Source organism: Variovorax sp. DAIF25 (genome assembly GCF_050711835.1).
GTDB lineage: Bacteria > Pseudomonadota > Gammaproteobacteria > Burkholderiales > Burkholderiaceae_C > Variovorax.
Window position 1 is genome coordinate 4,216,788 of sequence record NZ_CP136636.1, and the last position, 55,684, is coordinate 4,272,471.

Below are 55,684 nucleotides of genomic sequence, written 5' to 3' on the forward strand. Positions count from 1 at the left end.
GATGTCGATATCGGCCAGACGCGCCAGCAGCAGCGCGGCGGCCGAGCTGTTGCCGATGCCCATCTCGCCGAGCAGCAGCGCATTGCCCGGCAGCGCGCGCACGATCTCGCGGCCGTTGGCGATGGCCTGCGCGCATTGGGCGGCGCTCATCGCGGGACCGGCCGAGGCATCGGCGGTGCCTGGCGCGATGCGCCGCTGCACCAGGCCGGGCCGCGGCTGGAAGTCGCGCCGCACGCCGCAGTCGGCCACGGTCAGCGCCAGGCCGTGCTGGCGCGCGAGCACGCTGACGGCCGCGCCGCCAGCCAGGAAGTTCTCGACCATCTGCCAGGTCACGTCGCTCGGATAGGCCGAGACACCGCGCGCCGCCAGTCCGTGGTCGGCCGCGCAGACCAGCATCTGCGGCGCCTCGAGCGTCGGCGACTCGGTGCCGAGGATCGTGCCCAGGCGCAGCGCCAGCGCCTCGAGCCGGCCGAGCGCGCCCAGCGGCTTGGTCTTGTTGTCGAGCGCGGCCTGCAGCCGGGCCGCGAGCGCGGCGTCGGCGATGTCGGGCACCGCGGGAAGAAGGTCGTCGTGGGTCATGCAATGAGGCCGGCGAGCACGCCGGCGTCGAAGTGGTTGTCGATGAAGTCGGCCAGGCCGTCGAAGGTGGCGTCGAGCGTGGGCGCCGCGACGCCGAACAGCGCCTGCAGCGCCGCGGGGTCCTCGAACAGCCCGTGCAGATAGAGCCCGAGCACGTTACCGCGCGCGTTCTGCCAGGCCAGCCCCTCGGGCATCACCGCGCCGCCGTCGCCGGCCATCTGCGGATGGGCCGCGGTCTGGCCGTGGTGGATCTCGTAGCCGGCCACCGCCACGTTCGACAGCGCGGCCCAGGCGCCCGCCAGCGTGCCGAAGGCGGCCTCGCGGCGGCGCACGGTCTTGTCGCGCTCGAACACCGTCACCAGCGGCAGCAGGCCCAGGCCGGGCGCATTGCCGTCGATGCCGTGCGGATCGACCAGCGCCTCGCCGAGCATCTGCAGCCCGCCGCAGACGCCGAGCACCGCGCCGCCGCGCGCCGCATGCTCGGCCACCGCGCGGTCGAGCCCCTGCGCGCGCAGCCAGGCCAGGTCGCCGCTGGTGTGCTTGGAGCCGGGCAGCACGATCCAGTCGGCGCCGGCCACGTCGGCCGGCGCGCGGGCCCAGACCAGGCGCACGCCGGGCACGTTCTTCAGCGGCTGGAACTCGTCGAGGTTGCTGATGCGGGGATAGGCGATCACGGCCACGGTGCGCGTCACGGCGCCCGAGGAGCGGCTGCGGTCGTCGAACACGCCGTCCTCCTCGGGCAGGCCGTGCTGCCACCACATCGGCAGGGTCGCGACCACGGGCACGCCGGTCATCTCGCGCAGCTGCTCGGGCGCGGGCGCGAGCAGCGAGGCATCGCCCCTGAACTTGTTGAGCACGAAGCCCGCGAGCAGCGCGCGGTCGGCCTCGGGCAGCAGCGCCCAGGTGCCGTAGAGATGGGCGAAGGCGCCGCCGCGGTCGATGTCGGTGGCCAGCAGGCAGCGCGCCCGGGCATGGCGCGCGATGCGCAGGTTGACGATGTCGCTGGCCATCAGGTTGATCTCGGCCGGCGAGCCGGCGCCCTCGATCACGACCACGTCGTTCTCGGCGCGCAGCTCGTCGAGCGCACGCGCGAGCTGCGGCCACACGCGCTCGCTGCGCCCGCGCCACGGCAGCGCCGACAGGGCCTCGTCGACCTGCCCCATCAGCACCACCTGGCTGTGGGTGTCGCGCTCGGGCTTGAGCAGCAGCGGGTTCATGCGCACCTCGGGCCGCGCGCGGGCCGCGAGCGCCTGGAAGTACTGGGCGCTGCCGATCTCGCCGCCCTCGACCACGCGCGCGTTGTTGCTCATGTTCTGCGCCTTGTAGGGCGCCACCTTGAGGCCCTGGCGCGCGTACCAGCGGCACAGCGCGGTCGCGATCCAGCTCTTGCCGGCACCGCTGGTCGTGCCCAGCACCATCACGCAACGCGCCCCGCCGGTGTGCTCTCGCGCGCTCGCCGGCGCCGCCGCTGCCTGGAAATTCATGGCGGGATTGTCGTTGAGCGCGCGCGGGTGCCCGAAACGCAACGCCGGAATGCGGCTTCCGTCACGCAACCGGCCCGGTGAACCCACGCGCCGCATCCGGTTCGGCGAATCCTCCGTATACAGGGCTTCTTCGTCACAACGCCCCGCGACCCCGCCCCATGCCCGCCCTCAACGACCTGGCCCTCACCGTCGAAGAACCCGAACCGGACCGCTTCCACTGGGTCCTGCTCGAGGCGCTGGACAGCGGCGAGGCCGACGTGCTCGACTACCGCGTCTACCGCCGCGCGGCGCGCGCCGAGGCCAGCTACTCGAATGCGCTGGTGATGGGCGTGGCGGAGCTGCAGAAGATCAGCGCCGCGCGGCCGTCCGATCCCGACGCCTGAATGCGCGCGTTCAGGGCGCGAAGCCCGAGCGCCGCACCACCGGTTCCCACTGCTGCCGGTAGGCCTTGAGCATCTGCACCGTCTCGGCATTGCTGCTGACCACCGGCGTGATGTAGAGCGCATCGGCCGCCTTCTGTAGCCCAGGGTCCTGCATCACCTCGCGGATCTTCGCGGCCAGCAGCTGCACCTTGGCCGGCGGCATGCTGCTCGGCGCGAAGAAGGTGTTCCAGCCGTCGGCATCGATCTTCATGCCGGCCTCGCGGAAGGTCGGCAGCGAGGGCGCGAAGCTCGCGCGCTTCTTGCCCGACACGGCCAGGATGCGGATCTTGCCGGCCACGTGCTGCGCATAGAGCGAGTCCAGCGTGTCGATGGCGATCGGCAGCGAGCCGCCGGTCAGGTCGGCCGCCAGCGGCGCCGATCCGCCATAGCCCTTGATCTGCGGCTGCACGCTCAGCGCATCGCCCACCATCAGGCCGAAGAAGTGCGGCAGGCTGCCGGTGGCCGGCACGCCGAAGATCGCCTCCTCGGGATGGGCCCAGAGCCGGCCCACGAGGAACATGGCGCGGTCGAGCTGCAGCTTCTGCCCCACGGCCAGCGCGAAGTCGTAGCTGCTGACCTGCGTGACGGGCACGAAGTCCTTGTCGGGGTCGTAGCCCGCGTCCTTGAACACCAGCGGCGCCACCACCATCACGGCCGGGTTGCCGAGCATCAGCACGTTCTCGGTCGCGGCCGAGCGCCGCAGCTGCTTGGCCGCGAGCCGGCCGCCCTCGCCCGCGCGGTTCTCGACCGTGACCGCCACGCCGAGCTTGGGGCCGAGCCGCTCGGCGATCAGCCGCGCGATGCGGTCGGTGCTGCCGCCGGGCGCATAGCCGACGACCAGCGTGAGCGGGCTCTCGAGGCTTTGCGCCTGTGCGGGCGCCAGGACACCGCCGATCGCGAGCGCGAGGCAGCAGGCGGCGAGTCGTCGCCGGGAGGGGAAAAAGGGCACGGGGGGATCTCCTCACGCCGGCGGCTGGTAGCCGGCTTTTGTTACGCTGTTTATATGCAGGTAACAAATAGTTGATCTAATCCATCATCGGGCGCCGCGGCGGCGCCGCCACACACCCGCACCGCTTCGTGAGTTCTTCCTCTCCTGCCTTTCCCGACGCGGCCGCGCTGCTTGCGCCCCGCTGCCTCGACGACCTGCTGCTCTACCGGCTCGCGCGCGCCGCGCGCACCGGCGGCGGCATGGCCACGCGCCTGGTCGAGGGCGGCTTCGGCATCACGCGCCGCGAGTGGGGCATGGTCGCGATGCTCGCGCAGACCGGCGAAATCACACCCTCGGCGCTGTCGGACTGCCTGAGCCTGGACCGCGTGCGCACCTCGCGCGGGCTGCGCAGCCTGGTCGAGAAGCAGCTGGTGGAACGGCGCCGCGACGACGAGGACCGGCGCGAGGTCCATGTGCGGCTGAGCGCCGCGGGGCTGCAGCTGTTCAACGAGCTGTTCCCGCGCATCGCCGAGCTCAACACCGGGCTGCTCGACGGCCTGCCGGCCGGGCATGTCGAGATCTTCCTGCAATGCCTGCGGCGGCTCGAGCAGCGCGGCAGCGCGCTGAGCGCGCAGGGCGTGGTGCCCGAGAAGGCCGACCGCCGCTCGGGCGGCACGCGCCACCGCTGGCCGAAGCGGGGCGCGTAGGGCCTCAGCTTTGCGGGCCGCGCGGGGCGCCGTCGCCCGAGGCCACAGCGCCCGGCACGTCCCAGCCGCCGCCGATCGCGCGGATCAGCCCCACGGCCGCCTGGTACTGCGCCGACTTCACCTGCAGCGCCTGGCGCCGGTTGCGCAGCTCGCTGCGGCGCGCGTCGAGCAGGTCGAGCTGGCTGATGTAGCCGTTGCGGTAGCGCGTGTCCGACAGGCTGGTCGCGCGCGCGGCCGAGGCCACGGCCGTGGCCTGCACGCCCGACTGCTCCTGCAGGATGCGGATCGACGACAGCTGGTCCTCGACCTCCTGGAAGGCCACCAGCACCTGGTTGCGGTAGCTGGCCAGCGCGCCGTCGAGCTGCGCGTTGGCGCTCTGCAGCCCGGCCTCGCGGCGGCCGCCGTCGAAGATGGGCAGCGACAGCAGCGCGCCCACGCCCCACGAGCGGGCCGACCACTTGAACAGGTCGCCGACCTCGGGCGAGGCATAGCCGGCCGCGCCGGTCAGCGAGATGTCCGGGAACCACGCGGCCTGCGCCACGCCCACGCGCGACTGGGCCGCGAACACCGCGTTCTGCGCGGCCGACACGTCGGGCCGGCGCGTCAGCACCGTGGCCGGCACGCCGGGCGGGATCGCGGGCAGCGCGGTGGTCCAGTCGGCCGGCCGCACGCCGAAGCTCGAGGCCGAATCGCCCACCAGCACCGCGAGCGCATGCTCGACCTGGGCCCGCTGGCGATCGATCGCCAGCGCGTCCGACTCGGTCGACGAGACCTCGGTCTGCACGCGCGCCACGTCGAGCTCGGCGATGTCGCCGGCCTGCTGGCGGCGCTGCGACAGGCGCAGCGTGTCGCGGTAGGCCTCGACCTGCTCGCGCACCAGCACGCGCTCGGCATCGAGGGCGCGCAGCGTGAGGTAGGTCTGCGCCACCTCGGCCTGCACCGCCAGCCGCGTGCTCTGCAGCAGCGCCTCACGGCCGGCCGCGTCGAGCCGTGCCGCGTCGCTGGCGCGCGAGAGGCGGCCGAACAGGTCGAGCTCGTACGAGAAGGTGGCGCCGGCATTGGTCATGGTGGCCGGCGAGGTGCTGGCCGTGGCCTTGTCGAGGCCGGCACCGCGGTTGGCGCCGGCGCTCAGGCCCACCTGCGGCAGCCGGTCGGCGTTGACGCTGCGCGCGATGGCGCGGGCCTCGGCCAGCCGCGCCGCCGCGCCCTGGATGTTGTTGTTGTTGACGTCGGCCTTGGCGATCAGCTCGTTCAGGACCGGGTCGTTGAAGGCCTGCCACCAGGCGCCGCGCGCGGCGCCCTCGGAGGGCACGGCGCGGGTCCAGCCGGCGGGCGGCGTGGCGCCCTGCTCCTTGAACTGGGCCGCCGTGGGGGTCTCGGGCAGGCCCGAGGGCACGCTCGCGCAGCCGGCCAGGGCCAGGGCCGCCACCAGGGGCAGCACGGCCGCGCGCAGCGGCGCCGAGAGGGATGAGAGCTTGAAGTTCATGATCGAGCTTCCTTCTTGTTCTGTGGTTCGTTCGTCATTCATGCGAGGTCCGCGGCGAAGCCGGCACCGGATGCAGGCCGCCACCGTGGCCACCGCCCGATCCGCCGTGCGAGCCGCCCGAGGCCGGCGCCGGATGGTCGGCCGACACGAAGTCCTCGCCATGCGGCACCTCGCCGTGCAGCTTCAGCGGCCGGTTGCCCGCGATGCGGCGCATCAGCACGTAGAACACCGGCGTCAGGAACAGGCCGAAGGCCGTCACACCGATCATCCCGGCGAACACCGCCACGCCCATCGCCTTGCGCATCTCCGAGCCCGCGCCGGTCGACAGCACCAGGGGCAGCACGCCCATGACGAAGGCCAGCGAGGTCATCAGGATCGGGCGCAGGCGCAGGCGGCTGGCTTCGATCGCGGCCTGGATCGGCGTGCGTCCGGCGAACTCGAGCTCGCGGGCGAACTCCACGATCAGGATCGCGTTCTTCGCACTGAGCCCCACCAGCACGATCAGCCCGATCTGCGTGAAGACGTTGTTGTCACCTCCCGAGATCCACACGCCCGCCATCGCGGCCATGATGCCCATCGGCACGATCAGGATGATCGCGATCGGCAGCGTCAGGCTCTCGTATTGAGCGGCCAGCACCAGGAACACCAGCAGGATCGCCAGCGGGAACACGAGGAAGGCGGAGTTGCCGGCCAGGATCTCCTGGTAGGTCAGCTCGGTCCACTCGAAGCTCACGCCCTTGGGCAGCGTCTCGGCCGCGATCTTGGTGATCGCGTCCTGCGCCTGGCCCGACGAATAGCCGGGTGCCGGGCCGCCGTTGATGTCGGCCGCGAGGTAGCCGTTGTAGCGCATGGCACGTTCCGGACCGAAGGTCGAGTTGACCTTCATCAGCGCGGCCAGCGGCACCATCTCGCCCGAGGTCGAGCGCACCTTCAGCAGGCCCACGTCTTCGGCACGGGCGCGGTAAGGCGCATCGGCCTGGACGCGCACGGAGTACGTGCGGCCGAACTTGTTGAAGTCGTTGGCGTAGAGGCTACCGAGGTAGATCTGCATCGTGTCGAAGATGTCCGTCACCGGCACGCCGAGTTGGCGCGCCTTGGTGCGGTCGATGTCGGCGTACAGCTGCGGCACGTTGACCTGCCAGCTCGTGAACATGCCCGTGAGCTCGGGCGCGGCATAGGCCTTGGCCATGAAGGCCTTGACCGCCACGTCCATCTGGTCGTAGCCGACCGAGGCGCGGTCCTCGATCTGCAGCTTGAAGCCGCCCGTGGTGCCCAGGCCCGCCACCGGCGGCGGCGGGAACATCACGATGAATGCGTCCTGGATGCTCGAGAAGGCGCCGTTGAGCTGGCCCGCCACCGCGCCACCGCTCTGGTCGGCGCGCTTGCGCTGGTCGAAGGGCTTGAGCGTCGCGAACACGATGCCCGAGTTCGAGCTGTTGGTGAAGCCGTTGATCGACAGGCCCGGGAAGGCGATGGCGTCTTCCACGTTCGGGTTCTTCTTCATGATCTCGCCCATGCGCTGGATCACTTCGTCGGTGCGGTCGAGCGTGGCGCCGTCGGGCAGCTGCGCGAAACCGATCAGGTACTGCTTGTCCTGCGCCGGCACGAAGCCGCTGGGCACGGCCTTGAACAGGCCGAAGGTCACGCCGACCAGCGCGAGGTAGATCACCAGCATCAGCGTCTTGCGCGAGATCACGCGCTTGACGCCGCCGCTGTAGGCCTCGGAGCCGCGATGGAAGAACTTGTTGAAGCCGCGGAACAGCCAGCCGAAGGCCTTGTCCATGCCGCGCGTCAGCGCGTCCTTGGGCTGGTCATGGCCGCGCAGCAGCAAGGCGGCGAGCGCGGGCGACAGGGTCAGCGAGTTGATCGCCGAGATCACGGTCGAGATCGCGATGGTCACCGCGAACTGGCGGTAGAACTGGCCCGTGAGGCCGCTGATGAAGGCCAGCGGCACGAACACGGCCACCAGCACCAGCGCGATCGCGATGATGGGCCCGGACACTTCGCGCATCGCGCGGTAGGTCGCCTCGCGCGGCGTGAGCCCCGCCTCGATGTTGCGCTCGACGTTCTCCACCACCACGATGGCGTCGTCCACCACGATGCCGATCGCCAGCACCAGCCCGAACAGGCTCAGCGCGTTGATCGAGAAACCGAGCACGTGCAGCACCGCGAAGGTACCGATCACCGACACCGGCACGGCCAGCAGCGGAATGATCGACGCGCGCCAGGTCTGCAGGAACAGGATCACGACCAGCACCACCAGCATGATGGCTTCGAGCAGCGTGTGGATCACCGATTCGATGGACGCGCGCACGAACTGCGTCGGGTCGTAGGCGATGCGGTATTCCAGGCCTTCCGGCATGTTCTTGTTGAGCTCGGTCATCGTCTTGCGCACGTTCGACGAGATGTCGAGCGCGTTCGAGCCGGGTGCCTGGAACACGCCCATGCCGACGGCCGGGTCGTTGTTCAGCAGCGAGCGCAGCGAGTAGTCGGCGGCGCCCATCTCGAGGCGGCCGATGTCGCGCAGCCGGGTCACGGCGCCGTCGGTGCCGCTCTTGACGATGATGTCGCCGAACTCTTCCTCGCTCTGCAGGCGCCCCTGCGCATTGATCGAGAGCTGCATGTCCACGCCCGACAGGCCCGGCGAAGCGCCGACCACGCCGGCCGCGGCCTGCACGTTCTGGCCGCGGATCGCGGCCACCACGTCGGAGGCCGAGAGGCCGCGCTGCGCCACCTTCTGCGGGTCGAGCCAGACGCGCATCGAGTAGTCGCCGCCGCCGAAGATCTGGACCTGGCCCACGCCTTCGATGCGCGCCAGCGGGTCCTTCACGTTCAGCACCGCGTAGTTGCGCAGGTAGTTGATGTCGTAGCGGCCATTGGGCGACACGAGGTGGACCACCATCGTGAGGTCGGGCGCGCTCTTCACCGTGGTGATGCCGAGCCGGCGCACTTCCTCGGGCAGGCGCGGCTCGGCTTGCGAGACGCGGTTCTGCACGAGCTGCTGTGCCTTGTCGGGATCGGTGCCGAGGCGGAACGTGACGGTCAGTGTCAGCACGCCGTCGGTGGTCGCCTGGCTGCCCATGTAGAGCATGCCCTCGACGCCGTTGATCTGCTCTTCCAGCGGGGTCGCCACGGTCTCGGCGATCACCTTCGGATTGGCACCGGGGTACTGGGCGCGCACCACCACCGAAGGGGGTGCGACTTCCGGGTACTCGGAGATCGGCAGACCGCGCAACGCGATCAGGCCGGCTATCAGCATCAAGAGCGACAGCACGCCGGCAAAGATCGGCCGGTCGATGAAGAATTTAGAGAGATTCATTTCGTTGGCTCCATCGCGCGGACAGCGCGATCCACGCCGCTTCGAAAAAGACGAGCGGCATCCAGGTGGCTCCCATCAAGGAACTTCGAGTAACGCTGGCGAGCCGGCCGGTGCCGCTGTCGCCGTTGTCGGTGTCCCGGGTTTCCCGGCACGCCGGCCTGTGCTCAGGCCGGCGCGCGGGGCCCGGTGTCGTTCAGGACTTCGCGGCCTGCGCCACTTGTTCCGTCGGTTGTTGCGCCTTGCCGTCGGCCTTGGCGTCCATGGTCACGGTCTGCGGCGCCACCAGCGCACCCGGGCGGATGTGCTGCAGGCCGTTGACCACCACGCGGTCGCCCGCCTTCAGGCCCTTGCTCACGACACGCAGGCCGTTGATCGAGGCGCCGAGCGCGACTTCGCGGTAGACCGCCTTGTTGTCCTCGCCCACGACCATCACGAACTTCTTGTTCTGGTCGGTGCCGATGGCGCGTTCGCTGACCAGCAGCGCGGTGTCGTTGCGGGCCTGGCCCATGCGGATGCGGGCGAACTGGCCGGGGATCAGGGCGCCGTCCTTGTTGTCGAAGGAGGCGCGCACGCGCACCGTGCCGCTGCGGGCGTCGACCTGGTTGTCGATCAGCTGCAGCTTGCCGACGAAGGGCGTGCCCTCCAGGCCGGCCGTGCCCATCTGCACCGGGATCGATTCGATCTGGCCGCGGGCGCTGGAGCCGGTCGGCAGGTCCTTCAGGGCCCGCGTGATCACCTGCTCGTCGGCATCGAAGCTCGCGTAGATCGGGCTCACCGAGACCAGCGTGGTCAGCACCGGGGCGCCGGGACCGGCCGCCACCAGGTTGCCCACCGTGACCTCGATCTTGCCGATGCGGCCCGAGACCGGAGCCCGCACCTGGGTGTAGCCCAGGTTCAGGCGTGCCGACTGCAGCGAGGCCTGGGCCGCGCGCAGGTTGGCTTCGGCTTCGCGGCCGGCGTTCACGCGCTCGTCGTACTCGCGCTGGGCGATCGCCTGCTCGTCCCACAGGCGCTTGGCGCGCTCCTGCTCGCTGCGGCTGAAGGACTGGCGGGCCTGCGCCGACGCCACCTGCGCCTCGGCACGCTCGACCTCGGCCGCGTACGGCGCGGGATCGATGGTCACCAGCAGGTCGCCCTGCTTGACCAGCGCGCCTTCGCGGAAGTGCAGCGACTGCACGGCACCCGCGACGCGGGAGCGCACGTCGACGCGTTCGACCGCTTCGAGGCGGCCCGAGAACTCGTCCCAGGCGTTGATCTCGCTCGGCGCCACCGCCGCGACCGAGACCGGGATGGCTTGCGGCGCGCCCGCGGCCGGCGCGTTGGCCTCGGCCTTGAAGCTGTGCATGCCCAGCACCGCGGCGGCCACCGCCAGCAAGGCGGTGACGCCGGTCACGGCGGGCCACAGGCCCTTGCGGGCCGCGGAGGAAAACGTTGGCTTGTTGTTCGACATGGTGATTCGTCCTTCTCTCAGATGACTCAAATGACTCGGATGACTTTTAGGGATGCAACAGTCCGTCCTGGCGCCCTCGCACCAAGAAAAACGGAGATTTCGGAAAAAGGCCGGCCGCACCGGGTGCCCCCGGTGGCTCGGCCGTATCGGCGGGGCCGTCGCCGCGTTGGCGACCGACCTCACCGCGCTAGCGGCTGGCTATCTGGCTGACGTCGCTGGCTAACTGGGCTTCGGGGTCGCCCCTTGGGGCGGTGTGGTCGCGGCGAAGAACTCGCGGAAGTGCTGCTGCACGGTCGCCTCGCAGACCTTGCAGCCCATGCACTCGGCGTCGTAGAGCGCCTTGGGCCATTCGGCCGCGTTGCTCAACACCGCGCTCGTGACCTCGATGCCGGCCGAGCGCAGCCGGCCCGCGAAGGTCAGCGCCTCGTCGCGCATCGCGTCGTCCTCGCCCACCAGCACCAGGGCCGGGGCCAGCGACGAGAGGCGCAGCGAACCGCTGGGCACCGCATAGGGGTGGGTCGCGTTCGACGGGCAGCTCAGGTACTTTTCCCAGCCCGTGGCCCAGCGGCATTCGGGCGAATCGTTGGTCGCCTTGCGCAGCGACGCGGTGCCGGCGCAGGGATCGAGCATCGGCGACAGCAGGATCTGGCCCGCCAGCGGCGGATGGGCGCGGTCGCGCGAGATCAACGCCACCGCCGCCGCCAGGTTGCCGCCGGCTTCCTCGCCGGCCAGGTAGACCTGGGCGCCGCGGCCGCCGAGCTTGACGCGCTGCTTGTAGAGCCATTCGAGCGCCGCGTAGCCGACCTCGATCGGCTCGGGAAACGGCGACTCGGGAGCCAGCGGGTAGTCGAGCGAGACCACCACCGCACCGGCGCCGGCCAGCAGGCGCGCCACGTTGCGGCCGTTGTCGAGCCCGCCGCAGATGAAGGTGCCGCCATGGAAGTGCAGCACCAGCGGCACGGTTTCTCCCTTGGGGCGCTGGCCGTAGACACGGGCGCCCACCGGATCGCGGCCGGGCAGCTCGATCGACAGATCGGCTTCCGCGCCTTGCACCGCGGCGAGCGCGACTGCTTCGGCGGAGCGGGACGATGGACGGGGTGACATGGGGACGACCTCGGGAAATGGGCGATGGTTGAAATATAAGGCGCCGACTGTCGCGTTAAACAGGGATGCAAGCCCTACTCTGTTTCCAAACTACGAACAATCGGACCGGGTCACCAAAGGGTTATGGCCTTGTGTGAGAATCCGCACCCCCCGGCGAGGGCCGGGTCTCAAGAACAGGCATTCGATGGATCAGATCCAGGCCATGCGGATCTTCGTCCGCGTCGTGGAAGCCGGCACCTTCACCCGCGCGGCGGACTCGCTCGCCCTGCCCAAGGGCACCGTCACCAAGCAGATCCAGGCCCTGGAATCGCGGCTGCGCGTGAAGTTGCTGAACCGTACCACCCGCCGGGTGACTGTCACGCCGGACGGCGCCGCGTACTTCGAGCGGGCGGCGCGGCTGCTCAACGACTTCGACGACATGGAAGCCAGCATGACGAATGCGCAGTCCAGCCCCACGGGCCGGCTGCGCATCGACGTCGGCACCTCGGTCGCGCGGCTGGTGATCCTGCCGGCCCTGGCCACCTTCTGCGACCGCTATCCCGAGATCCAGGTCGATCTCGGCGTCAGCGACCGCACGGTGGACCTGATCAGCGACAACGTCGACTGCGTGATCCGCGCCGGCGACCTCGCCGACCAGTCGCTGGTGGCGCGGCGCATCGGCACCCTGCACTTCGTGACCGTGGCTTCGCCGGCCTACATCAAGCGCTATGGTGCGCCGCAGCATCCGAACGACATCGAGAAGCGGCACCACGTGGTGAGCTACTTCTCGGGCACCACGCGGCGCGTCTACCCGCACGAGTTCAAGAAGGGCGACGAGCACATCGAGCTCAACGGCCCCTACCGGGTGTCGGTCAACGAGAGCAACGCCCATATGGCGGCCGTGCTCGGCGGCTTCGGCATCTCGCAGTGCATCACCTTCATGGCCGAGCCGCACCTCGAGAGCGGCGAGCTGATCGAGGTGCTGTCCGACTGGCACCGCGACCCGCTGCCGATCCACGTGGTCTACCCGCCCAACCGCCACCTGAGCGCCAAGGTCCGCGCCTTCGTGGACTGGGCCGCCGAACTGTTCGCGAAGACGCCGCGGCTGCAGCGGCGCTGAGCGCCATGCTGTTCTCGCCCGAGCGCCACGAGCCCCTGCGGGCCGACGCCTGGGACGAGGGCCGCGCGCGCGAAGCCATCGAGCGCATCGTGCGCGACACCGAGGCGCGCTTCACGCCCGAAGGGCTGTGGCCCATGCATCCGAGCGATGCGTCGAATCCGGACCCGCAGTACCTGCTGTACTGGGGCGCCAGCGGCGTGATCTGGGCGCTGCAGCATCTGCGTGACCGCGGCGCGGTGCGGCTGGCGCGCGACTACGCGCCCTTCGTGCCGGGCCTGATCGCCGCCAACCGCGCGGCCATGGGCCGCCCCGCCGACGCCGGCTTCGCGGCCTACCTGATGGGCGACACCGGCATCCGGTTGCTCGAGCACCGGCTCCAGCCCTCGGCCACCATCACCGACGAACTCGCGCGGCTGTGCGGCGGCCACCTCGACGACCCAACCCTCGAACTGATGTGGGGCACGCCCGGCACCATGCTCGCGGCGCTGTTCATGCACGAGCGCACCGGCGAGCAGCGCTGGACTCATATCTACCGCGACACCGCGCGGCGGCTGGGGTCGCAGCTCGAATGGTCCGAGGACTTCGGCTGCCACTTCTGGACCCAGCAGCTCTATGGCCAGCGCTCGACCTACATCGACGCGGTGCACGGCTTCGTCGCCACCGCGGTGCCGCTGATCCATGGCCGCCACCTGCTCGACGACGCCGAATGGAACGCCTGGCGCGACTGCATCGCCAACACCGTGCAACGCACCGCCGACCGCGAGGGCGCGCAGGCGAACTGGCGCCCGCGCCTGTTCCCGCTGCCCGATGCCTCGCGGCCGAAACTCGTGCAGATGTGCCATGGCGCGCCGGGCTTCGTGATCTGCCTCGCGGACTTTCCGGGCGACACGCTCGACGAGCTGCTGCTCGCCGCCGGCGAGACCACCTGGCAGGCCGGCCCGCTGAACAAGGGCTCGAACCTGTGCCACGGCACCGGCGGCAACGGCTATGCCTTCCTCAAGCTGTACCGCCGCTTCGGCGACGCCGCCTGGCTGGACCGGGCGCGCGCCTTCGCCATGCACGGCATCGCGCAGACCGAGGCCGACCTGGCGGAACACGGCCACCTGCGCTATTCGCTGTGGACCGGCGACCCCGGCTTCGCGATCTACCTGTGGGATTGCATCGAGGGTACGGACCGCTTCCCGACCCTCGACTGTTTCTTCTAGGCCGGCGGCCGCCGCGCGCGCAGCTCGCCGGCCGTCGTCGCCCAGGCCTTGCCCAGCATGCGCGTGAGATAGGCCCCCGAGGCCCAGCCGACCTGCTGCGCCACCGACAGCACCGATTCGTCGGTGCTCTGCAGCAGGTGGCGCGCGCGCTCGAGGCGCCGCTGCTGCTGGAACTCGAGCGGCGACAGCCCGTAGGCCGCACGGAACAGCCGCTCGACCTGCCGGCGCGAGAGCCGGTGCCGCGCCGCGAAGGCCTCGAGCGGCAGCGCCGCCGCGAGCTCGGCCTCGATGTCGCTGGCCAGCAGCGCGGCGATCACCGCGCCGGGCGTGCCGCGGCCGTCGGGATGCACCAGCGGGTTGGCCATGAGCCGCGCCGCCTCCATCACCAGCGCGCCGCAATGGGCCACGTGCGCCATCGAGGGCTCGGGCGATGCCGGCGTGCCGGCCATCTCCAGCAGCCGGTGCGACAGCAGGTTCAGCGCGCCGCTGCCCGCGCGCAGGCCCTGGGCCGGCTTCGCGATGCCGTGCGCGCGCAGCGCCGTGTCCCAGAACTCCGAATCGACATAGACCGCGAGGTGCGTCTGGCGCAGGGTCATCGCGCTGGTGGCATGGGCGGCGCCGGCCGCGAACCAGAGGAAATGGCCGGGCGAGGACTGCAGCGCGTCGCCGCGCGGATCGATCACGTCGAAACGGCCCGCCAGCGGCACGAACAGCATGTCGCAATCGTGCGCATGCGGCGTGGTGGCGTAGCCGTCGAGCGTGCTCGCCACCGGCGTCGCCTTGTGGGCGAGGCGGTCGGAGAACGCGGAGATCCGCGGTCCGGATGGGGCGGCTGGGGACGGCATGGGGCCGATTGTGTGGTCAATCGCGCGGCCGATGTCGCATTCGTGCGCGCGGGCGTCGCGAGCGGAGGCACGCGCGGATCGATCGGCGGGAAGACTAGGACCTCCCCTTCAACCGCTCCGCCAAGGACCTCCATGACCGCCAGCCTCCGCCCGCCACGGCGCCTCGCCCTGATGGCCGCCGCCGCCCTGTTCGCCGCCGCCTGCGGTGCCGCGGCCGCCGCCGACACCTATCCCGCCAAGCCGATCACCATCGTCGTGCCCTTCCCGGCCGGCGGCGGCACCGACGTGATCTTCCGCGCGGTGCAGGTCAGGCTGCAGGCCGAACTCGGCGTGCCGGTGATCATCGACAACCGCGCGGGCGCCGGCGGCACGGTGGGCACGGGCTATGCCTCCAAGGCCGCGCCCGACGGCTACACGCTGGTGGCCGCCACCACCACGACCATCGCCTCGGCCCAGGCCGTCTATCCCAAGCTGCCCTACGACCCGCTGGCCGACCTCGCGCCCGTGGGCACGCTGGGCACCACGCCCTTCGTGCTGGTGGTGGCGCCCACGCTGCCCGCGAAGAACCTCGCCGACTTCATCCGCGACGCCAAGGCGAAGCCCGGCACGCTCAACTACGGCAGCATCGGCAACGGCACGGCGAGCCACCTCGCGGGCGAGCTGTTCAAGCAGCGCACCGGCATCGAGATGACCCACATTCCCTACCGCGGCGCGGCGCCCGCGCAGACCGACCTGATGGCCGGCCAGATCCAGGCGCTGTTCGACAACCCCACCGCGCTCGCGCCCCAGGTGCGCGCCGGCCGCATGCGCGCGCTCGCGATCAGCCAGCCCTCGGCGGTGTTTCCCGAGCTGCCGAGCTTCGAGGCCGCGGGCATCAAGGACTTCAAGCCCGAGCTCTGGTATGGGCTGATGGCACCCGCGGCCACGCCCAAACCGGTGGTGGAGCGGCTGCGCTCGGCGCTCGACAAGGCGCTGCAGGACCGCAACCTGCGCGCCGACATGATGGCCAAGGGCGTCTCGCCCGCGAGCTGGTCGCCCGAGCAGTTCGGCCAGCGCGTGCGCGCCGACATCGCGCTGTGGGGCGGCATCGCGCGCTCCGTCAACGCGAAGGCTGACTGAGATGACGATGCAGCTCGTTCGCGTCTTCGCCCGCCCCGGCACCCGCGCCGGCGGCAACCCGGCCCCGGTCTGGCTCGATGCCGATGCCATGTCCACCGAGGACATGCAGGCCCGCACCCGCGAGAGCGGGCACGAGTCGGTGTTCGTGCTCGCCCCCGACGATGCCGCCCGGCACCGCCTGCGCATGCGCTACTTCGTGCCGCGCCACGAGATGGAGATGTGCGGCCATGCCACGCTCGGCGCGCTGTGGCTGCTGCACGAACGCGGCCGCTGGAGCGGCGAGCCGATCGCGGTGCAGACGCTCAGCGGCACGGTGCATGGCCGCTTCGTCGACGGCGCGGTCGAGATCAGCCAGCCCAGCGCCACCATCGCCGTGGTCGACGCGGCGCTGGTGCGCGAGATCGCGCAGTGTCTGGGCATCGAGGTCGTGCAGATCGTGTCGCCCGTGCTCAACGCCGCCACCAGCCGCGTGAAGACGCTGGTGCGGCTCGAGAGCCCAGACCTGCTGCACGGCCTGCGGCCCGACTTCGCGCGCGTCGAGGCGCTGTGCGACCGGCTCGGCTCGACCGGGCTCTATCCCTTCGCATCGAACGCCGATGCGCGGGGCACCGAGGTCAGCGCGCGCCAGTTCCCGCGCTCCTCCGGCTATCCCGAGGACGCGGCCACCGGCATCGCCGCCGCCGCGCTGGCCTGGGGCCTGCGCGAGATGGCGCTGGTCGGCGCCGACGGCACGCTGGTCACGGTGCGCCAGGGCGAGGCCATGGGCTCGCCCTCGGCGATCCAGGTGCGGCTGCCCGCGCAGGCCGAGGCCGCCGAAGGCTGCTGGCTGCGCGGCGACGCGCAGGCGATGGACGAGGTGCCGCATGACTGATGCCGACCGGCGCCTGGAGGCGCTCGCCGCCCAGGCGGGCCACGATGCTTCGCCCGCCGCGCGCCCCGCGGGCCGCTATGCGAGCTTCGCGCGCGCCGGCGACCTGCTGCATTCGAGCGGCGTGGTCGGGCGCGAGAACGGCGCGGTGATCGCGGGCACTATCGACGACAGCGACGCGGGCATCGCGCTCGGCGAACGGGCCGCGGTCGCCGCCGCCATCGCGCTGCTGCGCGCCGCGCGCACCGAGCTCGGCGGCCTCGACCGCGTGCAGAAGATCGTCGCCCTCACCGGCTACCTGCAGGCCGGGCCCGGTTTCACGCAGCACGTGCGGGTGATGAATGCCGCGAGCGAGCTGCTGCGCCAGGTGTTCCCCGACCAGCCGCTGCCCGCGCGCACCACGGTCGGCGTGGCCTCGCTGCCGGGCGGCGGCGCGGTCGAGATCTCGCTGGTGCTGCAGGAGCGGCCGGCGGACTGAAGGCGGCGCCTCAGGCCCCGAGCCAGCGCACCACCAGCGGCACCAGCAAGGCCGTCGCGATGCCGTTGAGCCCCATCGCGAGCGCCGAGAACGCGCCCGCGGTCTCGTTGACCTGGATCGCGCGCGCGGTACCGATGCCGTGCGCCGTGATGCCGACCGCGAAGCCGCGCACCGCGGGTTCCTTGATGCGCAGCAGGTTCAACAGGCCCGTGGCCATGATCGCGCCCGCGATGCCGGTGATCGCGGCCGCGACCGCCGACAGCGACGGCAGGCCGCCGATCTTTTCCGACACGCCCATCGCGATCGGCATGGTGGCCGACTTCGGCGCCAGCGACATCAGCAGCTCGTGCGAACCGCCGAGCACCCACGCGATGCCCACGGCCGACACGATGGCCGCCACCGAGCCCGCGAGCAGCGCCACGCCGATCGGCAGCCACAGCCGGCGCAGCCGCGCCACCTGGCTGTAGAGCGGCACCGCCAGCGCCACCGTGGCCGGCCCGATCAGGAAGTGCACGAACTTCGCGCCCTCGAAGTAGGTGTCGTAGGGCGTGCGCGTCGCCAGCAGCACGGCGACGATCACGATCACCGACACCAGCACCGGATTGACCACCGGGTTGGCGCCGCTGCGCCGGTGCAGCCACAGCGCGCCCAGGTAGGCCAGCAGCGTGAGCGCGAGCCACAGCAGCGGCGACTGGGCCAGGAAGACCCAGATCTCGGACAGCTTCGCGGGCGCGCTCACTGGGCGTCCTTGCCGGTGATGCGGATCATCCAGCGCAAGGTGAGCGCGGTCACCGTCATGGTGAAGGCCGCGCCCAGGATGCCCGCGGCCAGGAACGGCAGCCACTCGCGGCCCACGCGCTCGAAGTGCAGCATCACGCCGGTCACGGCCGGGATGAACAGCAACATCAGGTTGCGCAGCAGATGGCCCGAGGTCTCGCCCAGGCTCTCGGGCACGCCGCCGCGCCACAGCAGACCCGCGAACAGGAACAGCATGCCGAGCAGCGGACCGGGCACCGGCAGGCTCAGCCACTGCACCAGCAGTTCGCCGGCGAGCTGGCAGAGAAAGAGCGTGGTGATGGCGTAGAGCATGGAAGAGGTCCTCGTGGTCGTTCTTGCCGGCTAGTTTGCACCCGCCAGGCGCTGCCATGCGGCGTGCAGCGCGGCCTGGCTCGCGGGCGGCAGCACGCCCATGCGCACCTGGCCCGGCAGGCCGAAGGACGCGCAGTCGCGCAGCTTGATGCCCTCGGCGCGCAAACCGGCCAGCAGGCCCGCGAAGTCGGTGGCCATCGGTTGCGCGAGGTGGTAGTTCGCCACGCTGGGCAGGGTCTGCCAGCCCATGCGCGCGCACAGCGCGAGCTGCGCGGCCTTCCATTCGCGCAAGGTGGCCAGGCTGTCGCGCACCCAGGCCTGCACCGCAGGCTCGGCCCAGGCCGACAGCATCGCCACGCCATGCGCGCCCACGGGCCACGAGGAACCCAGGCGCAGCAGCGCGCCCACCGCCTCCCGAGCATCCGCCGGCGCGATCGCATAGGCCGCGCGCACGCCCGTCATGCCCAGCGCCTTGTTGGGCGACCACATCTGCCAGAGCCGGTCGAGCCGCGCGGGCGCCAGCGCGAGTTCGCCTTCGAGCCGCAACGGCTCGTAGGCGCGGTCGAGCACGCAGGGCACGCCCTCGGGCAGCGCGGCGATCGACGCGGCCAGGCCGGGCTGCGCCTGCCCCTGCGGCGCCGACGGATCGCAGCACCACGCGAGCCGCGGCCGGCGCGCCGCCTGCGGCGCACGCACCACCTGCAGGCCCCAGGCGCGCGCGGCGGCCGCATAGTCGCCATAGGAGGTGGCCGGCAGCACGACCTCGCCGTGCGCGCCGCGGTCCTCCTGCGCCACCCAGGCGGTGATGCGACGGATGAACTCGCTCGCGCCGGCCGCGATCACGATGCGCCAGGGCGCCACGCCATGCAGCGCCGCGAGCCCCGCGCGCAGTGCCGTGTAGGCCGGATCGGGATAGCGCGTCGCATCGGCCGCGCGCACTTGCGCGAGCGCCTCCGGGCACGGGCCGCAGGCGTTGGCATTGGTCGAGAAATCGTGCGCGGGCGCGCCGAGCGCATCGGGGCCGCCATGGGTCGGGGTGAAGTCGAGCTCGCTCATCGCGCCCCCATGAACAGCAGAACGACCGGCAGCCAGGCGGCCAGCGCCAGCAGCAGCACGGCGCGCTGACCGAAGCGGGCCGCACGCGCGGTGTCGGCGGGCATTGCGGCCCGGCCCTCGGCGTTGAGCGCATAGACCGCGGGCTTGGCCAGCCGCACGCCGAGCAGCAGCGCCATCGCGGCCATCGGCCAGCCGCTGTTGGGCGACGGCGTGCGCCGCGCCTCGCGCGCGAGGCCGCGCGGCCAGCGCCCGGCCGCCAGCGCCAGCAGCAGCACCGTGAGCCGCGCGGGCAGCCAAGACAGCAGGTCGTCGGCGCGCGCGGCCCATTTGCCGGCCCAGGTCCAGTCGCGGCCGCCGCGCTCGCCGCGGTAACCCCACATCGCATCGGCCGTGTTGGCGAAGCGGTAGAGCGCCGCGCCCGGCAGGCCCAACAGCAGGAACCAGAACACCGGCGCCACCAGCGAATCGTTGAGGTTCTCGGCCAGCGATTCGATCGCGCTCTCGCGCACCTCGCGCTCGCCGAGCGGCGAGACATCGCGGCTCACGAGGCGCGCGAGTCGCGTCCGGCCCGCCTCCAGCGACTCGCCGAGCGCGGCCTCGACCGCGAGCACCTCGTCGCGCAGCATGCGCCAGGCGAACAGCGGCTTGAGCACCAGCCCCAGCAGCAGCGCGAAGGCCCAGGCCGGCAGCGCCTGCTGCAGCGCGGCCTGCAGCGCCACGGCGATCGCGAGCACGGCCAGCGCGCCCGCGCACCAGGCGATGGCGCCGAGCGCGAAAACGCGCCCTTGCTTGCCGGAGGCCGCTCCGAACGGCGGCGCGATGCGCGCGCCGGCCCAGCCCAGATAGCGCCCGATCCACACCACCGGATGCCAGCGCGCGGGCGGCTCGCCAAGCCAGAGGTCGACCGCGAGCGCGATCCACAGCGCGGCCAGCATGGCCAGCACGGGAGCGGTGAAGTCGATGGCCGGCATGGCGCGATTGTCCCGAATCAGACGGCCGGCCGCGGCCGGCGGTGCCGGTGCCACTGGGTCAGCGCGCCGAGCGCGAGCAGCGCCGCCATGCCGAACAGCGCCCAGAGCGTGCGCACCACCGAGTCGCTGCGCGGCGCGGGCACCGTCTCGGGCTGCGGTTCGAGCCGCAGGCCGCGCACGGGCTGGGTCGCGGCCTCGTCGCCCTGTTTGCTTTCACTCGGTGCCGGCGACTCGGCCTGCGTGGCCGGGGCGGTGGCGCCCTGCACCTCCACCGGCACCACGACCGGCTTCGGCGGCGCGCTCATCGCCGCGCGCGCGAAGCGCTCCACCGCCACGTTGCGCTCGCGCAGCCCGCTGGCCTGCGCCGCCTGCGCATAGGCCCGCGCGAGCTCGCGCCGCGTCGCGGCATCGGGCGACCAGTAGTTCAGGCGCACCGCATCGAGCATGCGCTCCAGCGTCTGCGCGTAGGCCGCGCGGTTCGCGCCCTCGAGCCAGGCGCGCGTGCCGAGCCGCTCGCGGTCGCGCACATAGGTGTCGTGCAGCGACTGCCACTGGTCGGGCCGCACCGTGGCCGGCGCGGTCACCTGCCAGCCCCAGAGGAACTGCGCGGTCTTCAGCACCTGCAGCGCGCCGCTGTAGCCCTCGGCCTGCTGCGCCGCGATCCACTGCGGATGCAGGTAGCGCGTCTGCATCTCGCGCGCGATCGCGCCGGCGGCGGTGTCGGTGCGCACCGCGCCGGTGTCGCGCAGGTTCTGCACATAGAGCGCCGGATCCTTGCCCGTGAGATGGCGCACCGCCTGCGCGATGCCGCCGAGGTACTGGAACGGATCGTCGTTGGTGAGCACGCCATAGAGGTTGGAGCTGCGCGCCATCAGCGCCGCGTCGACCTGCGCGAGATTGCCCGCGAAGGCGCCGGGCCGCGCCGCGCCGTCGAGGCCCTGGCCATAGGCATGGCCCATGCGGTCGATGAACAGGCCCGCCATCTGTGCGTCGCCGCCGCCGCGGCGCTGCGAGCGCCAGAGCTCGCTCGCGAGCGCGGCCTCCTCGAGCCCGGCGCCATAGCTACCCTGCTCGTTCGAGAACACGCGCGCGGTCGACCAGCGCGCGGCCTCCGCCTCCGACGCACCTTCGGCCCGCAGCCGCCGCGCCAGCGCCTCGCTGTGGCGCGCGACCGCGTTGGTGCCCGCGGGCTCGCGCAGCGCCGCCACCTGCCGCACCGCCTCGTCGAGCCAGCGCATCACGTGCGGGAACTGGTCGCGGTACGAGCCCGTCACGCTGACCAGCACATCGATGCGCGGCCGCTTCAAGGCCGCGGCGGGCAGCACCTCGATGCCGTTCATGCGCCCCGCCTCGTCCCAGCGTGGCCGCACGCCCATCGCATGGAAGGCCTGGCTCTCGAGCACGCCCTGGTGGCGCGAGGCCTCGCCGGCCCAGAGCGTGAACGCGATCTTCCCGGGCGCCTTGCCGCCGTGGGACTGCGCATAGGCGGCGATCCAGGCGTCCATGGCGGCCACGCCGGTGTCCCAGGCCGCGCGCGTGGGCACGCGGCTGGGATCGAAGCCGTAGAGGTTGCGCCCGGTCGGCAGGCTGTCGGGATTGCGCACCGGATCGCCGCCATAGCTGGCGCGGAGGTAGCGGCCGTCGAGAGCCGTCAGCAGGCCCTCGATCTCCTCGTTGTGCGCGAGCACCGCGTCGAGCTGGCGCACGCGCGCCGCCAGCGCGCGCAGGGCCTCGGCCTGCGCGGGGTGCACGGGCACGGCGGCCGCGCCGTCGAAGGCCGCATCGTCGAGCACCCTTGCCACCCAGCGCCCCAGCGGCGAGTCGGCCATGTCGGCCGGCTCGCGCAGGAAGGTCTCGTCGAGGTCCTCGCCGAGCGCGGTCGCCAGCGGCTTGCCGACGATCTGCAACAGCGTGGCGCGCCGGCGCCGGGCATCGGGCGCCTCGCCGAAGGTCGCGAGGCCCAGCGGCTGCGCGGTCTGCGCGAGTTCGTCGAGGTAGGGATGCAGCACCGCCACGAAGCCCGCGAAGTCGGCGCGGATGCGCGCGGGGGTCCAGGCCAGGTCGCGGTCGTAGTGCCGGGCCACGAAGTCGGCCAGCAGTTGCCGTTCGAGCGCGGCCTTGACCGGGCCGGGGGCGAGCGTCTCCCAGTCGTGCATGCGCTCGTGCATCTGCGCGAGGCCCGGGCGCAGGCCGGCCGGCGAGAACATCGGCGTCGAATGGCTGACCATGGTCGCTCGGCCGCGGCGCTTGGCGGTGGTGGCCTCGCCGAGGTTGTCCATCACGTAGGGATAGACGTTGGGCAGGTCGCCGAGCACCAGCAGCGGATCGTCCTGCACCGACAGTCCGCGCTCCTTGCCGGCCGACCATTCGACCGTGCCGTGCGTGCCCACGTGCACCACGGCCGAGGCGCCGAACTGCGTGCGCAGCCAGAGGTAGGTGGCGAGGTAGGCATGGCCCAGCGGCACCGCCGAGCGGTGGTAGACCTGCTGCGCCTTGTCCTTCACCGCCGTGCCGGGTTCGAAGCGCGGCGGCTGGCGCAGCACCACCACGTTGCCGAAGCGCACGCGCGGGATCACGAAGGCCGGCGCGCCGTCCACCGTGCGCAGCTGGGTCGAGCTTTCGGGCGCGCCCCAGTAGGCCTCGATGCGCTGCTGCGTCTCGACGGGCAGCGCGCGGAACCATGCGAGGTAGCGCGCGAGCGGCAGCGTGTCGGCCAGGCCCTGCGCGAGCAGCGGCCGTAGTTCGTCGCCTCCTGGTGCCGGGTAGGAAGCCTTGAGCGTGGCCTGCACCTGCGCGATCAGCGCCTCGGGCGCGGGCGCCTCGGTGCGGTAGCCGGCCGATTGCATGGCCGCGATCATGCGGCTCACGCTGCGCGGCACGTTGAGGAAGGAGGCGCCGAAGTTGGCCTCGCCCGGCGGGTAGTTGTAGACCAGCATCGCGACCCGGCGCTGGTCCGCACTGGTGTGCTGCAGCCGCAGCAGCGCGGCGGCCTTGTCGGCGACCGCGTCGATCTGCGCGGGCAGCGGCTGCAGGCTGCCGCTCGCGGCATCGCGCGCGCTCACGAGCATCGGGTCGGTCATGCCGGCCAGTTCGCTCGGGCTGTAGTAGGCCGCGATGTCGGACTGCGCCAGGCCGTCCTTGCTTTGCGCCCATTGCGCCGCATCCATCGCAAGCGACGGCAGGGTCTGCAGCACCGGCACGCCGATGCGCTCGAGCTCGGCCTTGCGCTCGTTGGGCGCGAAGACCAGCGCGGCGTTCACGATCAGGTCGGCCACGCGGCGCCCGCCCTCGGCCTGGGTCATGCGCGTGTAGAGGTCCTTCTGCTGGCGCGGGCCGTAGAAGGCATAGGCGCGCAGGCCACGCTGCGCGAGCGCGGCGATCAGCGTGTCGAGCCAGGCCGTGTCCTCGCCGGTCACGGTGGCGGCATTGACCGCGATCGCCACCGTGCCGTTCGCGCCGGGCAACTGTTCGACCGCCTCGATGCTTGTCTCGATGCGCGGCCAGCCCGGGTGATAGAAGCCCGCGAGCGGCGTCGCGACGGGTTCGGGCAGCCCATCGGACACGCCGACCTTGGCGAGCGCCTGCATCGACGCCGAGAGGTTCGCGCCGCCCGCGAAGCGCCAGTAGGCTCGCAGCCGCTGCGCCCAGGCCGCGTCGACGCCACGCTCGGCCGCGAGCGGCGGCGCGGCCGTGAGCTGGCCCCGGGCGACCAGCGCGAACTCGCCGACCAGCACATAGGGCGCCGCGCTGCGCGCGATCGCGTCGCCGAAGCGCGCCGCGGCGGCCTGCGCCACGCTCAGGTGCGGCGCATCGATCACGAGCAGCCGCGCGCCCTCGAGCGCGGCCGACAGGGCCTCGGGCGAATCCCGCGTGGCCGACAGCACCTGCAGCGGCAGCCCGGCCTGCTGCGCTGCGGCCTGCAGCCGAGCGACGCGCGCGGGCGACACCAGCGAGGTCGCGAGCACCACGACCGGGCCGGTGGACGACTGCTGCGCCCAGGCCGGCAGCGCCGCCAGCCACGCCAGCAGCCACAGCGCGACCCAGCGCCGCGGCAGGCTCACTTGCCGCCCTGCACCGGCACCGCGTCGGCCGGCACGTAGACCATGGTCCCGTCCTTGAGGCGCCAGGCCGTGCCCGCGCGCTCGCCGTCGCCCTCGCCGGTCGCGCCGCTGGCCTTGAAGCGCGTGATCTTGCGGCCCTCGCGCGTCACGATCTCCATGTTGGGCTGGCCCTCGTTGCGGATCACCGTGACCTTGTCCTGCGCGAAGGGGTTCATCGGGTTGTTGATGACCGCGATCATCAGCATGCCGATCACGACCATGAAGACGTCGATCAGGTTGATGGTCGAGAGCACCGGATCGTCGTCGTCGCCGTCCAGGCTGCTCAGGATGGAGAACTGCCGCTTGCTCATGAGAGCCGGTCCCGCGCGTCGAGCAGCATCACCAGTTCGCGCATCAGCCAGCGCCGGCGCACGGTGTAGACCACGAAGGCGATCGAGGCCGAGGCCAGCGCGACGATCACGCTCGCGAAGGCCGGCGCGAGGCTCTGCGCCACGCCCTGTGATTCGCCCGAGGCCACGGCCACCAGCGCGGGGCCCATCGGGATCATGGTGGCGATCAGGCCCAGCATCGGCGCCACGCGGCTGCACAGCCGCACGCCCTCGAGCTCCTTGAGCACGGCCAGCTCCATCTGCTCCTGGCTGGCCTGCGCATGCCGCGCCAGCACGAGTGCGCGCGACGGGTCGCGCCGGCGCTGCAGGTATTCGACGCCGAAAGCACCGAGGCACCACACGGCATAGACGAAGGACAGCAGCACGCCCAGCGTCACCGGCCAGAGGAACAGGCGCGCGAGCTCGAACAGGACGGTATCGAAGGCCAGCATCAGGCGGACTCCAGGTCAGGCGAAGAAGGATCGGGATCGAACAGGTCCGAGGGCCGGCCCCAGGCCTCGTCGAACACCAGCGCGGACAGCGGCGCGCGCCGCGCCCAGCGCTCGCGTTGCAGCATCGGCTCCTCGTAGAAGCCGTGCACCGGCCCGAGGCACAGCAGCGCGATAGGCTCGGCGCCGGCCGGCAGGCCCAGCAGCGCCGCCACCTCGGCCGGATCGAACAGCGAGACCCAGCCCATGCCCAGCCCCTCGGCGCGCGCGGCCAGCCAGAGGTTCTGGATCGCGCAGGCGGCCGAGGCCAGGTCCATCTGCGGCAGGGTGCGGCGGCCGAACACATGGTGCTCGCGGCCGTCGGCCAGCGTCACCGCGAGCAGCTCGGCCGCGTCGAGCAGGCCCTCGACCTTGAGCCGCATGAATGCGTCCTCGCGTTCGCCGAGCGCGCGCGCCGTCAGCACGCGTTCGCGCTCGACCGCCGCATGCAGTCGCGTGCGCAGGGCCGCGTCGCGGATGCGGATGAAGCGCCAGGGCTGCATGAAGCCGACGCTGGGCGCATGGTGGGCCGCCTCGAGCAGCCGGCGCAGCAGCGCGGGCGCGACCTCGCCGCCCGCGAAATGCCGCATGTCGCGCCGCTCGTGGATGGCGCGGTAGACCGCCCTCGCCTCCTCGGCCGCGAACGCCTGGCTCATCCGGCTCAATCCTCGATGCCGCGCTGCGCCGGGATGCCGGCCTTGAACGCATGCTTGACCAGCGTCATCTCGGTCACGGTGTCGGCGAGTTCGATGAGTTCGGGCGGGCAGCGGCGGCCCGTGAGCGCCACGTGCACATGTTTGGGCCGCGCGCGCAGGGTCTCGAGCACGCCCTCGAGCGGCAGCCAGCCGTAGATCAGAGGGTAGGTGATCTCGTCGAGCACCACGAGGAAATACTCGCCCGAGAGGATCGCGGCCTTGGCCTTCTCCCAGCCGTCGCGCGCGAGCTGCCCCGAGCGCTCGAGATCCTGGCTCTTCCAGCTGAAGCCGTCGCCCAGGCCCTCGATCGGGATGCCGATCTGCTCGAACATGCGGTGCTCGCCGAAACGCGCGCTCGGCACCTTCATGAACTGGTAGATCTTCACGGCCTTGCCGCGGCCATGGGCGCGCAGCGCCAAGCCGAAGGCCGCGGTGCTCTTGCCCTTGCCGTCGCCGGTGTTGACGATGACGATGCCGCGGCGCTCGCCTTCGGGCTTCTCGTAGGGCTTCTCGCTGGGTGGGGATTCGATCTGCATCTGTGCCTCTTCAATCTGTCTTCGAATACGGGCTTGACCGTGAACGCAGAAGTCGCGAAGGAACGCGAAGGTCGCGGAAGAACAGCCAAAATCTTGTCTTCACTTCTGCGACCTCTGCGAAACCTTCGCGCCTTCTGCGTTCGGCTGTCCGACTTCTCTCATCGCGGCAATGCAATCCATTGCTCGGCCACGCGGTGCACGCGGATCCGGTGATCGAACACCTGCTCGAGCGCCGCATGCGTCGCGGGATCGCTGCTGCCGCCGTGGTGCACCACGCGGCCGCGGTCCATCACCACGAGTTCGTCGGCGGCCAGCGCCATGGGCAGTTCGTGCAGCACGCTGACCACGGTGCGGCCCGCGGCGACCAGCGCGCGCACGGTCTGCATCCAGTCGGCCTGGTGCGGCGGGTCGAGGTTGGCGAGCGGCTCGTCCATCAGCAGCAGCTCGGCCTCGACCGCCAGCGCGCGCGCCAGCAGCACGCGCTGGCGCTCGCCGCCCGAGAGCTGGCCCAGCGGGCGCTCGCGCCAGTCCCAGGCCTGGGTGGCGCGCAGCGCGCGTTCCACGGCGGCGCGGTCGGCGGCGTCGGGCGCAGCCAGCCAGCGCTGGTGCGGCAGGCGGCCGAGCATCGCGACGTCGTAGACCAGCAGGTCGTCGGCCGCGCCCTCGCCCGCCACGCCCTGGCCCAGCCACGAGAGGCGGCGCGCGCGCTGGCGCGCCGGCAGCTTTGCCGCGGGCTCGCCGAACAGCCGCAGCTCGCCGCGGTGCGCGAGCAGGCCGGCCAGCACCTTGAGCAGGGTCGACTTGCCGGCGCCGTTGGGGCCGACGATGCTGGTCCAGCGCGCGGCGCCGATCGCGAGGTCGATGCCGTGCAGCACCTCGGTGCCGCCGAGCGCCGCGCTCACGCCGCGCACCTCGAGCGCCTGGGCGGTGGTGGCCGTCATGAGGCCGTGCCCCTCGCGGTGCGCCGGTGCATCAGCCACAGCAGGTAGCTGCCGCCCAGCACCGCCGTGAGCACGCCCACGGGCAGTTCCTGCGGCGCGATCAGCCAGCGCGCCAGCAGGTCGGCCGCCATCAGCAGCAGCCCGCCCATCGCGGCCGACAGCACGATCAGCCGCGCATGCGTGGTCTTGACGACAGAGCGCACCAGGTGCGGCGCAGCCAGGCCGACGAAAGCGATCAGGCCGGTCTGCGCCACCGCGGCGCCGGTGGCCAGCGCCAGCACCACCACCAGCGCGGCGCGCATCGCGCCCAGCGGCAGGCCCAGACTGCGCGCGGTGGCCTCGCCCAGCGCCAGTCCGTCGAGCACCGGCGCCAGCGCCCAGGCCAGCAGCAGGCACAGCGCGCAGGCCAGCGCCATCACCGCGCAGGCGCTCCAGCCGACCAGGCCGGTGTTGCCGAGCGTGAAGCCCTGGATCGCCTGCAGGATGTCGGCCGAGGCGATGGTGATCAGGTCCTTCATCGCGCCGAGCACCACGCCCACGATCACGCCCGCGAGCAGCAGCCGCAGGGTCTGCTGCACGCCGCGCGCGAGCAGCAGCGTGAGCATCACGGCCGCCATCGAGCCGAGGAAGGCCGCGCCCGTGAGGCCCAGCCGCACCACCCACTGCGCGCTGGCGGCCGAGCCGCCGAAGAACAGCAGCGCCAGCGCCACGCCCAGCGAGGCGCCCGAGGCGCTGCCGAGCAGGAAGGGATCGGCCAGCGGGTTGCGGAACAACCCCTGCGCCACCGCGCCGGCCAGCCCGAGCAGCGCGCCCGCGAGCCAGGCGCCGAGGGTGCGCGGCAGCCGGATGTCCCAGACGATCTGCAGCGCGACCGGATCGTGGCGCGCCGACAGGAAGCTCTCGAAGCCGGTGCTGCCGATGCCCAGGCCGAGCAGCAGCAAGGCGGCGCCGAGCACCAGCAGCGCGAGGCCGAGCAGCACCACACGGCGCAGGTGGCCCGCGGGCATCAGCGCGCGCCTCCCTTGTTTGCCTTGTCGCCCAGGCACTGCGCCATCAGCCGCGCCGCCTCGTCCATGCGCGGGCCGGGGCGCACCAGCACGTCGGACTGCTCGGCCGTGAAGCGGCAGATGCGCCCTTCGCGCACCGCGCGCATGGTGCCCCAGCCCGGCCGCTGCTCGAGGCCCTGCGCGCTGCGCACGCTGACCATGATCAGGTCGGGATTGGCGCGCACCACGTATTCGGGGTTGAGCTTGGGAAAGGGACCGAGCGCCGCGGGCACGATGTTCCTGGCGCCCAGCCGCGTCAGCGTCTCGCCGATGAAGGAGGACTCGCCGGCTGCGTACGGCCCGCTGTTGACCTCGAAGTACACGCGCAGGCCACGCGCGGCGGCCGGCAGCGACTGCGCCGCGGCCGACACCGCGGCATCGATGGCGCGCCAGACCGCCGGCGCCTCGTGGGTGCCGAGCACCTGATCGAGCTTGCCGAGCACGCGGCGCACGTCGGCATGGTTCTTGGGTTCGAGCACCAGCACCTTGAGGCCCAGCGCCTCGAGCCGCTCGGTCACGCGCGAGGACTTGGCGAGCAGCACCACGTCGGGCTTGAGCGCCACCACGGCCTCGACGTTGGGGTCGATGCCGCCACCGAGTTGCGGCAGGCCGCGCACCGGCGCCGGCGAATTCGAATAACGGTCGACGCCGACCAGCCGCGCGCAGGCGCCGAGCGCGCAGACCGATTCGGTCAGCGAGGGCAGCAGCGTCACGATGCGCTGCGGCGGCTGCGGCAGCTCGACGCTCACGCCGCGCTCGTCGACCACCTCGAGCGCGCTCGCGGGCGGCGACCACAGGCCCGTGGCGAGTGCCAATGCCGCCAGCGCGGCGACGAGAAAGCCCTTCATCGGCCCGGCTCCTTCAGGGTCAGCGGCAGGCCCGCAGCCATCAAGGTGACGCGGTGGCAGACACCGGCCACGTCCTGGTTGAGCCGGCCCAGCGCATCGACGAAGGCGCGCGTCTCGCGGCCCAGCGGGATCACGCCCAGGCCGATCTCGTTGCCCACCAGCACCACGGGGCCGCGCGCGTCGCGCAGCGCGCCCAGCAGCAGGTTGATGTGCGCGGTGGGCGTGCGCGAGACCGGCCGCGCGCCCTCGCCGCGCAGCGGCATCAGCAGGTTGGTGAGCCACATCGTGAGGCAGTCGACCAGCACCAGCGATTCGGGCGTGCTCTGGGTCACGATGGCGCGCGCCAGCTCGACCGGTTCCTCGATCGTGCGCAAGCTCGGCACGCGCTCGGCGCGGTCGGCCTGGTGGCGCACGATGCGCTCGCGCATCTCGTCGTCGTAGGCCTGCGCGGTGGCGATCAGCACCGCGCGACGCTGCTTCGGCGCGGCCGCGAGCCAGTCGGCCGCGCGCTGCTCGGCGCGGCGCGACTTGCCGCTCTTCTGGCCGCCGAGGATGAATTCGTGTTCAGGCGTCAACGCGATGCTCCTGGGCAACCGGTGCCCCGGTTTCGAGCGGCGCGGCATCGAACAGCCGCGCGGTGGCTTCGGGACTGGAGGCGAACCAGGCGTGGAAGTAGCTCGCGCGCACGCAGCCGTGCACGTAGAGCGCCTCGCCGCCGGCCGTGCCTTGCGGGCGGCGCGAATGGGCGGCCGGCACGAGCGGCGTCTCGCAGCGCGAGTAGTGGAAGGTATGGCCACGCAGCGTGTGCGCGCCCAGCGCGAGCGCCTGCGGGCCGAGGCCGGCGAGCCGCTTCTGCAGCGTGACGCGCCCGGGCAGCAGGCCCCAGAGCGCATGCACCTCGCCGTCGCCGCCATCGCCGATGCCGGGCACGGCGATCTCGTCGAACAGCGCCATCATCCCGCCGCATTCGGCCCAGATCGGCCGGCCCGCGGCCGCATGGGCGGCGAGCGCGGCGCGCAGGTCCGAGCGCCGCGCGAGCGTGGCGGCATGCAGCTCGGGATAACCGCCGGGCAGCCACAGCGCATCGCAGTCGGGCAGCGCCTCGCCGGCCAGCGGCGAGAAGAAGACCAGCCTGGCGCCGAGCGCGTTCAGCGTGTCGAGGTTGGCCGGGTAGATGAACGAGAAGGCCGCATCGCGCGCGATGGCGATGGTGCGGCCCGCGAGCAGCGGCGCGATCGGTGCGACCTCACCGGTGGAAGGTGGCTCGAAGCGCACCTGCGGCAGCTGCAGCGCCCCCAGCGGCGTGCCGGCCAGCGCATCGGCGACGCGGTCGAGCCGCTCGGCCGCGTCGCCGAGCTCGTGCGCCGCCACCAGGCCCAGGTGGCGTTCGGGCAGCGAGAAGCCCGCGTCGCGCGGCAAGGCGCCGAGCCAGTCCGCGGGCTCGCGCAAGGCGCCGCGCAGCATGTCGGCATGGCGCTCGCCGGCCACGCGATTGGCCAGCACGCCGGCCCAGGGCAGCCCGGTCCTGAAGCTCTGCAGCCCATGCGCCAGCGCACCGAAGGTGCCGGCCATCGCATGGGCGTCGATCACGGCCAGCACCGGCAGGCCGAAGCGCTGCGCCAGGTCGGCCGCGCTCGGCGTGCCGTCGAACAGGCCCATCACGCCCTCGACGATCAGCAGGTCCGACTCGGCCGCGGCCGCATGCAGCCGCGCGCGGCAGTCGGCCTCGCCGGTCATCCACAGGTCGAGCGAATGCACGGGCGCGCCGGTGGCGAGCCGCAGCCAGTGCGGGTCGAGGAAGTCGGGCCCGCACTTGAAGGCGCGCACGCGCCGGCCCTGGCGCGCATGCAGCCGCGCGAGCGCGGCGGCCACGGTGGTCTTGCCCTGCCCGGAGGCGGGCGCGGCCACGAGCACGGCGGCGCAGCTCGCCGCGCGATCAGGCAGGTGTTGGCTTACTGGGGCGTCCACTTCAATCCGACGTACGCGTTGCGGCCACCGGTGACGTAGCCGCGCGCGAGCATGTAGTCCTTGTCGCCCGCATTGTCGATGCGCGCGACCAGGTCGACGTCGCGCACGATCTTCGTGCTGGCCACGAGGTTCAGCAGCGTGTAGCCGCCGAGCGTGCGCGTGTTGGCCGCGTCGTCGTAGCGCTGGCTCGAGGTCTGCACCTCGGCGCCCAGCGTCCAGCCGCCGAGGCGCCAGTCGGCACCCAGCGTGGCATAGCGCTTGGCGCGGCGCGCGAGCAGCTTGTCGGTCGCGAGGTCGCGCGGGTCCTGGAAGTCGAGCGAGGCGCGCAGCGTGACGTCGCCGATGCGGTGGCCGGCCGACAGCGTCACGCCCTCGTAGCGCGCCCGCGCGGTGCTGCCGTAGCAGCCGAAGGACGAGGCGCAGCCCTTGGCGGTCGAGTCGAACATGATCAGGTTGCGCACCTGGTTGCGGTAGACCACGATGCCGGCGTTGGTCGGGCCGTCGGTGTACTTGAGGCCGAGCTCGACGTTGCGGCTCGACTCGGGCTGCAGGTCGGGCTTGCCGTATTCGCTGAAGCGCTGGTAGAGCGTGGGGGCGCGGAAGGCGGTGCCGGCCGACGCGGTCACGCGCAGCTTCGGCGTGATCGCGAAGCCGTAGGCGGCGCTGCCGGTGGTCTTGCCGCCGAACTCGCTGTCGTCGTCGTGGCGCACGTTGAGCTGCAGCGAATGCGGGCCCTGCACGAAGCCGTAGCCGAGCGAGACGGCATCCTGCGAACGCTTGCGCGCCAGGCCCTTGTCGGTGCTGCTGGTGGGCGCGTTCTCGAGCCGGTCCTCGCGGCGCTCGAGCGCGGCCGTCACCAGGTGCGGACCGAAGCGCAGCTCGTTCTGGAACAGGTAGCCGCGCAGCCGGGTCTCGGTGCGGTAGTACGAGGGCATGGTGCTGTAGACCGACTGCGAATCGGTCACCTGCAGCCGGGTGCTATAGACCTCGTTCCATTGCGCCGACCAGGTCAGGCCGCCGGTGCGCAGCCGGTTGCGGCTCTGGTCGTCGAGGTAGTAGGCCGGCGGCTTGCTGCCGGACTTGGCCGCGTCGTAGCGCGCCTGCGTGTCGCTCGACAGCGCGGTGGCCTCGAGGCGCTGGCCGGGCGCGATCTGCCAGCCCAGGCGCACATTGCCCGAGGTGGTGTTGTAGCCGTCGCGGTCGGGGCTGGTGAAGCCGTCCTTGGGCAGCGTGCGCTTCTCGAGCGGCTGGATGTTGAAGCCGCGGCTCTCCTCGTGTGCCACGCCGAACGAATAGTCGAAGGCATTGGCCTTGCCGCTGATCGCGGCCTCGGTGCGGAACAGGCCGTGGCTGCCGAAGCCCACGCCGATCGAGGGCGACACGCCCTCCTCGCCGCGCTTGGTGAACAGCTGGATCACGCCGCCGATGGCGTCGGAGCCGTAGACCGCGGCGGCCGGGCCGCGCAGCACCTCGATGCGGTCGATCTGCGCCAGCGGGATGCTTTCCCAGGCCGCGCCGCCGGTGGCCTGCGAGTCCACGCGCACGCCGTCGATGTAGACGGCGGTGAAGCGCGTCTCGGCGCCGCGGATGTAGACGCTGGTCGAGTTGCCCACGCCGCCGTTGCGCACGATCTGGATGCCGGCCTGGCGCGCGAGCACGTCGGCCACGCCGGTGGATCCGCTGCGCTCGATGGTCTCGCGGTCGATCACCGAGACATCGGCCACCAGGTCCGACAGCGGCTGCGCGGTGCGGGTGGCGGTGACCACCGTCTCGCCGAGCACGCCGGGCTGTTGCTGTGCCGAAGCGGCCGATGGCAGCTGGGCCAGCAGCAGGCCGCCGAAGGCCGGCACCAGGGCCAGCGGCAGGCCGGCCAGGCGCGCGCGCAAGGAGGACGCAGAAACGCGAGCGCGCGAACGGCGCGAGAAGGAAACGCAGGAAATCATGGAATGAGCGAACGAACGTCTATGCCCCTTGCCGGCCTCCCCGCCGGCGCCCGGGGCGCCATTGGCTCGTGCATGCATCGACGAAGCGAAGGGCATGCGCGAACCGCCTTGTTGGCCGGTATCCGGGCTGGCAGACCGGCCCTCGCCGCCTTCCCAGGCGCCTGTTTCAGGGCGCCCAGTGGCTCGTGTGGAGAGGGTGGCGCCTTGCGGCGCCGTCTGCTTGACCGTTGCGGGGGCAGCGCAGGCGGCTTCGGTGCCGGCGCGCGGCCGGTCCCTTCACTCCTGCTTCCCGTTGAACCGCGGCGCGTGAACCACGCCGCAGGCACCAACGGGCGAGATTCTAGGCGCTGCGCCACGCGCTTTAAGTCGAAAGTTGCGTGGGCCCGACGGTCGCCGCGTCCCGCGCACTAACATCGACAGGCTATGCGACGCCATCACCACCGCCCCGCATGACCCTGCGCTCCTCGCTGCTGCTGCGCCTGCGCTCCGCCCTCCAACGCCTGTTCGGCGTCTCGGGCTGGCAGTCGATGCTGCTGTGGTCCATCGTCGCCGGCCTGCTCGGCACGCTCGCGACCGAACTGTTCCGCGCCACGCTGCGCGGCTTCGAGCACCTGGTGCTCGGCCCCGGCGACAGCCTGGTCGCGATGGCGCGCGCGCTGCCGTGGTGGGCGCGCATCGCCTTCCCCGCCGCGGGCGGCCTGGTGGCCGGAGGCCTGCTCGTGCTCGCGAAGCGCGTCGCGGTACGCAGCGCCACCTCCGACTACATGGAGGCGATCGTGCTCGGCGACGGCCGCATCCCGGTCACGCAGACGCTGGTGCGCAGCGCCTCCTCGCTCGTGAGCATCGGCACCGGCGGCTCGATCGGCCGCGAGGGCTCGATGGTGCAGCTCGCCGCATTGGCCGCCTCGCTGCTGGGCCGGGTGTTCCGCTTCCCGGTCGAGCGGCTGCGGCTGCTGGTGGCCTGCGGCGCGGCGGCCGGCCTCACGGCCGCGTACAACGCGCCGATCGCGGGTGCCTTCTTCGTCGCCGAGATCGTGCTCGGCTCGATCGTGATGGAGAGCGTGGGCCCGATCCTGATCGCGGCGGTGGTCGCCAACATCGTGATGCGCGCCCTGCCCGGCTACCAGCCGCCCTACCAGATGCCGGTGTTCCCCGAGCTGCATGGCGCCGAGATCCCGCTGTTCGCGCTGCTCGGCGTGCTGCTGGGCTTCGCGGCCGCGGGCTTCCTGCGCGCGCTGCAGGGCAGCCGGGCGCTGTTCGCGCGGCTGCCGTTCGCGCTGCCGTGGCGGCTCGCGCTCGGCGGGCTCGCGATGGGGCTGGTGTCGGTGCCCTGGCCCGAGGTCTGGGGCAATGGCTACAGCGTGGTCAACGCGGTGCTGCACACGCCCTGGACCTGGACCCTGATCGCCATGGTGCTGGCGGCCAAGCTGGTCGCCACGCTGGCCACGGCCGGCTCGGGCGCGGTCGGCGGCGTGTTCACGCCCGCGCTGTTCTTCGGCTGCATGGTGGGCGCGCTGTTCGGCCATGCCGCGCAGGCGCTGTGGCCGCATGCGGTGTCGGCGCCCTCGGCCTACGCGGTGGTGGGCATGGGCGCCTTTCTCGCCGGGGCCACGCAGGCGCCGCTGATGGCGATCCTCATGATCTTCGAGATGACGCTCAACTACCAGGTGATGCTGCCGCTGATGCTGGCCGGCGTGATCGCCTATTTCGTCGCGCGCTCGGCCAATGCGGGCTCGATGTACGAGATCACGCTGCGCCGGCGCGAGCAGCAGGACGAGCAGCTGCGGCTGCGCTCGCTGCACATCCGCGACCTGGTGCAGCCGGCGCAGACGGTGGTGGGCCCCGAGGCCGATCGCGAGGCGATGAGCCGGCTGTTCCTGCAGCACCCGGTGAAGTACCTCTACGTGGTCGATGCGCAGCAGCGCTACCTCGGCGTGGTGCCCCTCTCCGCGCTCGGCACGGCCGCGGCCGAGGTGCGCGCGGCGGACCTGCTGTCGCAGGCCATCGCGCCGATCACGGCCGACACCAGCCTGGGCGAGGCGCTGCAGCGCTTCCTCGAGCACCTGGGCGAGCGGCTGCCGGTGATCGAGAGCGCGGCGAACCCGGTGCTGCTGGGCGTGGCGGCCAAGAGCGCGTTGCTCGCCACCTACGTGCGGCTCAGCGAAGTTTGATGGCGCGGCGCGCAGGCCGCAGAATGCCGTGCCAGGCGCGGCGGGTGCCCAGGAGGACCGCCGCTTTCACGGGAAACTACAATCGCGCACCATGCCCGCCTCCAGCCCCATCGACCAGATCGCCGAGCGCGTGGAACGCCTGCTCTTGCGTCACGAAGAGGTGCAGCGCACGAATGCGCTGCTGCAGGAACAGGTCGATGCGCTGACGCGCGAGCGCGATGCGCTCAAGTCGCGGCTCGCGGCGGCGCGCACGCGGCTCGATGCGCTGCTCGAGCAGTTGCCGGCCGTACCTCCCTCCGAAGATTCCCCCGCATGAAGCAGATCGAAGTTCAGATCATGGGCCAGAGCTATCTGCTCGGCTGTCCCGATGGCGGCGAAGCGCAACTGCGCGACGCGGTCGAACGCGTGGATGCGGCCATGTGCAAGATCCGCGACGCGGGCAAGGTCAAGGCGCGCGATCGCATCGCGGTGCTGGCCTCGCTGAACCTGGCCTTCGATCTCGCGGCGCAGGAGGCCACGGCGAAGGCCGCGCCGCCCGCCGAACCGACCACGGCCCCGGCCGCGGCACCCGCCGACGACGGCGCGGTCGATCCGAAGGCCGCGCAACTGATCCACAAGCTCGACCAGGCACTGGCCGGCGACGGTCATCTGCTCTGAGCTGATCCGAGCATCAGCGCGCTTTCTTTCTCTCATTCGCAGAGATCGGCGCGCACTGCAAGAACTTCGATGCAAACCTGCCCGCGCCGCAGGGATTCCACCAAAAAAACCGGGAGCCGCCCCAGCGCGAAGGCGTAAAATCCTTCCTGTCTGCGGTGCGCGTTGGGCTTTATATGTCCTTGTTCCAATGCTCTACGGAGCCGGGCTTGGTATATCGCTCGACGGGTGTGATCATCTCGCGTCAGATGAACCCGAAGTCTTGCTGCCCTCGCCCACCTGAACCCCGGTTCAGGATGCGAGTCTGGCGCCCATTCGCAGACACCTATTCCTCTTCGTTGCGCTGAGTGCGCATCGAACATCGGCGATCCCCGGCATGGCGGGATCGCCCCCAAGAACCCACGCTGTATCCACATCGATACATCCGATCCTGGCTGCTGCGCGACCGTGCGCGCCGGGCCGCAGCTACGTTTCAGATAGCATTGCGGCCCACCCCCCTCCCTTTTTCCCTCGAACCGAGGCCCGTTGCCATCGTTGCACGGCGCCCTTGCCTTACCCGAAAGTCCGTGGCGTGAACGTGACCAGCCTGCTCGACCCCCTCCTGATCGCCGAACTGGTCGCCCTCGGCCTCGGCACCGGTTTTCTCGCGGGCCTGCTCGGCATCGGCGGCGGCATGGTGATGGTGCCGTTCATCACGATCATCATGGGCCACCGCGGCGTGCCGGCCGACCTCGCGGTGAAGATGGCGATCGCGACCTCGATGGCCACCATCATCTTCACCTCGGTGTCGAGCGTGCGCGCGCACCACAAGCGCGGCGCGGTGCGCTGGGACATCGTCAAGCGCCTCGCGCCCGGCATCGTGATCGGCAGCCTCGTGGGCAGCCTCGGCATCTTCGCGCTGCTCAAGGGCACGGCGCTGGCGATCGTGTTCGCACTGTTCGTGGGCTTCTCGGCCACGCAGATGTTCCTCGACCGCAAGCCCAAGCCCACGCGCCAGATGCCGGGCACCGCGGGCCAGCTCGGCGCGGGCGGCGCCATCGGCCTGGTCTCGGGCCTGGTCGGCGCGGGCGGCGGTTTCATCAGCGTGCCCTTCATGACCTGGTGCAACATCTCGATCCACAACGCGGTCGCCACCAGCGCCGCGCTGGGCTTTCCGATCGCGGTGGCCAACGTGGCCGGCTACGTGATCAGCGGCCAGACGGTGCAGGGCCTGCCGGCCGGCTCCTTCGGCTACATCTGGCTGCCCGCGCTCGCGGTGATCGCCGTGTGCAGCGTGCTGACCGCGCCGCTGGGCGCCAGGGCCGCGCACAACCTGCCGGTGAAGAAGCTCAAGCGCGTGTTCGCGAGCATCCTGTATCTGCTCGCGGCCTACATGCTCTGGAAGGGCCTGCGCGGCTGAGCGCGCGGCCCTCTCCCACCCTCTTCCGCCTTCCTTTTTCTCGATGCCACGACGCGCCCGGCCGGCGCGTCGTGCGCCCGCGCGCGCCGCAGTTTTTCTCAACCAGCGCCAGCAAATCTCGATGGTTCGCACCGGCCGAAAGCCGGACCATTCCGTTCACGCCAACCACACGAGGAACGGACATGAGCAAGAGACTTTCGGTCGCCATCATCGGCGCCGGCATGGGCGGCCTGGCCACGGCCGCGGCGCTGCGCCGCGTCGGCATCGACGTCATGGTCTACGAACAGGCCGAGAAATTCACCCGCCTGGGCGCGGGCATCCAGATCGGCTGCAACGCGATGCAGGTGCTGCGCGGCCTCGGCCTTGAGCAACGCATGCGCGCCGAGGCCTTCTACCCGCGCTCGTGGAACAACAAGGACGCCTACACCGGCGAGGTGCGCTTCGACATGATCTTCGGCGAGACCGCCGAGCGGAAGTTCGGCGCGCCCTACCTGCTCGCGCACCGCGGCGACCTGCATGCCGCGCTGCACAGCGCCGTGCCCGACGAATTCATCCGCCGCGGCCACAAGCTCACGGGCTTCTCGCAGGGCGACGGCGGTGTCGAGCTGCGCTTCGCCAACGGCGCCACCGTGCATGCCGACGCGGTCGTGGCGGCCGACGGCGTGCACTCGCTGGTCAAGGACCAGCTGTTCGGCAGGTCCGAGCCCAACTTCACGGGCCGCATCGCCTACCGCACCACCTTCTCCGCGGTGCTGCTCGGCGGCCAGGAGATCGACCAATGCACCAAGTGGTGGGGCAAGGACCGCCACATCGTCATCTACTACGTCAAGCCCGACCGCAGCGAGGTCTACTTCGTGACCAGCCAGCCCGAGCCCGGCTTCCGGCTCGAATCGTGGTCCACCAAGGGCGACATCCACGCGCTGCGCGAGGCCTTCGCCGACTTCCATCCGCAGGTGCGCCACGTGCTGCAGTCCTGCCCCGAGGTCCACAAGTGGGCACTGGTCGACCGCGATCCGCTGCCGCGCTGGAGCGAAGGCAACATCACGCTGCTCGGCGATGCCTGCCACCCGATGACGCCCTACATGGCGCAGGGCGCGGCGATGGCGATCGAGGATGCGGCGGTGCTCTCGCGCTGCCTCCAGGGCACCGACCGCGACGGCGTGGCCGAGGCCTTCCAGCGCTTCGAGGCCACGCGCAAGCCGCGCACCTCGAAGGTCCAGCTGACCTCGCGCACCAACACCTGGCTGCGCGACCCGCAGGACGCCGACTGGGTCTATGCCTACGACGCCTGGAACGCGCCGCTGGCCGAGGCGGCCGTGGCCTGAAGGGAGCGACGACATGGCAGACAAGACCCACACCTCGGCGAAGTTCCAGCGCGGGCTCGCCACGCGCAAGGCGGTGCTCGGCGCGGAATACGTCGAGAAGTCGATCGCCGAGGCCGACGACTTCAGCTGGCCGATGCAGCAGCTCACCACCGAGTACTGCTGGGACGAGATCTGGAACCGCCCGGGCCTGGACCGGCGCAGCCGCAGCCTGCTGAACCTCGGCATGATCAGCGCGCTCAACCGGCCGCACGAGCTGCGCCTGCATGTGCGCGGCGCGATCAACAACGGCATCACGCCCGCCGAGCTGCAGGAGGTGTTCCTGCAGGTCGCCATCTACTGCGGCGTGCCCGCGGCGCTCGACAGCCTGCGCAACGCGCGCGAGGTGCTCAAGGAGATGAAGCTCGCCTGAAGCTTCGCCCTTTTAAAAAACATCGGAGACAACGCAATGGACAACCAGGCAATGCTGAGCCGCCGCGCGCTGCTCGCGCTCGCGGCCGCGTCAATGGGCACGCCGGCGCTCGCGCAGCCGGCCGCGTCACGCGGCAAGGTCACGAAGATCCTCGTGGGCTTTCCGCCGGGCCAGGCCACCGACATCGTGGCGCGGCTGATGGCCGAGAAGATGCAGGCCGTGACGGGCGAGAACTACATCGTCGACAACAAGCCCGGCCAGGGCGGCAGCATCGCGATGGGCCAGCTCGCGAAGTCGCCCAACGACGGCTCGACGATGATGCTCACGCACATGTCGGCCGTGGCCACCAACCCGCACCTCTACCGCAGCGTGCCCTACGACTCGCTCAAGGATTACGAGGCGGTGGGCCTGGTCGGCGACCTGCCCTTCGTGCTGGTGTGCCATCCCTCGCTGCCCTTCACCGACGCGCAGGGGCTGGTGGCCTATGCCAAGGCCAACCCGGGCAAGCTCACCAATGCCTCCTCGGGCAACGGCACGGTGTCGCACCTCGCGATGGAGGAGCTCAAGCGGCGCGCGGGCATCGACATCGTGCACGTGCCCTACAAGGGCAGCGCGCCGGGCCTGACCGACGTGGTCGCGGGCAATGTCTCGCTGGCGCTCGAGACCGCCGCCGGCGTGCAGGCCTTCGTGCAGGGCGGCAAGCTGCGCGCGCTGGGCGCGGCCACCGCGAGCCGGCTCGACGCGCCGCTGGCCGTGCCCACGCTGATCGAGCAGGGCTTCGCCGACTTCCGCGCCTCGACCTGGCTGATGCTGCTCTACCCGGTCGGCACCTCGAGGACGCTGGTGGCCTCGACCCACGCGGCGATCGGCAAGGCGATGCGCAAGCCCGAGGTGGAGCGGCGCATGCGCAGCATCGGCGCGCTGCCGCGCTACAGCGCCAGCCCCGAGGAAGCCGCGGCCTACGTCGCCAGCGAGTTCAAGAGCTGGGGCGAATTGGTGCGCCGCAGCGGCGTGCAGATGGACTGAGCGGCGCGCTCAGCACGCCGGGGCCTGCGAGCGCAGCCATTGCTGCATCGAGGCCTCGGTGTCGCTGCCCTCGCGCACCAGCCATTCGCAGAAGCTCTCGGTCACCGGGTCGGCATGGGCCGTGCTCGCGAAGTAGCGCCGCTGCTTGGCGGCCAGCACGCCGAAGGGCGCGCACAGCCGGCCCGCGATGATGTCGTCGAAGGCGAGGAACAGCGGCACCAGCGCGAGGCCCAGCCCGTCGATGGCGGCCTGCAGCGCGAAGTACATCTGCTCGAAGCGGATCGCGCCGCCGGGCTTGAGCCCGGCCACGCCGGCGGCCGCGAGCCAGTCCTCCCAGGCATAGGGCTCGGTGGCGAAGCTCACGAGCGTGTGCGCGGCCAGGTCGCGCGGCGCGCGCAGCCGGCCGCCGTCGAGCAGGTCGACATGGCACACCGGCAGGATCAGCTCGCTCATGAAGGGCCGCGACACGCAGTGCGGCGGCGGCTCGAGCGCGCCCGCGATGGCGATGTCGTAGCGGCCCTCGTCGAAGTTGACCGGCGCCAGCAAGGTGGTGAGCCGCAGGTCGACCTCGGGCCGCCTGCGCTGGAAGGCCGGCAGGCGCGAGAGCAGCCAGCGCATGGTGAAGGTCGGCGGCGCGTTGATGCGCAGCGCGGTTGGCACCGCCTGTTCGCGCAGCTGCATCGAGGCCACCGCCACGCGGTCGAGCGTGGCCGTCAGCTCCGCGAGATAGAGGCGCCCGGCCTCGGTCAGCGCGAGCTGCGAGGAGGTGCGCCGGAACAGCGGCACGCCCAGCCATTCCTCGAGCAGCGCGACCTGGCGGCTGATGGCACCGTTGGTCACGCTCAGTTCTTCCGCGGCGCGCGTGAAGCTCACGTGCCGGCCCGCGGCCTCGAAGGCGCGGATCGCGTTCAGGGGTGGAAGTTTTCTCGACATGGCGGGGCGACTGTAGGCCGCGATGGGTGCAAGCGGATTGCGTTTTTCTCAACGGGCTTCAGTTTTACTCGGTGGTGGGGCCTGGGGAAAGGGCCGAGACTGGCCGCTCATGACGACCACCCGGCACCTCCTCCTTCCCACCGCGGCCTGCCGCGTCGCGGTCCATATCGACGGCCCCGCGGACGGCCCCGTGGTGCTGCTCGCGCACGCGATCCTGTCTTCGTCGGTGCTGTGGCACCGCCAGGCCGGGTGGCTGGCCGCCGAGGGCTGGCGCGTGCTGCGGCCCGACACGCGCGGCCATGGCCGGTCGGAAGCGCCCCCACCGCCATCACTGCCCTGGCGCATGGGCGACCTGGCGCGCGACGTGGTCGAGATCCTCGATGCGCTCGACATCCGCGCCGCGCACTACGTCGGGCTCTCGCTCGGCGGCATGTGCGGCTTCGCGCTGGCCGAACGGCATCCCGAACGCCTGGCCAGCCTGTGCCTGTGCGACTGCCGCGCCGATGCGCCCACGGCCTTCGCGCAGCCCTGGGACGAACGCATCGCGCTCGTCGAGGCCCAGGGCTGCGAAGCGCTCGCGGGCCCGACCATCGAGCGCTGGCTGGGCCGCGGCTTCATCGAGGCCCATCCCGCCGAGGCGCAGGCCCTGCATGCGGCCGCGGCCGGCACCTCGCGCGCGGGCATGGTCGGCTGCGCGCGCGCGATCCAGCAGCTCGACCATCGCGCGGCCGCGCGGGGCATCCGCGTGCCCACGACCTTGATCGCGGGCGCCAACGACGGCGGCCTGCCCGACGCGAAGCGCGAGCTGCAGGCCGAGATCCCCGGCGCCTCGCTGGAGATCGTTCCCGACGCGGGCCACCTGCCGAACATCGACCAGCCCGAGCGCTTCGATGCCGCGCTGCGCGCCCACCTGCGGCTCGCGCGGCAGGCGGCCTGAGCCGCAAGCACCCGCAAACGGTGTTGACTTCGTTGCGGCGGCCCGGTGCGGGTCCTATAACGGACGCATGAAAATCCTCATCGCCGCCGACGGCAGCGCCTTCACCCAGAAGGCCCTCGCCTACCTGCTCGCCCACCGCAACATGTTCGTGGACGGCCACGAGCTCGTGGTGGTCCATGTCTGCACCGGCATCTCGGCCAACGTGGCGCGCCACCTCAGCAAGGAGGCGGTCGCCGACTACTACGCCGAGGAAAGCGCCAAGGTGGTCGACCCGGTGAAGCAATACTTCGCCGACAACGGCGTGTCGAACTTCCGCATCGACGCGCGCCACGGCCACGTGGCCGAGGAGATCCTGAAGGCGGCCGCTGCCGCGCAGGCCGAGCTGATCGTGCTCGGCACGCATGGCCATGGCCTGTTCGGCCGCGCGCTGATGGGTTCGGTGGCGACCAAGGTGGTGGCCGAGACAGACATCTCGGTGCTGCTGGTCCAGCAGTAGGGTCTACTGCACGCGCTGCTGCCGCCACTCGCGCGGCGAGCAGCCGAAGCGCTCCTTGAACGCGCGGCTGAAATGCGCCGCGTCGTTGAAGCCGCGGCCATAGGCGATCTCGGCCACGGGCCGGCCCGCGAGGCGCGGCTCGAGCAGGTCGCGGCTGCAGGCCTCGAGCCGCCGCTCCCAGATGTACTGCGCGGGCGTCAGCGGCTCGCTCTTGAAGACGCGGTGGATCTGGCTGGCCGACACGCCGAGCTCGGCCGCGAGGCTGCCCACCGACAGCGCGGGATCGCCGAGCTGTTCCTCGATGCGCCGCTTCACGCGCGCGAGGTGGTAGGCCGTGAGGCTGCTGAGCGAAGGCGCGCTGGCGGCCGGCAGGGTCTGCAGCCCCGCCACCAGGATGTTCTGCACGCCGTTGGCCACCGCGAGCGCCGAGGCCGGCTGCAGCGTCTCGATGTCCTCGCGCAGGGTGCGGATCATGCCCAGCAACAGGTGACCCGCCCCCTGGCGGCCCGACACGGTGGTGGCCGTCAGCGCCTGCGTCTCGCGCAGCTCGCTGCGCAGCCGGTCGCCGGGCAGCTTGAGCACGATCTGCTCGAAGCGATCGTCGAACAGCAACTGGTAGGGCCGTGTGCTGTCGTAGAGCGCGAAGTCGCCGGCCTCGAGCACCGCATCGCGCCCGTCCTGGCGCACCACGCCGCGGCCCTGGGCCTGGATGCTCACGAGGAAGTAGTCGTCGCCCGAGCGCGCGATGTGGCCCGAGGTGCGCAGCACCTTCTGCGGGCCCGAGCGCACCACCGACACGTCGAGCCCGGGCAGCGTGTGCTGGCGGATGCTGCCCTCGAAGTCCTCGGACTCGTCGGGCCGCACCGGATCGCAACCGAGCTGCACATAGACGTTGCAGATCATGTCGGTCCAGTAGGCCAGCCGCTGCGAGCGCGCAACGGCATCGGTGCTGAGCAGCGTGTTCATCGGTGGGGCCTCGAGGGAGGGGAATGGCGGGGCATGCGACACAGGAACAAGAACGGTGCAAGTTGCGGTCAAGGCGTTCGCAGGCGACGAATTTACGCTTCAAGCAACCCGCATGCCACCGCGCAAACCCGCGCCACGGCCCCGCGGCGAATCCACGTTCTCCACCGAAAGGCCCCGCCATGCCCACCACCGTTCATCCCAAGCTCCGCGTCGCCGCCGTGCAGGCCTCGCCCGTGTTCCTCGACCTCGACGGCACCATCGACAAGACCATCGCCCTGATGGCGCAGGCCGCCGCGCAGGGCGTGAAGCTGATCGCCTTTCCCGAGACCTGGATCCCCGGTTATCCCTGGTGGATCTGGCTCGACTCGCCGGCCTGGGGCATGCAGTTCGTGCAGCGCTACCACGACAACTCGCTGGTGATCGGCTCGGTGGAGTTCGAGCGACTGCAGGCGGCCGCGCGCCAGCATTCGATCTGGGTCTCGTTCGGCTTCAGCGAGAAGGCCGCCGGCAGCCTCTACATCGCGCAGGCGCTGATCGACGACCAGGGCCAGGTGGCGCAGACGCGTCGCAAGCTCAAGCCCACGCACGTGGAGCGCACCGTGTTCGGCGAAGGCGACGGCGCAGACCTGCACGTGGTGCCCACCGCCATCGGCAACATCGGCTCGCTGTGCTGCTGGGAACACCTGCAGCCGCTGAGCAAGTACGCGATGTACTCGCAGAACGAGCAGATCCACTGCGCCGCGTGGCCCAGCTTCTCGCTCTACCGCGGCGCGGCCAACGCGCTGGGCGCCGAGGTCAACAACGCCGCGAGCCAGGTCTATGCGGTCGAGGGCGGCTGCTTCGTGCTCGCGCCCTGCGCCACGGTGTCGAAGGCGATGAGCGAACTGATGTGCACCGACGCCGGCAAGCAGCAGATGCTGGGCGTGGGCGGCGGCCATGCGCGCATCTACGGGCCCGACGGCTCCGCGCTCGGCACGCCGCTGCCCGAGACCGAGGAAGGCCTGGTGATCGCCGACATCGACCTCGGGATGATCTCGCTCGCGAAGGCCGCGGCCGATCCGAGCGGCCACTACTCGCGCCCGGACGTCACGCAGCTGCTGCTCAACAAGACGCGCCGCGAGCCCGTGGTGGTGCAGCTCACGCCCGTGCCCGAAGGCAACGCGGCCGAGCCGGTCGAGGCCTGAGCGCGCACGAAGGAGCCGCGCCATGGAATCCGCCATCGACGAGCACCTGAAGTGCCCGCGCACGCGCACCCGCCGCGTGGAGGACGACTACACACCGCCCTACCCCGTCTGGTCGGCGCGCGCCGACCGCGCGGTCACGCAGGTGGTGATGGGCTACTTCGGCGTGCAGTCGCTCGGCGCCGCGCAGCAGGGCCGCGCCTGCGCCGCGCTGATGCGCATCGCGCGCGACTTCGCGCGGCCCGACGGCCCGCTGCACCACGACCTCACGCACTATGTCGATGCCGACGGCCACGACAACATGATCGCGATCGCTTACTGGACCGACCCGGCGGCCTTCGCGCGCTGGAGCGCCACGCCCGAGGTCGACGGCTGGTGGCAGTCGGACGAGCGGCTGCACGAGGGCCTGGGCTATTTCCGCGAGATCGTGTCGCCGCGCGTGCAGCACTTCGAGACCATGTTCAACACGCCCGACCGGCTCGAGGGCATCGGCGTGGCCATGGGCGGCGTGAGCGGCGAGCTGCAGGAGCATGGCTACTGGGGATCGATGCGCGACCGCATCCCGCTGTCGCAGACCGATCCGATGTCGCCCTCGGGCACGCGCGCGGCGATCGGCGACGCGCCCGCGCCGGGCCGGCGCGTGCGCATCGCGGGCCATGAGCACGTCGCGATGATCCGCTCGGGCCAGGAATGGACCGACACCACCGGCCAGGAGCGCACGCTCTACCTCGAGGAGATGGAGCCGGTGCTGCGCGAGGGCATGGACTTCCTGCGCGACCAGGGCCTGGCGATCGGCTGCTACAGCAACCGCTACATGCAGCATCTCGATGCGCAGGGCGCGCCGCTGCAGAAGTCCTTCGGCCTGAGCTTCTGGCACTCGCTGGCCGACATGGAGCGCTGGGCCGAATCGCATCCGACCCACGTGGCGATCTTCGGCAGCTTCATGCGTTACGTGCAGGCGCTGAACTTCCAGCTGCAGCTGCGCGTGTACCACGAGGTGTCGGTGCTCAAGGCCGACGAGCAGCGCTACGAATACGTCAACTGCCATGCGCGCACGGGACTGATGAACGGCATGGGTTGAGAACGCCGCATGACGGATGCCTTAGGATTCGCGCCCCGAACCCTAGGACCCCGATCATGTGGCGCGAATTCGAAAGCCTCGTCGAAAGCTCGATGAAGGAATGGAAGATCCCGGGGCTCGCGCTCGCGGTGATCGAAGATGGCGAGGTCTCGCTGCTGAAGGGCTATGGCGTGCGCGACCTGCGCGGCAACGAGCCCGTGACCGCCGACACGCAGTTCCTGCTGTGCTCGATCACCAAGTCGTTCACCGCGGCCGGACTCGGCCTGCTGGTCGACGAGGGCCGGCTCGCCTGGAGCCGGCCGGTGCGCGAAGTCATCCCGGAGTTCCGGCTGCACGATGCGGTGGCGACCGCGCAGCTCACGGTGCGCGACCTGCTGAGCCACCTGAGCGGCCTGCCGCGCCACGACTGGCTGCACATGCCGGCCGACCTGACGAGCGCGCAGATGCTGCCGCTGCTGCGCCACCTGGTGCCGAGCCGCGAACTGCGCGAGGCCTTCCAGTACTCGAACCTCGGCTACATGGTCGCGGGCATCGTGATCGAGCGCCTCAGCGGACAGGGCTGGCAGGACTTCGTCACCGAGCGGCTGCTCAAACCGCTGGGCTTCACGCACTACGGCTTCGGCATCGACGCGCTGGTGGCGGCCGCCGATGCGGCCCGCCCGCACACCATGGTCGAGGGCGATCCCGTGCCCGCGCAGCTGTGGCCGGTGCCGACGGCCGCGGGCGGCGGGCTCAATGCGAGCGCCGCCGATCTCGCGAAGTGGATGCGCTGCCTGCTCGACGAAGGCCGCGTGGGCGACACGCCGCTGCTGTCGGCCAAGACGGTGCGCGAGATGGGCATGCCGCGCGCCTGGATGTCGCGCTCCGAGCATGCGGAGATCGGCGATTCGCACTACGGCCTGGGCCTGTTCTGCGAGAACTACCGCGGCGACCGCACGCTCGCGCATTCGGGCTCGTGGTTCGGCTGGGCCACGCTGATGACCGTGGTGCCCTCGCGCCGCGCAGGCGTTGCGGTGCTGACCAACCGGGCGCCGGGTGCCGTGCCCTCGATCCTGACCTTCGCGGCGCTCGATCGCATCGCGGGCCGCGAGCCGGTCGACTGGTTCCAGCGGCTGCTCACGAAGCGCCGCGCCGACCTGGTGCAGCAGCGGGTCGACGAGAAGGCGCGCACGGACCGGCGCCGCACCGGCACGCAGCCCAGCCATGCGCTCGAGGAATACGCGGGCCGCTACGAGCATCCGGCCTACGGCTGCATCGAGATCGCGCACGAGGGCGACCACCTCGCCTGGCACTGGCGCGGCGCCGCTGGCGCGCTCACGCACTGGCACTACGACATGTTCGTCACGCCGGACCGGCCGACGGTGTTCCACCCCGACAACCTCGCGCTGAGCTTTCTCTACGACCGCGCGGGCCGCATCGACCGCATCGCGGTGCCCTTCGAGCCGATGGTGGAGGACATCGTGTTCAGGCGCGCGAAGGACGCGCCCGAGGCCTGAAAAAACTAGGCGAACAAGCCCTTGTGCTCGCCGCGCAGCAGCGCCTTCTGCACCTTGCCCATGGTGTTGCGCGGCAGCTCCGGCACGATGAAGCAGCGCTTCGGGATCTTGAAGTTCGCGAGCTTCGCCTTGAGCTCGGCCACGATCGCGTCGCCATCGAGCGTGGCGCCGGGCTTGGCGATGACGATCGCCACGCCGACCTCGCCGAAGTCGGGGTGCGGCACGCCGACCACCGCGCTCTCGGCCACGCCGGCCATCTCGTTGATGTAGCCCTCGATCTCGGCCGGATAGACGTTGTAGCCGCCGCTGATGATCAGGTCCTTGCTGCGCCCGACGATGGTGATGTAGCCGCGGCCGTCGATCTTGCCCACGTCGCCGGTCTTGAAGAAGCCGTCGGCCGTGAACTCCTCCTTGGTCTTCTCGGGCATGCGCCAGTAGCCCGCGAACACGTTGGGACCGCTGACCTCGATGCCGCCGATCTCGTCGGTGGTGCAGTCGCGGCCCTGGTCGTCGCGCACGCGCAGCTGCACGCCCGGCAGCGCGAAGCCGACGGTGCCGCCGCGGCGCTCGCCCTGCTCGGGGCGGTAGGGGTTCGAGGTCAGCATGATGGTCTCGCTCATGCCGTAGCGCTCGAGGATGGTGTGGCCGGTGCGCTCGCGCCACTCGTCGAAGGTCTCGATCAGCAGCGGCGCGGAACCCGCGACGAACAGCCGCATGTTGCGCACCGCCTCGCGCGTGAGGCCGGGCTCGGCCAGCAGGCGCACGTAGAGCGTGGGCACGCCCATGAACACGGTGGCCTCGGGCAGCTTCGCGGCGATGCGCTTGGGATCGAACTTCGAGAACCAGAGGATCTTGCTGCCGTTGAGCAGCGCGCCGTGCAGCGCCACGAACAGGCCGTGCACGTGGAAGATCGGCAGCGCATGGATCAGCACGTCGCCCTCGGTCCAGCCCCAGTAGTCCTTGAGCACCTCGGCATTCGACAGCAGGTTGCCGTGCGTGAGCATCGCGCCCTTGCTGCGGCCGGTGGTGCCGCTGGTGTAGAGGATCGCGGCCAGGTCGTCGGCCGACTTCGTGGCCGGCTTGTGCACGTCGCTGCAGCTGGCCGCGACCTCGAGCAGGGTGCCGCTGCGGTCGTCGTCGAGCGTGAACACGTGGCGGGTGCCGGCGGCCGTGGCCAGCGGCGCCACCCAGGCCGCGTTGCGGCTGGTGCAGACCACCACCGCGGGCTCGGCGTTGCCGATGAAGTACTCGATCTCGGCGCTCTGGTAGGCGGTGTTGAGCGGCAGGAACACATAGCCCGCGCGCAGGGTCGCGAGGTACAGCAGCATCGCCTCGACCGACTTCTCGACCTGCACCGCGATGCGCGCGCCCTTCTCGAGCTTCAGCGCATCGAGCAGGTTGGCGATCATCGCGCTCGCGCGGTCGAGGTCGCGCCACGAGTACGCGAGGCCGTTGTCGGTCTCGACCGCGATGGCATCGAGGTCGGCGGGAAAGGCCGCGCGCAGGGCGGCGAACAGGTTGGCGTTGGCGGTCTTCTTCATCGGTCGGACTTCACAGGAGGCGGAAAACGAAAGGCGGGTCAGAAATCGGGCGCGCGCTTGGCGAGGAAGGCGGCGATGCCTTCGCGGTGCTCGGCCGAGTCGGCGTAGTCGTAGGCGGTGGCGACCAGCGCGGCGACCGGCTCCACCTCGGGCGGCGCGGTGTTGGCGCCGGTCACGGCATGGTGCAGCACGGCGAAGGTGCGCTTGTGCATGCGCGCGGTCTGCGGCGCGAGCCGCGCGATGCGCTCTGCATGCGCCTCGGCCGCGGCGGCCACCTCGGCATCGGGCAGCACCGACAGCAGGAAGCCCGCGTGGTAGAGCCGCGTGGCGTCGTGCACGCCGGCGGCCAGCAGCATGTCGCGCGCCAGCGTGTCGCCGATGGCGCCATGCACCAGCGCGGCCTCGCGCGGCGCCATCGGAAAGCCGAGCTTCGCGATCGGCGCGCCGAACTTCGACGAGGCGCCCGCGAGGCGGATGTCGCAGCAGCTCGCGATCTCGATGCCGGCGCCCATGCAGGCGCCCTCGATCTGCGCGACCAGCGGCAGCGGGCAGTCGAGCAGCGCCTGCAGCGCGGCCCAGACCTCGTTCTCATGGAATTCGCGCAGGCTCGCGGCCTCGAAGCGGAACGACGGGTACTCGGAGATGTCGCCGCCCGCGCAGAAGGCGCCGCCCTCCCCGCGCACGATCACGCAACGCAGCGCCGGGTCGGCGCCGAGGCCGGCCACCAGCGCGCGCAGCTCGCGCCACATCGCGCGCGTCATCGCGTTCAGGCGCGCCGGGTTCGACAGCGTGAGGAACGCGAGCGCGCCCTCGCGGCGCAGGCTGACGCTGCCCGCGCTCATTCGAGCTTGGCGCCCGAGGCCTTGACCACGGCGGCCCAGCGCTTGATCTCCGAATTGACGAAGCCGCCGTACGCGGCCATGGTCAGGTTCGGGATCTCGGAGCCGTTCTGCGCCCAGATGGCCTTGAGCTCGTCGCTCGCGAGCGATTTCTTCATGTCCTCGACCACCTTGGCCTGCACGTCGGCCGGCGTGCCCTTGGGCGTCCAGAGGCCGTACCAGGTGGTCACCGTGTAGTCGGGCAGGCCCACCTCGGCCGCGCAGGGCACGTCGGGGAAGGCCGGGTTGCGCTTGGCGCCCGCGACCATCAGCGCCTTGATGCGGCCGCTCTTGATGTGCTGCGCCGAGGAGCCCAAGCCGTCGAACATCAGGTCGACGTTGCCCGAGATCAGGTCGGCCAGCGCCGGGCCCGCGCCGCGATACGGGATGTGGGTGATGAAGGTGCTGGTCTGGATCTTGAACAGCTCGCCCGCCAGGTGGTGCGAGGTGCCCGCGCCGGCCGAACCGTAGTTGAACTTGCCGGGGCTGCGCTTCACCAGCGCGATGAATTCCTGGATGGTCGCGGCCGGCACGCGCCTGGGGTTGACCACCACCACCTGCGGCACGTTGGCCAGCAGCATCAGCGGCACGAAGTCCTTCTCGATGTCGTAGTCGAGCTTGGGATAGATCGAGGGCGCGATCGCGTGGTGCACCGCGCCCATGAACAACGTGTAGCCGTCGGCCGGCGCCTTGGAGGCGATGCTCGCACCCAGCGTGCCGCCCGCGCCGCCGCGGTTGTCGATCACCAGGGTCTGGCTCGTGAGCTTGGCGAACTGGCCCGACAGCGGACGCGCGAAGGCGTCGGTGCCGCCGCCGGCCGGGAACGGCACGACCACGTTGACCGGCTTGGTCGGCCAGTTGCTCTGCGCGGTCGCGGCGCCGCCGCAAAGAACCGCCGCGCCCGCAGCCGCCAGGCGCAACACGTCGCGCCGCTGAAAACTCTGGTTCATCTGTCTCATCTCCTGTCGTTGTGGATCGCCGCGGATGCGACGGCCGGCGCTGTTTGCGCCGGGCTTGAGGCCCGATCAGCCTTTTTTGAAAAACAGACTTTCGACGTCCCCCGACACGGCCACCTTGCCCTCGGCGAGCCAGTCGCGGTGCCGGTCGAGACGCTTGAGATCGTAAAGGTAGTTCACCATGAGGCCATAGGACTGCTTCTGTCCCTTGGGCGACGGATCGCCGGCCCAGTTGAGGCGCTCGACGCGCGCGCCGTTGCCCAGGTGGAAGCGCGCGACCGGGTCGGCCGGCGTGCCGTCGACCAGCGAGCGGCCCAGGTACTCGGCCGCGCACTGCAGCAGCCACTGGCGCAGCGGCGACTTGGCATCCAGGCTCGCGGCGGCATCGACGGCGGCCAGCAGCCGGTCGGCCGTGGGCGGCAGCGAGCCCACGAGCCGGCCGATCTCGGCGGCGCGCTTCTCGTCGAGGCGCGCGACCATGTCCGGCGCGTTCTTCGCGAGCCAGGTGCGAAAGCCCGGGATCGGCGACAGCGTGGCGAAGGTCTTCAGCCGCGGCAGCTCGTCCTGCAGGGTCTCGACCACGCGCTTGATCAGCGAGTCGCCGAAGCTCACGCCGCGCAGGCCGTTCTGCGTGTTGCTGATCGAATAGAAGATCGCGGTGGTGGCGCGCGCCGGCGGCACCGGCACGGCGGCCTCGTCGAGCAGCGGCGTGATGCCGTCGCTCACGCGGTCGACCAGCGCCACCTCGACGAAGATCAGCGGCTCGTTGGGCAGCCGCGGATGGAAGAAGCCGTAGCAGCGGCGGTCGCTGTCGTCGAGCCGGTTCTTCACGTCGTTCCAGCTCTTGATGTCGTGCACCGCCTCGTAGCGGATCAGCTTCTCGATCAGCGAGGCCGGCGAGTTCCAGTCGATGCGGCGCAGTTCGAGGAAGGCGACGTCGAACCAGGTCGAGAACAGCTGCTCGAGCTCGGCGTCGAGCGCGAGCAGGCGGCGGTCGCCCTTGAGGCCGGGCAGCAGTTCGGCGCGCAGGTCGACCAAAAAGCGCATGCCCGCGGGCTCGACCGCGAAACGCTGCAGGAGGCGCATGCGCGGCGACACCAGCGCGCGGCGCAGCTTGAGCTCGGCCTGGCCCTCGTCGGGCGTGCCGACGGCGGCCTGGTGCTGGTCGCGCGCGGTCTTGAGCTTCTGTGCGTCGGCGGCGAAATGCTCGCTCATCAGCGCCCAGAAATCGCGCCGCTCCTCGGGCGTGGCGGCCGCGTATTCGACCGCGATGGCATGGGCGCGGCGGCCGCCTTCGACCTCGCTCACGCGCGGGTCGATCACCGACTGCATCGCGGCCAGCACGCGGCGCAGCGCGCGCGGCGACAGTGCCTCGTCGGCCTTGCGCAGGGTGGCCTCGAGCCGCTCCGCGGTGGTGCGGGCGCTTGGCTTGGGCGCCGACTTGGCGGCGCCCTTGGCCGGCGCGTCGGAGGCCACCGGCACCTTGCGTTCGTTCTTGTCGCCCGTGCGCAATCGCGCCTGGAACCATTCGGTCGCACTCATCGTGGATGCACTCCCATGCAGAAAGAAAAAGACGAAGAAGAGATGGCGGACGCGGACGCGACGGCCCCGCGCTTCATGGCATGACCCGCGATTTCTGCTGGTTGCGCATCACCTCGCGCAGCGCCTCGCGCTGGCGCGTCATGTGGGTGCGCATCGCGGCATCGGCGCCTTCGCTGTCGCGCGCCTTGAGCGCCGCGAACACCGCGAGATGCTCCGACAGGCTCTGCTCGAGCCGGCCCGGCGCATGCAACTGCTGCTGGCGTGCGAGCTTGAGGATCTTGCGCAGGTCGCCGATCACCTGGGCCAGCCACTTGTTGTCGGCCAGCTGGATGATGGCTTCGTGGATCAGATGGTTGGTGGCGTAGTAGTCGTTGATGCGCTTGGCCTTGGCGTGGCGCACCAGCCGCTCGTGCAGGGCGTCGAGCTCGTGCAACTCGGCATCGCTGGCGTTGCGCGCCGCCTCGAAGGCGCAGCGGCCCTCGAGCAGCGCGATGACCGGGAAGATCTCGTCGAGGTCGCGCTCGGTCACCTCGCGCACGAAGCAGCCGCGGCGCGGCTCGTGGCGCAGCAGGCCCTCGGCCGTGAGCACCTTGAGCGCCTCGCGCAGCGGCGTGCGCGAGATCGACAGCCGCTCGCACAGCGCGACCTCGTCGACGAAGCTGCCGGGCGCCAGGGTGCCGTCGAAGATCTGCTCGCGCAGCGTGGTGGCGACTTCGTCGTGCAGGGAGTTGTGGACCAAGCGCATGGCGGGTTCGATCGCGTAATTTCCTGTAATTACGCGTAATTCTGAGCCCGGACGCGAAGCAGCGCAAGGGCCGCGCGCGAAACGCGGGGCTCCGGACTTACCCTGGTCAGACGATAGGTTGCGTGGCCGGCGGTGCGGCACGCAGGGGGAGCAGCGAGTGCGCGACGGGGCGGTGCCCCGCCCTCCCCGCCTCCCGGTGCGGCCTCAGGCCTTGCTCGCGACCGGCACGGCCTGCTCGCGGCGCGAGGCCCAGACCCACAGCGCGATGCCGCCCAGGATCATCGGCACGCAGAGCCACTGGCCCTGGCTCAGGTCGAGGGCGCGCAGGCCCAGCTCGTTGCCCGGGTGGGCAAAGATCTTGTCGGGCTCGCGGAAGAACTCGGCGATGAAACGGAAGATGCCGTAGCCGACCAGGAAGGCGGCCGACACCTGGGCCTGCTTGCGCGGCTTGCGCGCGTAGAGCCACAGCAGCACGAACAGCAGCAGCCCCTCGAGCAGGAACTGGTAGACCTGCGAGGGATGGCGCGGCAGCATCGAGCCGCTCTGCGGGAACACCATGCCCCAGGGCAGGTCGGGGCTGCTGAAGCGGCCCCAGAGTTCGCCATTGATGAAGTTGCCCACGCGCCCCGCCGCGAGGCCGGTGGGCACGCAGGGTGCGACGAAGTCCATCACCTGCCAGAACGGCCGCGCGCGCGAACGCGCGAACCAGACCATGGCCGCGATCACGCCGAGCATGCCGCCATGGAAGCTCATGCCGCCCTCCCAGACCTTGAAGATCTCGAGCGGATTGAACAGGTAGAACTCGGGCCGGTAGAACAGGCAGTAGCCGAGCCGCCCGCCGACGATGACGCCGACCACGCCGAGGAACAGGATGTCCTCGATGTCCTTGCGCTGCCAGGCCCCGGCGCCCACCAGGCTGCGATAGGGCTCGTGCCCGAGCCGGCGCGTGCCGAGGAAATAGAACAGCGCGAAGGCCGCCAGGTAGGTCAGGCCGTACCAGTGGATGGCGATCGGCCCGAGCTGCAGGGCGATGGGATTGATCTGCGGATACATGAGCATCCGCGGATTGTGCCCGCGCCGCATGACGCGGCCGGGGGCGTGGGGGCATCCGGGCACGCGGCCCGACGCCCCGCCACCCTCAGGCGCTCAGCGCCCGAATTTCCACCACACCAGGCCGGCCACCGCGGCCGGCACGGCGAACACCAGCAGGAAGATCGGCAGTTCCTCGGCCACGCTGTAGCCGGCCTCGATCACCCCCACCGCCATGTTGATGCCGGCACCGATGAACCAGGCCGGCACGAACCACATCGCGGCCGTGCTCAGGGCCGCGTCGCCGCTGCCGCCCAGCACGCGGCCGGCCAGCAGAAAAAGGGCCAGCAGCACGAAGCCGCTGCCCATCACGATGAGCGTATGCATCGCTTGCTCGGTGCGATGCGTCAGCGCGTGGTGTAGCCGCCGTTGGCGAAGATGGTCTGGCCGGTGATCCACCAGCCCTCGGTGACCAGGAAGCGCACGATGGGCGCGATGTCCTCGATGTCGGTCAGGCCCTTCTTCGAGAACTTGCTGAGCGCGGCGGCGCTGCTGTGGTAGTCCACCGCCTCCTTGCTCTCCTGGCCGTAGAAGAACGGCGTGTCCATCGGGCCGGGGCCGATCGCGTTGACCGAGATGCCGCGGTCGCCGAACTCCTTGGAGGCGGCGCGCGTGTAGTGCTCCACCGCGGCCTTCGAGCCCGGGTAGATCGCATAGAACGGCGTGTAGGCCGCGAGCAGCGAGCTCACGATGGTGACGATGCTGCCGCCCTCGGCCAGCGTGCGGCCGGCCTGCTGGATGAAGAAGAAGGCGGCCTTGGCATTGGCGTCGAAGCTCTTGTCGTAGTCGGCTTCGGTGACCTCGAGGATCGGCTTCTTGATGACCACGCCCGCGGTGTTGATCGCGATGTCGACCTGGCCGAACTGCTTGACGGCCTGGTCGAACAGCTTGACGTTGTTCTCGACCACCGCGAGGTCGCCCTGCACCAGCAGGGTGTCGGCGCCCTTGGCCTTGAGGGCGGCGGCGGTCTTCTCGGCATCGGCGCGCGAGCTGTCGCTGTTGTAGTGGATGGCGACGCCGCGCACGCCCCCGTCGACCAGCTGTTCGGCGACGAGCGCGCCGAGGTTCTTGCCGCCGCCGGCGATGACGGCGACCTTGTTCTTCAGTGTGCGTGCGGACATGGAAATCTCCTGGGTTGAAAGCCATTGATGTGTGACACGAGGCGCAGTGTATTGATCGCCAGACGGCCGATAAATAGGCAATTCGAGGCTAGACTGTTTGGAAATCCCCGAACAATCGGCCGCCCTCGCGATACACCCGGACCCTTCTCATGGACCGCATCGACCTCCTCCAGGTCTTCCTGCGCGTGGCCGAATCCGGCAGCTTCACGCGCGCGGCCGACCGCCTCGGCCTGCCGCGCGCCACCATCTCGACCGCGGTGCAGCAGCTCGAGGCGCGGCTGGGCTCGCGGCTGCTCCACCGCACCACGCGGCGCGTGGGCCTCACGCCCGACGGCGAGGTGCTGCTCGAGCGCGCCCGCGCGCTGGTGGCCGACATGGACGACCTCGAGCAGCAGTTCCTGCCCACGCACGGCAGCGTGGGCGGGCGGCTCAAGGTCGACGTGCCCAGCCGCATCGCGCGGCTGCTGATCGCGCCCGCGCTGCCGGACTTCTTCGCGCGCTATCCGGCGCTCGAGCTCGAACTCGGCTCGAGCGACCGCGCGGTCGACCTGGTGCACGAGGGCGTGGACTGCGCGCTGCGCGTGGGGCCGCTGGCCAGCAGCAGCCTGGTGGCGCGGCCGCTCGGGCACTTCACG

53 protein-coding genes and 1 riboswitch (2 of these 54 only partly in view) are annotated in these 55,684 nt (G+C 71.3%); of the genes, 20 read left to right on the forward strand and 33 right to left on the reverse strand.

Annotated features, from left to right (window positions below):
* Positions 1-579 carry the 5' portion of a nicotinate-nucleotide--dimethylbenzimidazole phosphoribosyltransferase gene (gene cobT, locus R0232_RS19570; RefSeq protein ID WP_431509127.1) on the reverse strand. Its footprint begins 468 nt before the window's first position, so 579 of the gene's 1,047 nt are visible here — the first part of the coding sequence; its start codon is at positions 577-579; its stop codon lies beyond the left edge, outside the window.
* Complete coding sequence (locus tag R0232_RS19575) at positions 576-2,063, reverse strand: cobyric acid synthase (protein WP_412179690.1); 1,488 nt, start codon at positions 2,061-2,063, stop codon at positions 576-578. The genes cobT and R0232_RS19575 overlap by 4 nt, the downstream gene beginning before the upstream one ends.
* A 158-nt stretch (positions 2,064-2,221) precedes the next feature.
* On the opposite strand from R0232_RS19575, the gene R0232_RS19580 reads away from it, so the two are divergent.
* Positions 2,222-2,446, forward strand: a complete 225-nt coding sequence (locus tag R0232_RS19580) for a hypothetical protein (protein WP_093342316.1) — start codon at positions 2,222-2,224, stop codon at positions 2,444-2,446.
* A gap of 10 nt (positions 2,447-2,456) precedes the next feature.
* On the opposite strand, the gene R0232_RS19585 is transcribed toward R0232_RS19580, so the two are convergent.
* A complete protein-coding gene (locus R0232_RS19585; protein ID WP_431509128.1) occupies positions 2,457-3,434 on the reverse strand; it encodes a tripartite tricarboxylate transporter substrate-binding protein in 978 nt (325 codons plus the stop codon).
* A 128-nt stretch (positions 3,435-3,562) separates the two neighbouring features.
* On the opposite strand from R0232_RS19585, the gene R0232_RS19590 reads away from it, so the two are divergent.
* A complete protein-coding gene (locus R0232_RS19590) occupies positions 3,563-4,120 on the forward strand; it encodes a MarR family winged helix-turn-helix transcriptional regulator (RefSeq protein WP_431509129.1) in 558 nt (185 codons plus the stop codon).
* Between the two features lie 4 nt (positions 4,121-4,124).
* Here R0232_RS19590 and R0232_RS19595 read toward each other — a convergent pair whose 3' ends face one another.
* From R0232_RS19595 to R0232_RS19610, 4 genes are all read right to left on the reverse strand, one after another.
* Positions 4,125-5,606 carry an efflux transporter outer membrane subunit gene (locus R0232_RS19595; protein ID WP_431509130.1) on the reverse strand — a complete coding sequence of 494 codons (1,482 nt, stop codon included), beginning with the start codon at positions 5,604-5,606 and terminating at the stop codon, positions 4,125-4,127.
* Between the two features lie 34 nt (positions 5,607-5,640).
* A complete protein-coding gene (locus R0232_RS19600; RefSeq protein ID WP_093342320.1) occupies positions 5,641-8,925 on the reverse strand; it encodes an efflux RND transporter permease subunit in 3,285 nt (1,094 codons plus the stop codon).
* A 193-nt stretch (positions 8,926-9,118) separates the two neighbouring features.
* Positions 9,119-10,375 (reverse strand): efflux RND transporter periplasmic adaptor subunit, encoded by a 1,257-nt coding sequence (locus R0232_RS19605; protein ID WP_093342321.1) that lies wholly within the window; start codon positions 10,373-10,375, stop codon positions 9,119-9,121.
* Between the two features lie 219 nt (positions 10,376-10,594).
* Complete coding sequence (locus R0232_RS19610) at positions 10,595-11,479, reverse strand: alpha/beta hydrolase (protein WP_093342323.1); 885 nt, start codon at positions 11,477-11,479, stop codon at positions 10,595-10,597.
* A 184-nt stretch (positions 11,480-11,663) separates the two neighbouring features.
* Here R0232_RS19610 and R0232_RS19615 point away from each other — a divergent pair, with 184 nt between their 5' ends.
* Both R0232_RS19615 and R0232_RS19620 read left to right on the forward strand, forming a co-directional pair.
* Positions 11,664-12,578 carry a LysR family transcriptional regulator gene (locus R0232_RS19615; protein ID WP_208510854.1) on the forward strand — a complete coding sequence of 305 codons (915 nt, stop codon included), beginning with the start codon at positions 11,664-11,666 and terminating at the stop codon, positions 12,576-12,578.
* A gap of 5 nt (positions 12,579-12,583) precedes the next feature.
* A complete protein-coding gene (locus tag R0232_RS19620; RefSeq protein WP_431509131.1) occupies positions 12,584-13,783 on the forward strand; it encodes a lanthionine synthetase C family protein in 1,200 nt (399 codons plus the stop codon).
* Here the strand turns inward: R0232_RS19620 and R0232_RS19625 are convergent.
* Entirely contained in the window at positions 13,780-14,628 is an 849-nt protein-coding gene (locus R0232_RS19625) for a helix-turn-helix domain-containing protein (protein ID WP_413763389.1), read from the reverse strand. The genes R0232_RS19620 and R0232_RS19625 overlap by 4 nt on opposite strands.
* 132 nt (positions 14,629-14,760) lie before the next feature.
* Here R0232_RS19625 and R0232_RS19630 point away from each other — a divergent pair, with 132 nt between their 5' ends.
* From R0232_RS19630 to R0232_RS19640, 3 genes are read left to right on the forward strand one after another with little or no spacing between them, the layout of a single operon-like run.
* Entirely contained in the window at positions 14,761-15,747 is a 987-nt protein-coding gene (locus R0232_RS19630; RefSeq protein ID WP_431509132.1) for a Bug family tripartite tricarboxylate transporter substrate binding protein, read from the forward strand.
* 1 nt (position 15,748) lies between these two features.
* A complete protein-coding gene (locus tag R0232_RS19635) occupies positions 15,749-16,618 on the forward strand; it encodes a PhzF family phenazine biosynthesis protein (RefSeq protein WP_431509133.1) in 870 nt (289 codons plus the stop codon).
* Complete coding sequence (locus tag R0232_RS19640) at positions 16,611-17,093, forward strand: RidA family protein (RefSeq protein WP_431509134.1); 483 nt, start codon at positions 16,611-16,613, stop codon at positions 17,091-17,093. Before R0232_RS19635 ends, R0232_RS19640 begins: the two co-directional genes overlap by 8 nt.
* Positions 17,094-17,103: 10 nt before the next feature.
* Here the strand turns inward: R0232_RS19640 and R0232_RS19645 are convergent, their stop codons facing one another.
* The 15 genes from R0232_RS19645 to R0232_RS19715 form a co-directional block, all read right to left on the reverse strand.
* On the reverse strand, positions 17,104-17,832 hold the full coding sequence (locus R0232_RS19645) for an LrgB family protein (RefSeq protein WP_208510850.1): 729 nt from the start codon (positions 17,830-17,832) through the stop codon (positions 17,104-17,106).
* The gene (locus R0232_RS19650) at positions 17,829-18,182 is read right to left on the reverse strand and encodes a CidA/LrgA family protein (RefSeq protein ID WP_057591611.1); all 354 of its coding nucleotides are present in this window, start codon (positions 18,180-18,182) and stop codon (positions 17,829-17,831) included. Before R0232_RS19650 ends, R0232_RS19645 begins: the two co-directional genes overlap by 4 nt.
* Before the next feature lie 30 nt (positions 18,183-18,212).
* Positions 18,213-19,238: an aminotransferase class I/II-fold pyridoxal phosphate-dependent enzyme gene (locus tag R0232_RS19655; RefSeq protein ID WP_431509135.1), complete on the reverse strand. Its 1,026-nt coding sequence runs from the start codon at positions 19,236-19,238 to the stop codon at positions 18,213-18,215.
* Positions 19,235-20,209 carry an adenosylcobinamide-phosphate synthase CbiB gene (gene cbiB, locus R0232_RS19660; RefSeq protein WP_431509136.1) on the reverse strand — a complete coding sequence of 325 codons (975 nt, stop codon included), beginning with the start codon at positions 20,207-20,209 and terminating at the stop codon, positions 19,235-19,237. Before cbiB ends, R0232_RS19655 begins: the two co-directional genes overlap by 4 nt.
* 17 nt (positions 20,210-20,226) lie before the next feature.
* Entirely contained in the window at positions 20,227-24,270 is a 4,044-nt protein-coding gene (gene cobN / locus R0232_RS19665) for a cobaltochelatase subunit CobN (protein WP_431509137.1), read from the reverse strand.
* Positions 24,267-24,620: a DUF2149 domain-containing protein gene (locus tag R0232_RS19670; protein ID WP_093342337.1), complete on the reverse strand. Its 354-nt coding sequence runs from the start codon at positions 24,618-24,620 to the stop codon at positions 24,267-24,269. The genes cobN and R0232_RS19670 overlap by 4 nt, the downstream gene beginning before the upstream one ends.
* Entirely contained in the window at positions 24,617-25,090 is a 474-nt protein-coding gene (locus R0232_RS19675; protein ID WP_093342339.1) for a MotA/TolQ/ExbB proton channel family protein, read from the reverse strand. The genes R0232_RS19670 and R0232_RS19675 overlap by 4 nt, the downstream gene beginning before the upstream one ends.
* Positions 25,090-25,782: a 5,6-dimethylbenzimidazole synthase gene (gene bluB / locus R0232_RS19680; RefSeq protein WP_431509138.1), complete on the reverse strand. Its 693-nt coding sequence runs from the start codon at positions 25,780-25,782 to the stop codon at positions 25,090-25,092. Before bluB ends, R0232_RS19675 begins: the two co-directional genes overlap by 1 nt.
* A gap of 5 nt (positions 25,783-25,787) precedes the next feature.
* On the reverse strand, positions 25,788-26,357 hold the full coding sequence (cobO, locus tag R0232_RS19685) for a cob(I)yrinic acid a,c-diamide adenosyltransferase (RefSeq protein WP_431509139.1): 570 nt from the start codon (positions 26,355-26,357) through the stop codon (positions 25,788-25,790).
* Between the two features lie 158 nt (positions 26,358-26,515).
* Positions 26,516-27,298 carry an ABC transporter ATP-binding protein gene (locus tag R0232_RS19690; protein WP_431509140.1) on the reverse strand — a complete coding sequence of 261 codons (783 nt, stop codon included), beginning with the start codon at positions 27,296-27,298 and terminating at the stop codon, positions 26,516-26,518.
* Positions 27,295-28,305 (reverse strand): FecCD family ABC transporter permease, encoded by a 1,011-nt coding sequence (locus R0232_RS19695; RefSeq protein ID WP_398497079.1) that lies wholly within the window; start codon positions 28,303-28,305, stop codon positions 27,295-27,297. The genes R0232_RS19690 and R0232_RS19695 overlap by 4 nt, the downstream gene beginning before the upstream one ends.
* Complete coding sequence (locus tag R0232_RS19700; RefSeq protein WP_431509141.1) at positions 28,305-29,192, reverse strand: ABC transporter substrate-binding protein; 888 nt, start codon at positions 29,190-29,192, stop codon at positions 28,305-28,307. The genes R0232_RS19695 and R0232_RS19700 overlap by 1 nt, the downstream gene beginning before the upstream one ends.
* Positions 29,189-29,815 carry a bifunctional adenosylcobinamide kinase/adenosylcobinamide-phosphate guanylyltransferase gene (locus R0232_RS19705; protein WP_093342349.1) on the reverse strand — a complete coding sequence of 209 codons (627 nt, stop codon included), beginning with the start codon at positions 29,813-29,815 and terminating at the stop codon, positions 29,189-29,191. The genes R0232_RS19700 and R0232_RS19705 overlap by 4 nt, the downstream gene beginning before the upstream one ends.
* On the reverse strand, positions 29,757-31,160 hold the full coding sequence (locus R0232_RS19710; RefSeq protein WP_431509142.1) for a cobyrinate a,c-diamide synthase: 1,404 nt from the start codon (positions 31,158-31,160) through the stop codon (positions 29,757-29,759). Before R0232_RS19710 ends, R0232_RS19705 begins: the two co-directional genes overlap by 59 nt.
* A complete protein-coding gene (locus tag R0232_RS19715) occupies positions 31,145-33,103 on the reverse strand; it encodes a TonB-dependent receptor domain-containing protein (RefSeq protein WP_431509143.1) in 1,959 nt (652 codons plus the stop codon). Before R0232_RS19715 ends, R0232_RS19710 begins: the two co-directional genes overlap by 16 nt.
* Positions 33,104-33,199: 96 nt before the next feature.
* Positions 33,200-33,447, reverse strand: a riboswitch (cobalamin riboswitch).
* Between the two features lie 105 nt (positions 33,448-33,552).
* Here R0232_RS19715 and R0232_RS19720 point away from each other — a divergent pair.
* From R0232_RS19720 to R0232_RS19750, 7 genes are all read left to right on the forward strand, one after another.
* A complete protein-coding gene (locus R0232_RS19720; RefSeq protein ID WP_431509144.1) occupies positions 33,553-35,274 on the forward strand; it encodes a ClcB-like voltage-gated chloride channel protein in 1,722 nt (573 codons plus the stop codon).
* A 91-nt stretch (positions 35,275-35,365) separates the two neighbouring features.
* Positions 35,366-35,590: a hypothetical protein gene (locus R0232_RS19725; RefSeq protein ID WP_057594567.1), complete on the forward strand. Its 225-nt coding sequence runs from the start codon at positions 35,366-35,368 to the stop codon at positions 35,588-35,590.
* Positions 35,587-35,931, forward strand: coding sequence for a cell division protein ZapA (locus R0232_RS19730; protein WP_431509145.1), 345 nt, complete (start codon positions 35,587-35,589; stop codon positions 35,929-35,931). The genes R0232_RS19725 and R0232_RS19730 overlap by 4 nt, the downstream gene beginning before the upstream one ends.
* Before the next feature lie 574 nt (positions 35,932-36,505).
* The gene (locus R0232_RS19735) at positions 36,506-37,327 is read left to right on the forward strand and encodes a sulfite exporter TauE/SafE family protein (RefSeq protein ID WP_203206213.1); all 822 of its coding nucleotides are present in this window, start codon (positions 36,506-36,508) and stop codon (positions 37,325-37,327) included.
* A gap of 182 nt (positions 37,328-37,509) precedes the next feature.
* The gene (locus R0232_RS19740; RefSeq protein WP_431509146.1) at positions 37,510-38,652 is read left to right on the forward strand and encodes an FAD-dependent monooxygenase; all 1,143 of its coding nucleotides are present in this window, start codon (positions 37,510-37,512) and stop codon (positions 38,650-38,652) included.
* A gap of 13 nt (positions 38,653-38,665) precedes the next feature.
* Positions 38,666-39,061, forward strand: a complete 396-nt coding sequence (locus tag R0232_RS19745; RefSeq protein WP_208509267.1) for a carboxymuconolactone decarboxylase family protein — start codon at positions 38,666-38,668, stop codon at positions 39,059-39,061.
* Between the two features lie 36 nt (positions 39,062-39,097).
* Positions 39,098-40,087: a Bug family tripartite tricarboxylate transporter substrate binding protein gene (locus tag R0232_RS19750; RefSeq protein ID WP_431509147.1), complete on the forward strand. Its 990-nt coding sequence runs from the start codon at positions 39,098-39,100 to the stop codon at positions 40,085-40,087.
* Between the two features lie 9 nt (positions 40,088-40,096).
* Here R0232_RS19750 and R0232_RS19755 read toward each other — a convergent pair whose 3' ends face one another.
* A complete protein-coding gene (locus R0232_RS19755) occupies positions 40,097-41,020 on the reverse strand; it encodes a LysR substrate-binding domain-containing protein (protein WP_431509148.1) in 924 nt (307 codons plus the stop codon).
* A gap of 109 nt (positions 41,021-41,129) precedes the next feature.
* Between R0232_RS19755 and R0232_RS19760 the strand changes: the two genes are divergently transcribed.
* Positions 41,130-41,957, forward strand: a complete 828-nt coding sequence (locus R0232_RS19760; RefSeq protein ID WP_431509149.1) for an alpha/beta fold hydrolase — start codon at positions 41,130-41,132, stop codon at positions 41,955-41,957.
* Between the two features lie 67 nt (positions 41,958-42,024).
* Positions 42,025-42,453, forward strand: a complete 429-nt coding sequence (locus R0232_RS19765) for a universal stress protein (RefSeq protein ID WP_208509271.1) — start codon at positions 42,025-42,027, stop codon at positions 42,451-42,453.
* Positions 42,454-42,456: 3 nt separating this feature from the next.
* Here R0232_RS19765 and R0232_RS19770 read toward each other — a convergent pair whose 3' ends face one another.
* Positions 42,457-43,419, reverse strand: a complete 963-nt coding sequence (locus tag R0232_RS19770) for a helix-turn-helix domain-containing protein (RefSeq protein ID WP_093342364.1) — start codon at positions 43,417-43,419, stop codon at positions 42,457-42,459.
* Positions 43,420-43,598: 179 nt separating this feature from the next.
* Here R0232_RS19770 and R0232_RS19775 point away from each other — a divergent pair, with 179 nt between their 5' ends.
* From R0232_RS19775 to R0232_RS19785, 3 genes are read left to right on the forward strand one after another with little or no spacing between them, the layout of a single operon-like run.
* Positions 43,599-44,603, forward strand: a complete 1,005-nt coding sequence (locus R0232_RS19775) for a carbon-nitrogen hydrolase family protein (RefSeq protein ID WP_431509150.1) — start codon at positions 43,599-43,601, stop codon at positions 44,601-44,603.
* A gap of 22 nt (positions 44,604-44,625) precedes the next feature.
* The gene (locus tag R0232_RS19780) at positions 44,626-45,681 is read left to right on the forward strand and encodes a phenylacetaldoxime dehydratase family protein (RefSeq protein WP_431509151.1); all 1,056 of its coding nucleotides are present in this window, start codon (positions 44,626-44,628) and stop codon (positions 45,679-45,681) included.
* A 56-nt stretch (positions 45,682-45,737) separates the two neighbouring features.
* Positions 45,738-47,177, forward strand: coding sequence for a serine hydrolase (locus tag R0232_RS19785; protein WP_431509152.1), 1,440 nt, complete (start codon positions 45,738-45,740; stop codon positions 47,175-47,177).
* Between the two features lie 5 nt (positions 47,178-47,182).
* Here R0232_RS19785 and R0232_RS19790 read toward each other — a convergent pair whose 3' ends face one another.
* From R0232_RS19790 to R0232_RS19825, 8 genes are all read right to left on the reverse strand, one after another.
* Entirely contained in the window at positions 47,183-48,718 is a 1,536-nt protein-coding gene (locus R0232_RS19790; protein ID WP_431509153.1) for a malonate--CoA ligase, read from the reverse strand.
* Positions 48,719-48,756: 38 nt separating this feature from the next.
* The gene (locus R0232_RS19795) at positions 48,757-49,560 is read right to left on the reverse strand and encodes an enoyl-CoA hydratase/isomerase family protein (protein WP_296794696.1); all 804 of its coding nucleotides are present in this window, start codon (positions 49,558-49,560) and stop codon (positions 48,757-48,759) included.
* Positions 49,557-50,546 carry a Bug family tripartite tricarboxylate transporter substrate binding protein gene (locus R0232_RS19800; protein ID WP_431509154.1) on the reverse strand — a complete coding sequence of 330 codons (990 nt, stop codon included), beginning with the start codon at positions 50,544-50,546 and terminating at the stop codon, positions 49,557-49,559. The genes R0232_RS19795 and R0232_RS19800 overlap by 4 nt, the downstream gene beginning before the upstream one ends.
* Before the next feature lie 75 nt (positions 50,547-50,621).
* On the reverse strand, positions 50,622-52,094 hold the full coding sequence (locus tag R0232_RS19805; RefSeq protein ID WP_431509155.1) for a malonyl-CoA decarboxylase: 1,473 nt from the start codon (positions 52,092-52,094) through the stop codon (positions 50,622-50,624).
* Between the two features lie 73 nt (positions 52,095-52,167).
* On the reverse strand, positions 52,168-52,839 hold the full coding sequence (locus R0232_RS19810; RefSeq protein ID WP_093342380.1) for a GntR family transcriptional regulator: 672 nt from the start codon (positions 52,837-52,839) through the stop codon (positions 52,168-52,170).
* Positions 52,840-53,043: 204 nt separating this feature from the next.
* Complete coding sequence (gene lgt / locus R0232_RS19815; RefSeq protein ID WP_208513142.1) at positions 53,044-53,898, reverse strand: prolipoprotein diacylglyceryl transferase; 855 nt, start codon at positions 53,896-53,898, stop codon at positions 53,044-53,046.
* An 87-nt stretch (positions 53,899-53,985) separates the two neighbouring features.
* A complete protein-coding gene (locus R0232_RS19820; protein WP_208513143.1) occupies positions 53,986-54,255 on the reverse strand; it encodes a hypothetical protein in 270 nt (89 codons plus the stop codon).
* A 20-nt stretch (positions 54,256-54,275) separates the two neighbouring features.
* Positions 54,276-55,049, reverse strand: a complete 774-nt coding sequence (locus R0232_RS19825) for an SDR family oxidoreductase (RefSeq protein ID WP_431509156.1) — start codon at positions 55,047-55,049, stop codon at positions 54,276-54,278.
* Between the two features lie 149 nt (positions 55,050-55,198).
* Here R0232_RS19825 and R0232_RS19830 point away from each other — a divergent pair, with 149 nt between their 5' ends.
* Positions 55,199-55,684, forward strand: partial view of a LysR family transcriptional regulator gene (locus R0232_RS19830; protein WP_093342388.1) — the 5' end (the start) only. Its footprint extends 486 nt past the window's final position; the window shows 486 of its 972 coding nt (coding positions 1-486); its start codon is at positions 55,199-55,201; its stop codon lies off the right edge, out of view.

Coding starts and splice junctions, on each gene's coding strand:
- R0232_RS19800 (WP_431509154.1), bottom strand. CDS start 50,546: ATGAACCAGAGTTTTCAGCGGCGCGACGTGTTGCGCCTGGCGGCTGCG.
- R0232_RS19655 (WP_431509135.1), bottom strand. CDS start 19,238: ATGAGCGAGCTCGACTTCACCCCGACCCATGGCGGCCCCGATGCGCTC.
- R0232_RS19705 (WP_093342349.1), bottom strand. CDS start 29,815: ATGCCGCGCCGCTCGAAACCGGGGCACCGGTTGCCCAGGAGCATCGCG.
- R0232_RS19795 (WP_296794696.1), bottom strand. CDS start 49,560: ATGAGCGCGGGCAGCGTCAGCCTGCGCCGCGAGGGCGCGCTCGCGTTC.
- R0232_RS19785 (WP_431509152.1), top strand. CDS start 45,738: ATGTGGCGCGAATTCGAAAGCCTCGTCGAAAGCTCGATGAAGGAATGG.
- R0232_RS19605 (WP_093342321.1), bottom strand. CDS start 10,375: ATGTCGAACAACAAGCCAACGTTTTCCTCCGCGGCCCGCAAGGGCCTG.
- cobO (WP_431509139.1), bottom strand. CDS start 26,357: ATGCAGATCGAATCCCCACCCAGCGAGAAGCCCTACGAGAAGCCCGAA.
- R0232_RS19825 (WP_431509156.1), bottom strand. CDS start 55,049: ATGTCCGCACGCACACTGAAGAACAAGGTCGCCGTCATCGCCGGCGGC.
- R0232_RS19625 (WP_413763389.1), bottom strand. CDS start 14,628: ATGCCGTCCCCAGCCGCCCCATCCGGACCGCGGATCTCCGCGTTCTCC.
- R0232_RS19650 (WP_057591611.1), bottom strand. CDS start 18,182: ATGCTCTACGCCATCACCACGCTCTTTCTCTGCCAGCTCGCCGGCGAA.
- R0232_RS19575 (WP_412179690.1), bottom strand. CDS start 2,063: ATGAATTTCCAGGCAGCGGCGGCGCCGGCGAGCGCGCGAGAGCACACC.
- R0232_RS19620 (WP_431509131.1), top strand. CDS start 12,584: ATGCTGTTCTCGCCCGAGCGCCACGAGCCCCTGCGGGCCGACGCCTGG.
- R0232_RS19610 (WP_093342323.1), bottom strand. CDS start 11,479: ATGTCACCCCGTCCATCGTCCCGCTCCGCCGAAGCAGTCGCGCTCGCC.
- R0232_RS19670 (WP_093342337.1), bottom strand. CDS start 24,620: ATGAGCAAGCGGCAGTTCTCCATCCTGAGCAGCCTGGACGGCGACGAC.
- R0232_RS19760 (WP_431509149.1), top strand. CDS start 41,130: ATGACGACCACCCGGCACCTCCTCCTTCCCACCGCGGCCTGCCGCGTC.
- R0232_RS19675 (WP_093342339.1), bottom strand. CDS start 25,090: ATGCTGGCCTTCGATACCGTCCTGTTCGAGCTCGCGCGCCTGTTCCTC.
- R0232_RS19600 (WP_093342320.1), bottom strand. CDS start 8,925: ATGAATCTCTCTAAATTCTTCATCGACCGGCCGATCTTTGCCGGCGTG.
- lgt (WP_208513142.1), bottom strand. CDS start 53,898: ATGCTCATGTATCCGCAGATCAATCCCATCGCCCTGCAGCTCGGGCCG.
- R0232_RS19805 (WP_431509155.1), bottom strand. CDS start 52,094: ATGAGTGCGACCGAATGGTTCCAGGCGCGATTGCGCACGGGCGACAAG.
- R0232_RS19765 (WP_208509271.1), top strand. CDS start 42,025: ATGAAAATCCTCATCGCCGCCGACGGCAGCGCCTTCACCCAGAAGGCC.
- R0232_RS19695 (WP_398497079.1), bottom strand. CDS start 28,305: ATGCCCGCGGGCCACCTGCGCCGTGTGGTGCTGCTCGGCCTCGCGCTG.
- R0232_RS19700 (WP_431509141.1), bottom strand. CDS start 29,192: ATGAAGGGCTTTCTCGTCGCCGCGCTGGCGGCATTGGCACTCGCCACG.
- R0232_RS19770 (WP_093342364.1), bottom strand. CDS start 43,419: ATGAACACGCTGCTCAGCACCGATGCCGTTGCGCGCTCGCAGCGGCTG.
- R0232_RS19640 (WP_431509134.1), top strand. CDS start 16,611: ATGACTGATGCCGACCGGCGCCTGGAGGCGCTCGCCGCCCAGGCGGGC.
- R0232_RS19745 (WP_208509267.1), top strand. CDS start 38,666: ATGGCAGACAAGACCCACACCTCGGCGAAGTTCCAGCGCGGGCTCGCC.
- R0232_RS19615 (WP_208510854.1), top strand. CDS start 11,664: ATGGATCAGATCCAGGCCATGCGGATCTTCGTCCGCGTCGTGGAAGCC.
- R0232_RS19720 (WP_431509144.1), top strand. CDS start 33,553: ATGACCCTGCGCTCCTCGCTGCTGCTGCGCCTGCGCTCCGCCCTCCAA.
- cbiB (WP_431509136.1), bottom strand. CDS start 20,209: ATGCCGGCCATCGACTTCACCGCTCCCGTGCTGGCCATGCTGGCCGCG.
- R0232_RS19755 (WP_431509148.1), bottom strand. CDS start 41,020: ATGTCGAGAAAACTTCCACCCCTGAACGCGATCCGCGCCTTCGAGGCC.
- R0232_RS19580 (WP_093342316.1), top strand. CDS start 2,222: ATGCCCGCCCTCAACGACCTGGCCCTCACCGTCGAAGAACCCGAACCG.
- R0232_RS19690 (WP_431509140.1), bottom strand. CDS start 27,298: ATGACGGCCACCACCGCCCAGGCGCTCGAGGTGCGCGGCGTGAGCGCG.
- R0232_RS19630 (WP_431509132.1), top strand. CDS start 14,761: ATGACCGCCAGCCTCCGCCCGCCACGGCGCCTCGCCCTGATGGCCGCC.
- R0232_RS19790 (WP_431509153.1), bottom strand. CDS start 48,718: ATGAAGAAGACCGCCAACGCCAACCTGTTCGCCGCCCTGCGCGCGGCC.
- R0232_RS19595 (WP_431509130.1), bottom strand. CDS start 5,606: ATGAACTTCAAGCTCTCATCCCTCTCGGCGCCGCTGCGCGCGGCCGTG.
- R0232_RS19715 (WP_431509143.1), bottom strand. CDS start 33,103: ATGATTTCCTGCGTTTCCTTCTCGCGCCGTTCGCGCGCTCGCGTTTCT.
- R0232_RS19775 (WP_431509150.1), top strand. CDS start 43,599: ATGCCCACCACCGTTCATCCCAAGCTCCGCGTCGCCGCCGTGCAGGCC.
- R0232_RS19810 (WP_093342380.1), bottom strand. CDS start 52,839: ATGCGCTTGGTCCACAACTCCCTGCACGACGAAGTCGCCACCACGCTG.
- R0232_RS19820 (WP_208513143.1), bottom strand. CDS start 54,255: ATGCATACGCTCATCGTGATGGGCAGCGGCTTCGTGCTGCTGGCCCTT.
- R0232_RS19730 (WP_431509145.1), top strand. CDS start 35,587: ATGAAGCAGATCGAAGTTCAGATCATGGGCCAGAGCTATCTGCTCGGC.
- R0232_RS19750 (WP_431509147.1), top strand. CDS start 39,098: ATGGACAACCAGGCAATGCTGAGCCGCCGCGCGCTGCTCGCGCTCGCG.
- bluB (WP_431509138.1), bottom strand. CDS start 25,782: ATGAGCCAGGCGTTCGCGGCCGAGGAGGCGAGGGCGGTCTACCGCGCC.
- R0232_RS19740 (WP_431509146.1), top strand. CDS start 37,510: ATGAGCAAGAGACTTTCGGTCGCCATCATCGGCGCCGGCATGGGCGGC.
- R0232_RS19635 (WP_431509133.1), top strand. CDS start 15,749: ATGACGATGCAGCTCGTTCGCGTCTTCGCCCGCCCCGGCACCCGCGCC.
- R0232_RS19725 (WP_057594567.1), top strand. CDS start 35,366: ATGCCCGCCTCCAGCCCCATCGACCAGATCGCCGAGCGCGTGGAACGC.
- R0232_RS19780 (WP_431509151.1), top strand. CDS start 44,626: ATGGAATCCGCCATCGACGAGCACCTGAAGTGCCCGCGCACGCGCACC.